The organism is Pseudomonas sp. (assembly GCF_035512415.1).
In the GTDB taxonomy this organism is placed as follows: domain Bacteria; phylum Pseudomonadota; class Gammaproteobacteria; order Pseudomonadales; family Pseudomonadaceae; genus Aquipseudomonas.
On sequence record NZ_DATKDZ010000038.1, the window covers coordinates 338,178 to 395,490 of the forward strand.

At 63.0% G+C, this 57,313-nt stretch carries 49 protein-coding genes and 1 pseudogene (2 of these 50 only partly in view); 21 read left to right on the plus strand and 29 right to left on the minus strand.

The genetic code is table 11. The annotated features are described in order from the left end of the window. The 3 genes from VMP31_RS18785 to VMP31_RS18795 all read left to right on the plus strand — a co-directional run. Positions 1-115, plus strand: the 3' portion of a protein-coding gene (locus VMP31_RS18785) for a cytochrome b (RefSeq protein WP_325509220.1). It extends 434 nt beyond the left edge of the window; only the last 115 of its 549 coding nucleotides appear in the window; its start codon lies beyond the left edge, outside the window; the stop codon is at positions 113-115. A 296-nt stretch (positions 116-411) separates the two neighbouring features. Continuing rightward, positions 412-1,737 (plus strand): 30S ribosomal protein S12 methylthiotransferase RimO, encoded by a 1,326-nt coding sequence (gene rimO / locus VMP31_RS18790; protein WP_325509221.1) that lies wholly within the window; start codon positions 412-414, stop codon positions 1,735-1,737. Positions 1,738-1,915: 178 nt separating this feature from the next. Further along, positions 1,916-2,368 carry a GNAT family N-acetyltransferase gene (locus VMP31_RS18795; protein ID WP_325509222.1) on the plus strand — a complete coding sequence of 151 codons (453 nt, stop codon included), beginning with the start codon at positions 1,916-1,918 and terminating at the stop codon, positions 2,366-2,368. Here the strand turns inward: VMP31_RS18795 and creC are convergent. From creC to VMP31_RS18810, 3 genes are all read right to left on the minus strand, one after another. Then, positions 2,365-3,789, minus strand: coding sequence for a two-component system sensor histidine kinase CreC (gene creC, locus VMP31_RS18800; protein ID WP_325509223.1), 1,425 nt, complete (start codon positions 3,787-3,789; stop codon positions 2,365-2,367). The genes VMP31_RS18795 and creC overlap by 4 nt on opposite strands. Then, complete coding sequence (creB, locus tag VMP31_RS18805; protein WP_325509224.1) at positions 3,789-4,475, minus strand: two-component system response regulator CreB; 687 nt, start codon at positions 4,473-4,475, stop codon at positions 3,789-3,791. Before creB ends, creC begins: the two co-directional genes overlap by 1 nt. Before the next feature lie 277 nt (positions 4,476-4,752). After that, positions 4,753-6,783 carry a methyl-accepting chemotaxis protein gene (locus tag VMP31_RS18810; protein ID WP_325509225.1) on the minus strand — a complete coding sequence of 677 codons (2,031 nt, stop codon included), beginning with the start codon at positions 6,781-6,783 and terminating at the stop codon, positions 4,753-4,755. A gap of 234 nt (positions 6,784-7,017) precedes the next feature. Here VMP31_RS18810 and VMP31_RS18815 point away from each other — a divergent pair, with 234 nt between their 5' ends. Beyond that, a complete protein-coding gene (locus tag VMP31_RS18815) occupies positions 7,018-7,911 on the plus strand; it encodes an acyltransferase (protein WP_325509226.1) in 894 nt (297 codons plus the stop codon). An 89-nt stretch (positions 7,912-8,000) separates the two neighbouring features. Here VMP31_RS18815 and fdhA read toward each other — a convergent pair whose 3' ends face one another. The 9 genes from fdhA to VMP31_RS18860 form a co-directional block, all read right to left on the minus strand. Beyond that, positions 8,001-9,200 carry a formaldehyde dehydrogenase, glutathione-independent gene (gene fdhA, locus VMP31_RS18820; RefSeq protein ID WP_325509227.1) on the minus strand — a complete coding sequence of 400 codons (1,200 nt, stop codon included), beginning with the start codon at positions 9,198-9,200 and terminating at the stop codon, positions 8,001-8,003. 366 nt (positions 9,201-9,566) lie between these two features. Beyond that, positions 9,567-10,430, minus strand: a complete 864-nt coding sequence (gene purU, locus VMP31_RS18825) for a formyltetrahydrofolate deformylase (RefSeq protein WP_325509228.1) — start codon at positions 10,428-10,430, stop codon at positions 9,567-9,569. A gap of 137 nt (positions 10,431-10,567) precedes the next feature. After that, entirely contained in the window at positions 10,568-11,209 is a 642-nt protein-coding gene (locus VMP31_RS18830; protein WP_325509229.1) for a sarcosine oxidase subunit gamma, read from the minus strand. Then, positions 11,202-14,219: a sarcosine oxidase subunit alpha gene (locus tag VMP31_RS18835; protein WP_325509230.1), complete on the minus strand. Its 3,018-nt coding sequence runs from the start codon at positions 14,217-14,219 to the stop codon at positions 11,202-11,204. The genes VMP31_RS18830 and VMP31_RS18835 overlap by 8 nt, the downstream gene beginning before the upstream one ends. Next, complete coding sequence (locus VMP31_RS18840; protein ID WP_325509231.1) at positions 14,216-14,542, minus strand: sarcosine oxidase subunit delta; 327 nt, start codon at positions 14,540-14,542, stop codon at positions 14,216-14,218. Before VMP31_RS18840 ends, VMP31_RS18835 begins: the two co-directional genes overlap by 4 nt. A 195-nt stretch (positions 14,543-14,737) precedes the next feature. Then, the gene (locus VMP31_RS18845) at positions 14,738-15,988 is read right to left on the minus strand and encodes a sarcosine oxidase subunit beta family protein (protein ID WP_325509232.1); all 1,251 of its coding nucleotides are present in this window, start codon (positions 15,986-15,988) and stop codon (positions 14,738-14,740) included. A gap of 119 nt (positions 15,989-16,107) precedes the next feature. After that, positions 16,108-17,361 carry a serine hydroxymethyltransferase gene (glyA, locus tag VMP31_RS18850; RefSeq protein ID WP_325509233.1) on the minus strand — a complete coding sequence of 418 codons (1,254 nt, stop codon included), beginning with the start codon at positions 17,359-17,361 and terminating at the stop codon, positions 16,108-16,110. Between the two features lie 662 nt (positions 17,362-18,023). After that, positions 18,024-18,764 carry a TraX family protein gene (locus VMP31_RS18855; RefSeq protein ID WP_325509234.1) on the minus strand — a complete coding sequence of 247 codons (741 nt, stop codon included), beginning with the start codon at positions 18,762-18,764 and terminating at the stop codon, positions 18,024-18,026. Between the two features lie 63 nt (positions 18,765-18,827). Further along, positions 18,828-19,127, minus strand: coding sequence for a hypothetical protein (locus VMP31_RS18860; RefSeq protein ID WP_325509235.1), 300 nt, complete (start codon positions 19,125-19,127; stop codon positions 18,828-18,830). 285 nt (positions 19,128-19,412) lie between these two features. Here VMP31_RS18860 and VMP31_RS18865 point away from each other — a divergent pair, with 285 nt between their 5' ends. Next, complete coding sequence (locus VMP31_RS18865; RefSeq protein ID WP_325509236.1) at positions 19,413-20,456, plus strand: low specificity L-threonine aldolase; 1,044 nt, start codon at positions 19,413-19,415, stop codon at positions 20,454-20,456. A gap of 107 nt (positions 20,457-20,563) precedes the next feature. Next, positions 20,564-20,821, plus strand: a complete 258-nt coding sequence (locus VMP31_RS18870) for a hypothetical protein (RefSeq protein WP_325509237.1) — start codon at positions 20,564-20,566, stop codon at positions 20,819-20,821. A gap of 251 nt (positions 20,822-21,072) precedes the next feature. On the opposite strand, the gene gbcB is transcribed toward VMP31_RS18870, so the two are convergent. Continuing rightward, the gene (gene gbcB / locus VMP31_RS18875; protein WP_325509238.1) at positions 21,073-22,176 is read right to left on the minus strand and encodes a glycine-betaine demethylase subunit GbcB; all 1,104 of its coding nucleotides are present in this window, start codon (positions 22,174-22,176) and stop codon (positions 21,073-21,075) included. A 351-nt stretch (positions 22,177-22,527) separates the two neighbouring features. Here gbcB and gbcA point away from each other — a divergent pair, with 351 nt between their 5' ends. Next, complete coding sequence (gene gbcA, locus VMP31_RS18880) at positions 22,528-23,820, plus strand: glycine-betaine demethylase subunit GbcA (RefSeq protein ID WP_325509239.1); 1,293 nt, start codon at positions 22,528-22,530, stop codon at positions 23,818-23,820. 433 nt (positions 23,821-24,253) lie between these two features. Here gbcA and VMP31_RS18885 read toward each other — a convergent pair whose 3' ends face one another. Beyond that, a complete protein-coding gene (locus VMP31_RS18885) occupies positions 24,254-25,357 on the minus strand; it encodes a GlxA family transcriptional regulator (protein WP_325509240.1) in 1,104 nt (367 codons plus the stop codon). A 447-nt stretch (positions 25,358-25,804) separates the two neighbouring features. Beyond that, on the minus strand, positions 25,805-27,184 hold the full coding sequence (locus VMP31_RS18890; protein WP_325509241.1) for an L-serine ammonia-lyase: 1,380 nt from the start codon (positions 27,182-27,184) through the stop codon (positions 25,805-25,807). 475 nt (positions 27,185-27,659) lie between these two features. Between VMP31_RS18890 and VMP31_RS18895 the strand changes: the two genes are divergently transcribed. The 6 genes from VMP31_RS18895 to VMP31_RS18920 all read left to right on the plus strand — a co-directional run bounded on the left by VMP31_RS18895 (position 27,660) and on the right by VMP31_RS18920 (position 34,987). Next, positions 27,660-28,523, plus strand: coding sequence for a DMT family transporter (locus tag VMP31_RS18895; protein WP_325509242.1), 864 nt, complete (start codon positions 27,660-27,662; stop codon positions 28,521-28,523). A gap of 564 nt (positions 28,524-29,087) precedes the next feature. Next, entirely contained in the window at positions 29,088-30,023 is a 936-nt protein-coding gene (choX, locus tag VMP31_RS18900) for a choline ABC transporter substrate-binding protein (RefSeq protein ID WP_325509474.1), read from the plus strand. 807 nt (positions 30,024-30,830) lie between these two features. Further along, positions 30,831-32,036 (plus strand): glycine betaine/L-proline ABC transporter ATP-binding protein, encoded by a 1,206-nt coding sequence (locus VMP31_RS18905; RefSeq protein ID WP_325509243.1) that lies wholly within the window; start codon positions 30,831-30,833, stop codon positions 32,034-32,036. After that, complete coding sequence (locus tag VMP31_RS18910; protein ID WP_325509244.1) at positions 32,029-32,910, plus strand: proline/glycine betaine ABC transporter permease; 882 nt, start codon at positions 32,029-32,031, stop codon at positions 32,908-32,910. The genes VMP31_RS18905 and VMP31_RS18910 overlap by 8 nt, the downstream gene beginning before the upstream one ends. Before the next feature lie 32 nt (positions 32,911-32,942). Beyond that, on the plus strand, positions 32,943-33,887 hold the full coding sequence (locus tag VMP31_RS18915) for a choline ABC transporter substrate-binding protein (protein ID WP_325509245.1): 945 nt from the start codon (positions 32,943-32,945) through the stop codon (positions 33,885-33,887). Between the two features lie 242 nt (positions 33,888-34,129). Next, entirely contained in the window at positions 34,130-34,987 is an 858-nt protein-coding gene (locus VMP31_RS18920; protein ID WP_325509246.1) for a glycine betaine ABC transporter substrate-binding protein, read from the plus strand. Positions 34,988-35,144: 157 nt separating this feature from the next. On the opposite strand, the gene VMP31_RS18925 is transcribed toward VMP31_RS18920, so the two are convergent. Then, a complete protein-coding gene (locus VMP31_RS18925) occupies positions 35,145-36,209 on the minus strand; it encodes a cyclic nucleotide-binding domain-containing protein (RefSeq protein WP_325509247.1) in 1,065 nt (354 codons plus the stop codon). Between the two features lie 233 nt (positions 36,210-36,442). Here VMP31_RS18925 and VMP31_RS18930 point away from each other — a divergent pair, with 233 nt between their 5' ends. The 3 genes from VMP31_RS18930 to VMP31_RS18940 all read left to right on the plus strand — a co-directional run bounded on the left by VMP31_RS18930 (position 36,443) and on the right by VMP31_RS18940 (position 39,967). Continuing rightward, positions 36,443-37,114 carry a hypothetical protein gene (locus VMP31_RS18930; protein WP_325509248.1) on the plus strand — a complete coding sequence of 224 codons (672 nt, stop codon included), beginning with the start codon at positions 36,443-36,445 and terminating at the stop codon, positions 37,112-37,114. 114 nt (positions 37,115-37,228) lie between these two features. After that, positions 37,229-38,227, plus strand: a complete 999-nt coding sequence (gap, locus tag VMP31_RS18935) for a type I glyceraldehyde-3-phosphate dehydrogenase (protein WP_325509249.1) — start codon at positions 37,229-37,231, stop codon at positions 38,225-38,227. Positions 38,228-38,350: 123 nt separating this feature from the next. Beyond that, the gene (locus VMP31_RS18940) at positions 38,351-39,967 is read left to right on the plus strand and encodes an NAD(P)/FAD-dependent oxidoreductase (RefSeq protein WP_325509250.1); all 1,617 of its coding nucleotides are present in this window, start codon (positions 38,351-38,353) and stop codon (positions 39,965-39,967) included. A gap of 50 nt (positions 39,968-40,017) precedes the next feature. Here the strand turns inward: VMP31_RS18940 and VMP31_RS18945 are convergent, their stop codons facing one another. The 10 genes from VMP31_RS18945 to VMP31_RS18990 all read right to left on the minus strand — a co-directional run bounded on the left by VMP31_RS18945 (position 40,018) and on the right by VMP31_RS18990 (position 49,313). After that, positions 40,018-40,530: a GNAT family N-acetyltransferase gene (locus tag VMP31_RS18945; RefSeq protein WP_325509251.1), complete on the minus strand. Its 513-nt coding sequence runs from the start codon at positions 40,528-40,530 to the stop codon at positions 40,018-40,020. Positions 40,531-40,633: 103 nt separating this feature from the next. After that, positions 40,634-41,728, minus strand: a complete 1,095-nt coding sequence (locus VMP31_RS18950; RefSeq protein ID WP_325509252.1) for a PLP-dependent cysteine synthase family protein — start codon at positions 41,726-41,728, stop codon at positions 40,634-40,636. Between the two features lie 10 nt (positions 41,729-41,738). Further along, entirely contained in the window at positions 41,739-42,644 is a 906-nt protein-coding gene (locus VMP31_RS18955) for a DMT family transporter (protein WP_325509253.1), read from the minus strand. A 137-nt stretch (positions 42,645-42,781) separates the two neighbouring features. Then, positions 42,782-43,114 (minus strand): Na+/H+ antiporter subunit G, encoded by a 333-nt coding sequence (locus VMP31_RS18960; RefSeq protein ID WP_325509254.1) that lies wholly within the window; start codon positions 43,112-43,114, stop codon positions 42,782-42,784. A gap of 7 nt (positions 43,115-43,121) precedes the next feature. Further along, a complete protein-coding gene (locus VMP31_RS18965) occupies positions 43,122-43,391 on the minus strand; it encodes a K+/H+ antiporter subunit F (RefSeq protein WP_325509255.1) in 270 nt (89 codons plus the stop codon). Further along, on the minus strand, positions 43,376-43,888 hold the full coding sequence (locus tag VMP31_RS18970; RefSeq protein ID WP_325509256.1) for a Na+/H+ antiporter subunit E: 513 nt from the start codon (positions 43,886-43,888) through the stop codon (positions 43,376-43,378). The genes VMP31_RS18965 and VMP31_RS18970 overlap by 16 nt, the downstream gene beginning before the upstream one ends. Next, entirely contained in the window at positions 43,885-45,390 is a 1,506-nt protein-coding gene (locus VMP31_RS18975) for a monovalent cation/H+ antiporter subunit D (RefSeq protein WP_325509257.1), read from the minus strand. The genes VMP31_RS18970 and VMP31_RS18975 overlap by 4 nt, the downstream gene beginning before the upstream one ends. Next, entirely contained in the window at positions 45,387-45,716 is a 330-nt protein-coding gene (locus tag VMP31_RS18980; protein ID WP_325509258.1) for a Na+/H+ antiporter subunit C, read from the minus strand. The genes VMP31_RS18975 and VMP31_RS18980 overlap by 4 nt, the downstream gene beginning before the upstream one ends. Then, entirely contained in the window at positions 45,716-48,508 is a 2,793-nt protein-coding gene (locus VMP31_RS18985) for a monovalent cation/H+ antiporter subunit A (protein WP_325509259.1), read from the minus strand. Before VMP31_RS18985 ends, VMP31_RS18980 begins: the two co-directional genes overlap by 1 nt. Positions 48,509-48,851: 343 nt before the next feature. Then, entirely contained in the window at positions 48,852-49,313 is a 462-nt protein-coding gene (locus VMP31_RS18990) for a hypothetical protein (RefSeq protein WP_325509260.1), read from the minus strand. Between the two features lie 158 nt (positions 49,314-49,471). Between VMP31_RS18990 and VMP31_RS18995 the strand changes: the two genes are divergently transcribed. Then, complete coding sequence (locus VMP31_RS18995) at positions 49,472-49,711, plus strand: hypothetical protein (protein ID WP_325509261.1); 240 nt, start codon at positions 49,472-49,474, stop codon at positions 49,709-49,711. Between the two features lie 17 nt (positions 49,712-49,728). On the opposite strand, the gene pdxH is transcribed toward VMP31_RS18995, so the two are convergent. The 3 genes and pseudogenes from pdxH to VMP31_RS19010 form a co-directional block, all read right to left on the minus strand. After that, positions 49,729-50,376, minus strand: coding sequence for a pyridoxamine 5'-phosphate oxidase (gene pdxH, locus VMP31_RS19000; RefSeq protein WP_325509262.1), 648 nt, complete (start codon positions 50,374-50,376; stop codon positions 49,729-49,731). Positions 50,377-50,426: 50 nt separating this feature from the next. Then, a pseudogene (locus VMP31_RS19005) lies at positions 50,427-51,077 on the minus strand (OmpA family protein); the annotation flags it as partial. Positions 51,078-51,166: 89 nt separating this feature from the next. Beyond that, positions 51,167-52,312, minus strand: a complete 1,146-nt coding sequence (locus tag VMP31_RS19010; protein ID WP_325509263.1) for a serine hydrolase domain-containing protein — start codon at positions 52,310-52,312, stop codon at positions 51,167-51,169. A 254-nt stretch (positions 52,313-52,566) separates the two neighbouring features. On the opposite strand from VMP31_RS19010, the gene mbhE reads away from it, so the two are divergent. The 4 genes in view from mbhE to VMP31_RS19030 are tightly spaced (each overlapping or abutting the next) and all read left to right on the plus strand, a layout consistent with a single transcriptional unit that may run on beyond the window. Continuing rightward, a complete protein-coding gene (mbhE, locus tag VMP31_RS19015) occupies positions 52,567-55,284 on the plus strand; it encodes a hydrogen gas-evolving membrane-bound hydrogenase subunit E (RefSeq protein WP_325509264.1) in 2,718 nt (905 codons plus the stop codon). Next, complete coding sequence (locus VMP31_RS19020; RefSeq protein WP_325509265.1) at positions 55,284-55,700, plus strand: sodium:proton antiporter; 417 nt, start codon at positions 55,284-55,286, stop codon at positions 55,698-55,700. The genes mbhE and VMP31_RS19020 overlap by 1 nt, the downstream gene beginning before the upstream one ends. Then, entirely contained in the window at positions 55,697-57,190 is a 1,494-nt protein-coding gene (locus VMP31_RS19025; RefSeq protein ID WP_325509266.1) for a proton-conducting transporter membrane subunit, read from the plus strand. The genes VMP31_RS19020 and VMP31_RS19025 overlap by 4 nt, the downstream gene beginning before the upstream one ends. Continuing rightward, positions 57,191-57,313: the beginning of a Na+/H+ antiporter subunit E gene (locus VMP31_RS19030; protein WP_325509267.1), read on the plus strand. The gene runs 363 nt beyond the window's last position; the window shows 123 of its 486 coding nt (coding positions 1-123); its start codon is at positions 57,191-57,193; its stop codon lies beyond the right edge, outside the window.

A 57,313-nucleotide genomic window follows, 5' to 3' on the forward strand; every position in this document is an offset into this window, starting at 1 on the left:
ATGGACCGGGGTCGCTGGCTACTGGCTGATCGGCCTGCACGCAGTCGCCGGCCTGTTCCATCACTTTATAAGCCGCGACAACACCTTGCAGCGCATGCTGCCGCACCGGGGCTGACCGTTGGTCAGTCAACCGCCGCGGGCGTTCGGCGCAGGACCAGGGCGTGACGACAGTCGACAGACTTTGTGCCCGCCGATGTCCCCCGCTGCACGGCCTGCGGCGTGTGACAGCCTACGGATACGGATAGCGCGTGGTAATAGCACGCCTGGAGGCGCTCGCAGCAGGCGAGCGTCTTTTCACAGCCCCCCGCAAGTGCTGGCCAATCCGGCAATCCGCCGCTAGAATTGCGCACTTTTTGATCAGAGGCGCAGCCAGCGCCCAGCATCCATCCGTACGCGCCCGAGGTTACCTCCATGTCCACCCCCGCCACGCCGAAAGTCGGCTTCGTCAGCCTCGGTTGCCCCAAGGCCCTAGTCGATTCCGAACGTATCCTGACCCAGTTGCGCATGGAAGGTTATGAAGTGGTGTCGACCTATCAGGACGCCGACGTGGTGGTGGTCAATACCTGCGGCTTTATCGACAGTGCCAAGGCCGAGTCCCTGGAAGTGATCGGCGAAGCCCTGGCCGAGAACGGCAAGGTTATCGTCACCGGCTGCATGGGCGTGGAAGAAGGTGCGATCCGCAAGGTGCACCCCAGCGTGCTGTCGGTAACCGGCCCGCAGCAGTACGAGCAGGTGCTCAACGCCGTGCATGAAGTGGTGCCGCCGAACAAGGAGCACAACCCGCTGATCGATCTGGTGCCACCCCAGGGCATCAAGCTGACTCCGCGCCACTACGCCTATTTGAAGATTTCCGAAGGCTGCAACCACAGCTGCAGCTTCTGCATCATCCCCTCGATGCGCGGCAAGCTGGTCAGCCGCCCGGTCGGCGAAGTGCTCAGCGAAGCCGAGCGCCTGGTCAAGGCCGGGGTCAAGGAGCTGCTGGTGATCAGCCAGGACACCAGCGCCTACGGCGTCGATATGAAGTACAAGACCGACTTCTGGAACGGCCAGCCGGTGAAAACCCGCATGACCGAACTCTGCCAGGCGCTCTCGACCTTGGGCGTCTGGGTGCGTCTGCACTACGTCTACCCCTACCCGCACGTCGACGAGCTGATCCCGCTGATGGCCGCCGGCAAGATCCTGCCGTACCTCGACATCCCCTTCCAGCACGCCAGCCCGAAAGTACTCAAGGCCATGAAGCGCCCGGCCTTCGAAGACAAGACCCTGGCGCGGATCAAAAACTGGCGCGAGATCTGCCCGGAACTGACCATCCGCTCGACCTTTATCGTCGGCTTCCCCGGCGAAACCGAAGAAGACTTCCAGTACCTGCTCAACTGGCTGACCGAAGCCCAGCTCGACCGCGTCGGCTGCTTCCAATACAGCCCGGTGGAAGGCGCGCCAGCCAATGACCTGGATCTGGACGTGGTGCCGGACGACGTCAAGCAGGACCGCTGGGACCGCTTTATGGCCCATCAGCAAGCCATCAGTACCGCCCGCCTGCAGCTGAAAGTCGGCAAGGAAATGGACGTACTGATCGACGAAGTCGACGATCAGGGCGCAGTCGCCCGCTGCTACGCCGACGCCCCGGAAATCGACGGCAGCGTGTTTATCGCCAGCACCGCGGTCAAGCCCGGCGACAAGGTGCGGGTACGCATCGTCGATGCCGACGAATACGACCTGTGGGCCGATCTGATCTAAACCGCCGCCCCTCGTCGTCCTGACGAGGGGAATGCGCCGCTGTTCTATCCGGCTAATAAGCCCCATGGCCGGATACGACGGTGCCAGCCCACGCTGCATGGGCCGGCAGCATAATGCTTATTCCGCCCGCCCCCTAGCAGGCCGCAGCGTCAGCTCGCCCCATACAAGGACGTCCCCCATGGAAATACGCTGCATCGCGCCCGATGAGCTGGATGCATTGCTGGCCCTCTATCAGCACCTGCACCCAACCGATGAAGCACTGCCGCCACGCAGCCAGGTTGAAGCCGTATGGCAATCGATTACAGCTAACCCGAGCTATCGCTACTTCGGCCTGTATCAGGACGCGGCTCTGCGCGCCAGCTGCTGCATCAGCCTGGTGGCAAACCTTACCCATGGTTGCAGACCCTACGGCCTGATTGAAAACGTGGTCACCCAGGCCGAATACCGCAAACGCGGCTATGGCCAGGCCCTGCTGGCCCATACCCTGGCATTCGCCTGGTCCCAGGGCTGCTACAAGGTGATGCTAAGCACCAGCAGCAAAGACCCCGCCACCTGGCAGTTCTATCAGGACGCCGGGTTTGATCGATTCGAAAAGCAGGCATTTATTGCCAGACCGCCTGCCCTGCTTTAGGCGCGAGGCAGCAGCAGGCGCACCTGTACGCCACCGGCAATATTGTCGATCTGCAATACGCCGCCGTGCAGCTGCATCACTTCCGCGACAAAGTTCAAGCCCAGGCCGGTGCTTTTGCGCCCGCTGCCGGGGCGCGGCAGGGAGTAGAAACGCTCGCACAGGCGCGCCAGGGCGTAATCGGGAATCGGCTCGGCCTGGTTAAACAAGCGCAGCTCTATCTGCTCAGCACGGATCTCAGCATCAAAGCGAATCAGCCCACCTGGCGGGGTGAAATCCAGGGCGTTATCCAGCAGATTGGCCAGGGCCTGACGTAGCAGAAAGGCTTCACCACGTGCGCTCAAATCAGCGCCAATATGGTTTTCAATCTGCAGCCCCGCCGCTTCGATACGTGCCATCTGCGCCTGCAGCAGGGAGTCGACCAGCGCCTGCAGCGGCACCGCCACCTGCTCTTCCAGGCCCTGGCGCTGCTCGACCTGGGCCAGGTGCAGCAGGCGCTCGATCAGCTGCTGCATGCGCGCGCTTTCCTGCTCGATATTGGCCACAAAACGCTGGCGCTGTTCGCCGGGCATTTCGCCGTCGAGCAGTTCCGCCGCTCCGCGAATCGCCGCCAGGGGGCTTTTCAGTTCGTGGGTCAGGGTGTGCACATAGCGCTCGACATAGGCCTTGCCTTCCAGCTCGGTGCGCATGCGTTCGACCGCTTCGGCCAATTGCGCCAGCTCGCCGCCGCGCAGGCTCGGCAGTTCGGCGCGCTCCCCAGCACTGACCGCCTGGGCATAGCGAGTCAGCTTGCGCAGCGCGGCGCTGAGCCACCAGGACAGCAGCGCGCCGATCAGCAGACCGAGCACGATCAGGCCGCCGCCGAGCCAGGCCAGGCGCTGCTCGGAACGCTCGATATAGGGCTGCAGGCTGCGGTTGGGCTTGGCCACCGAGACCACGCCGATAATCCGCGTGTCATCCATGATCGGCGCGGCCACATACATCACCGAAGAGTCCTCGTCGTTCGGGTCCTCCTTGGTCGAGCGCGCGCCGTACTCGCCGCGCAGGGTCAGGTACACGTCGTTCCAGCGCGAGTAGTCCTGGCCCACCGCCGCCCCCGTGGAGTCGAGGAGGACGATGCCCTGGGCGTCGGTGACATAGATACGGTGGTTGACCCGGTTTTTCTCCAGGCCCCAGATCTGTGCCCGCGGCTGACGCTGACCATAGGCCTTGAGCAGTTCGGGCAGGCGGCTCTGTTGCAGACGACCGGCCTTGACCTCATCACGGAGAATCTCCGCCAGCAAGTTGGCGGTGTCGACCAGGGTTTCCTCGGTGCTCTGGCGCACCCCGGGGCGGATCTCGTCCATCACCGTGCTCAGCACAAACCAGCCGGCCAGGCCGACAAACAGGAAATACACCAGAAAGATGCGAATCCCCAAGGGCATCAGGCGTGCCTCGGCGAATAGCTGTAACCGAGGCCACGGTGCGTCTGGATCGGCTCGGTGGTGGCCATCACCAGGCGCAGCTTGGCCCGCAGGCTCTTGATATGGCTGTCGATGGTGCGCTCGTAGCCAACATCGGCGGCCACCCCCAGGCCGTCGAGCAACTGCTCGCGGGAAAACACCCGCTCGGGCTGAGCCAGCAGCTGTTGCAGCAACCGAAACTCATGGCGGGTCAGGCTCAGCAATTGGCCGTGGTAGTGGATCTGCACACGCTCGATATCCAGCTGAAATGGCCCGCTGTCCGGGCTTGCAGCCGGCACTTCACGCGGGGCCATACGCTTGAGGATGGCCTTGACCCGCGCCGCCACTTCACGCGGGCTAAAGGGCTTGACCACGTAATCGTCGGCACCGATTTCCAGGCCCACCACCCGGTCGATTTCCTCGCTGCGGGCGGTAAGAAAGATCACCGGCACCTCGGAAACGCGCCGCAGCCGCTTGCACACCTCGAAGCCGCTGATATCCGGCAGGCCGACATCGAGAATCAGCAGATCGGCCGGGGCGCGCGCCTGCAGGGCCAGGGCCTCCTGCCCAAGGGTCAGCCAGGTGCTGGTAAAACCCTCGCCATGTAGGGCGAAGATCAGGGTGTCGGCAATGGCGGCTTCGTCTTCGACAATCAGAATATGCGGCATGGGCGTCCTGCTCGTGGGCAACTCGGCGAGGAGCCTGCGGCAGGCCGCGGCCAGCGTCAAGCCTCACTCCCCACCCCCGCTGTAGCTCGGATGCAATCCGCGAATGGCGGCGGATGCATCGCCCCGGATTACCTCCGGGCTACGGAACTGCAGGCCGTAGGATGGGTGATAACCCATCGTGCAATTGATGGGTTATCACCCATCCTACGATCTAGCCCATGCCCGCGAGCGATGCCGAGTGGCAACCGCATCGCGGACAAGTCCGCTCCTACGGGCCTCAGTCGAGCTTGAAGCGCGCGGTGTTCTGCTCTAGCGCCTGGCTCCCCTGACGCAACTGCTCGGCAGCGTCGCTGACCGCCTGGGCCCCTTCGAGCAGGGCGCTGGCGGCCTGGTCGACCTGTTGGATATTGCCGCTGACTTCATCGGCGGTGGCCGCCTGCTGCTCGGCGGCGGTGGCGATCTGCGCCAGACGGTCGCTGACCAGCTGCACCGATTCGACGATCGCCCCTAGGTCTTCGCCCATGGCCAGCACGCTGCCAACATCGCCCTCGGCCTGGTGTACCGCCTCCTCCATCAGGGTCACGGACTGGCCGACCACCCGGTGCAGGCTGGCCACCGTTTCGGCGATTTCCGCCGTGGAGTTCTGCGTGCGCTGGGACAGCGAACGTACCTCGTCGGCAACCACGGCAAAGCCACGGCCCTGCTCGCCGGCACGAGCGGCCTCAATGGCGGCGTTGAGCGCCAGCAGGTTGGTCTGCTCGGCAATGCCCTTGATCACATCCACCACCCGGGTGATCTGCTCGGTCTGCTCGCGCAGTTGCTGCAGGGTGGTCGCGCTATCGCCCAGGCGACGGCTGAGCTGACGCATGCTTTCACTGGTGCGGGCGCTGCGCTGGTTGCTCTGATTGGCGATTTCGCGAGTTTGCCCGGCCTCCACTGCGGCCTGTTCGCAGCTTTGCGCGACGCTTTGCGCGGTGGCCGCCATTTGCGTGGCGGCGGCGGCAATCTGGCTCATCTGCGCCTGCTGCTGCTCGACCGACTGCAGGGCGCTCTGCGCTTCGCCGTTGAGCATGTCGACCGTGCCGCCGAATTGCTGACTCTGCTGGTTGACCCCGCGCATGGAGTCGCGCAACTGGCTGACGGCAGCATTCAGGGCCTGGGCGATGCTGGCCAGGTCATCCGCGCCGTGGACCTGCATGCGCACCCGCAAGTCGCCGTCACGCAGGCCTTCGGCGGCCTGGATGATGCCGGCGGTGCTGCGGCGAATCGAAGCGTTGAGACAAAACAGCACATAGAGCGCCAGCAGGGTCAGCACGCTGAATACACCGATCACCTCGCTCATCATGACCAGCGCCGCGCTGCGGTAATCCCCCAGGCTCACCCCGAACTGCTGATAAAGCGCCTGCTGCAGGGCGATAAGTTGCCCCTGCAGCAACTCGATGCGCTGCACGAACTGCTCCGGCGTCAGGGCCATGGGGCTGGCCTCGAACATGTCGCGGTCGATCCCGGCGAGAAAGCTTTCATAGCCTTGCAGGGCTTCGGTATAGGGTTCCTGCAATTGGCGCATGGCATCGGGGGCTTCCAGGCCCAGGGTGGTCTGGGCCTTGAGCAGCTGGCTGCGCGACTCGTCAAGATTGCGCCGCAGGTCGCGAATCAGTACCCGGCTCTGCAGGGTGAAATGCTGCGACACCACCGCGCCATGGCCCTGGCTGGCAAAGCTGCCCAACTGTTCGAGCAGACGCGGCAAGGTATAGGTCAGTTGCTCCATCATCAGGTAGGTGTCGAGTTGCGGATCGAGAATCAGGCCGCTGTCGGTGGCCACCTGCTCGCGCAACGCCAGCAGGCCCAACAGGGTCTTTTGGTAACGTTCCAGGGCATCGGGTAGGGCCAACTTGCCCAGAGCGTCGACACTCAATGCGCTACGCCCAGCCTCCAGCCCCTGAAAATGCTGCCTGGCCTGCTCGCTGACCAGCTCGGCCTGCAGCGGCGCGGCCAGCGCCTGCAACGCCTGATCGAGATTGCCGGCCCGCTGCTGCATCAGCGCCTGGGCCTGGCTATCGGTGCCCTTCCAGCGCGCCAGCAAGGTGCGTTGCTCGATCAGCGCCTGCTGCACGTCGGCCATGGCCTGCAAGGCCTGCATGCCCTGCAGCTCGTGGTCGATGGCGCGCAAGCGCTCCAGATAACTGCTGCTGATCACCCACAGCGAAAACCCAAGTGGCAGGGCAAACAAAACAAATATCAGCTGAAACTTGCGCGCGAAGCTGAACCGCTCCAGCAGCCGCACCCCCGGTTTGAGTACTCCAGTCATAACTACCTCACCCTGTGTAACGCACCTTCTAGGTGGATGCGCTAAAGCAGCTGATTAAGCAAGAAACGCGCCCGCGTTAAACGTCAACTAACAGGCAGTTGCCTTGAGCATAGTTAAAAGATCGCGCGGGGCCGTCTGAAGCAGGAGCCTGACGGCAAGCTTACAGGGCAATGGCTTGGAAGCATCGCTGGCACTGCTTATGATCGAGGCCTTCGCGCCCCACAAGGAATTGCCATGCGCCGCCTGCTGACCGCCACCAGCGTGACTCTGCTGTTGCTGCTCAACACCCTGCTGCTGATCGGCCCCTTGCTGCTGATTGCCCTGGGCAAGTTCGTACTGCCCGGCAAGGCGTTGAAAACCGCCAGCTCGCGAGGGGTGATGTGGGTGGCGGAAAGCTGGGCCGAGCTGAACAAGCTGATCTTCGCCACACTGCTGCCAACCCGCTGGGATATCCGCGGCAACGCCGAGCTGCGCCAGAGCACCTCTTATCTGGTGATCAGCAACCACCAGAGCTGGGTGGACATTCCCGCGCTGATCCAGGCGTTCAACCGCAAGACGCCCTACTTCAAGTTCTTCCTCAAACAGCAGCTGCTTTGGGTGCCCCTGCTTGGTCTGGCGTTCTGGGCCCTGGACTACCCCTTTATGCGCCGTTATTCCAAGGCCTTTCTGGCCAAGCATCCCGAGCTCAAGGGCCAGGACCTGGAGATCACCAAGCGCGCCTGCGCCAAGTTCAAGGACCTGCCGGTGACCGTGGTCAACTACCTGGAAGGCACCCGCTTCACCCCGGCCAAGCACGCCGCCCAAGGCTCGCCCTACCGCTACCTGCTCAAGCCCAAGGCCGGCGGTGTGGCCTTTGTCCTCGCCACTTTGGGCGAGGAGCTGGACAAGGTGCTGGATGTCACTGTGGTGTATCCGAGCGAGCGGATTCCCGGCTTCTGGGAGTTGATCAGCGGCCAGGTGCCCAAGGTCATAGTCGATATTCAGACCCACGAACTCGACCCAGCGCTGTGGCAGGGTGACTACGAGAACGACCCGCTCTTTCGTGAGTTTGTGCAGGGCTGGGTGACGAAGCTGTGGGAAGACAAGGATGCGCGGATAGCGCAGATTCGGGCAGAGATTGAGGCGTAGGGTGGACATGGCGCAGCCTTGTCCACCATAGGCATCATGGCGGACAAACCTTCGGCATGTCCGCCCTACGGATGATTGATAAACCTGGTTTATGCCGCGCTAAACATCTTGTGCGGGTCGATAACGAATTTCTTCGGCACGCCGGCATCGAACTCGCCATAACCGCGCGGCGCGTCTTCCAGGCTGATGACCTGCACGCCGACCACTTCGGCAATGTTGATGCGGTCCCACATGATCGCCTGCATCAGCGCGCGGTTGTACTTCATCACAGGGGTCTGGCCGGTGTGGAAGCTGTGGGATTTGGCCCAACCGAGGCCGAAGCGGATGCTTAGGGCACCGATCTTCGCCGCCGCGTCCACCGCGCCCGGGTCTTCGGTGACGTAGAGGCCGGGAATGCCGATCTTGCCAGCTACCCGCACCACGCCCATCAGCGAGTTAAGCACGGTGGCCGGAGCCTCGTGCTGGGCACCAGAGTGACCATGGCCGCGAGCTTCAAAGCCCACCGCATCCACCGCGCAATCGACTTCAGGCTCACCCAGTAGCGCAGCGATCTGTTCGTGCAATGGGGTGTCCTTAGACAGGTCAGCGATCTCGAAGCCCTGGGCCTTGGCATGGGCCAGACGCACCGGGTTGACGTCGCCGACAATCACCACCGCCGCGCCAAGCAGACGCGCCGAGGCGGCAGCGGCCAGACCGACCGGGCCGGCACCGGCGATATACACGCTGCTGCCAGGGCCGACGCCGGCGGTGACCGCGCCGTGATAGCCGGTGGGCAGGATGTCGGACAGGCAGGTCAAGTCGCGGATCTTCTCCATGGCCTTGTCGCGATCCGGCAGCTTCAACAGGTTGAAGTCGGCGTAGGGCACCATGGCGTACTCAGCCTGGCCACCGGTCCAGTCGCCCATATCGACGTAGCCGTAAGCGCCGCCGGCGCGGGCCGGGTTAACCGACAGGCAGACGCCAGTGTGTTGCTCTTTGCAGCTGCGGCAACGGCCGCAGGCAACGTTGAACGGCACCGAAACCAGATCGCCTATCTTCAGGTTCTCCACGTCGCGGCCCTTCTCGATCACCTCGCCGGTGATCTCGTGGCCCAGTACCAGGCCGGTTTGCGCCGTGGTGCGGCCGCGCACCATATGCTGGTCGGAGCCGCAGATATTGGTGGATACCACCTTGAGAATGACCCCGTGCTCGATCTTCTTGCCGCGCGGGTCCTGCATTTTCGGATAGTCGATTTTCTGCACTTCGACCTTGCCAGCGCCGAGATAGACGACGCCACGATTACCAGACATAGGTGTTCTCCTTTCTTGTTGTGGGACTCTTGTTGTAGAGCCATGGCGCGACCAATGACCGCGCGGTTTTGCACTGGAGCTTGTGTCTGTTGCCGGCTGGGACCGAGGGTTTGGCAGTCGGTGATCCAGCCGTAGCCCGGCTGCAATCCGGGAAATTCGTCTAGCGAAGAATGAGTTCGCGCCCGCCTTATCCTAACGACCGGCCCCTGCTGCGAATGACGCTGCGGCCCGATAGTGGTCGCTGTTCGCACCGAATTTGCCGCCGGGCGAGCTGATGGGTATCGCTTTGCTCAACCCATCCTACAAATCGACCGTGGCGACCCGTAGCCCGGATGCAATCCGGGGAAATCTGTGCACCCTACGGCTTTATGCATGCAGCACCACGGTGCGGCTGGCGTTAAGGAATACACGCCGTTCCAGGTGGTAGGCGATGGCCTTGGCCAGGGTCTGGCATTCGATATCGCGGCCCTTGGCGATCAGGTCTTCGGGGTAGTGGGCGTGGTCCACCGACTCCACGCCCTGGGCGATGATCGGCCCCTCGTCGAGGTCGTTGTTGATGTAGTGGGCGGTGGCTCCGACCAGCTTGACGCCCTTCTCATAGGCCTGGTGATAGGGCTTGGCACCCTTGAAACCGGGCAGCAGCGAGTGGTGGATATTGATCGCCCAGCCATCGAGCTTGCGGCACAGCTCAGGCGACAGCACCTGCATATAGCGGGCGAGCACCACCAGCTCCGCCCCGCTCTGCTCGATGACCTGCAGCACCTGGCGCTCCTGCGCCGGCTTATCGTTGGGATCGAGGGGGAAGTGGTAATAGGGAATATCGTGCCAGCGCGCCAACGGTTCCAGATCCGGGTGGTTGGACACCACCGCCACCACGTCCATGGCCAGGTGGCCGATACGCTGGCGATAGAGCAAGTCGTTGAGGCAGTGGTCGGCTTTGCTGACCATCAATACCACCTTGGCCCGGTAGCCCGGCGGGGTCAGTTCGACTTGCATGCCGAAGGCGGTCAGGCGCTGGTCGAGACCGGCGCGAAAGGCCTGCTCGTCGAAGTCGTCCGGCTGGCGGAATTCCACGCGGATAAAGAAGCGCGAGGACAGGCGGTCATCGAAGCTGTGGTGCTCGGTGACGTAGCAGCGCTGCTCGAAGAGAAAGCGGGTTACCGCATCCACAGTGCCGAGCACGCTCGGGCAGTGGGCGGTAAGAATCCAGGTATCGGGGGTGCGGCTCATAAGCGTGCTCCGATGTTGATTCCCTCTCCATCGGGAGAGGGCCGGGCGTAGGGTGGATCGGGGCGCGTAGCTGGCGCTTCATCCATCCACCTTTGCGGGCCTCCGGTGGACGAAAAAAGCGTCGTCCACCCTACAACTCAGGCCTTGATAACCAGGCCATACTCAGCGCTGGCGTCCTGCAGCCACAGCCAGATGTAGTCGGCGAAGCTGCGCCGTACCAGCAGTTCCCAGGTTTCCTCGCCGGTGTGGCGGATCACAAGTTGCGACTTGGCGAATACGGTGCCGACCGCCTTGCCCACCGGGAAGTTGCTCGGGTGCACGTCGTAGCTGCTGGATTTCATCAGCAGTTCGCGCACCTTGGGCCCGGACAGTTCCACTAGGGTCTGCCCGCCGCTGACGTTGACAATCGAAATATGCTGGCCGTCCAGGGCGGCGCGCAGCTTCTGCTCGACTTCGTATTCAGTGCCGCCTGGCACGATCAGCAGCCACTCATCGGGGGCCAGCCATTGCAGCGAACTGTGCTCGTTGGCCACCAGGGTCAGGGCCACCGGCAGTTCGAGGCCAGTGGCCTGGTGCACACCGCCGGCAAAGGCCGAGTCTTTCGCGTCGCCGCGCAGCACCAGATGGCCGAGCAGCTTCTTCTCGCGCAGGGTGATACCTGCCGTGCTGCTCTTATGTAGAGGCCCCTTGCGTACCAGCTCGTCGAGGCCGGCGTGGAACAGCGGCGACTCGCCATGGGCGGCGTCCGGGCGTTGTTTGTAGACGTTGACGTTAGACATTCTGGCGGTCCCCTTTAGGGTCGTAGAACACCGGGCTGACGATTTCCGCTTCCACCAGGCTGCCGTCCACCAGCGGCGCGAATACACGCTCGCCGATGCGCTTGAGGCCGCCCTTGACCAGGGCCATGGCGATGGAATGGTTCAGCGTCGCGCTGGCGTAGCTGGAGGTGACATGGCCGACCATGTCCATGGGGATGGCCTGCTTGGGATCGAATACCAGTTGCGCGCCTTCGGGCAGCACCTTGCTCGGGTCCAGCGGTTTGAGCCCGACCAGCTGCTTACGTTCTTCGCGCACACAATCCTCGCGATTCATGCCGCGCCAGCCGATCCAGGAGAATGGCTTGGTGCGACCGACGCACCAGCCCATGCCCAGGTCGTCCGGGGTTACCGAGCCGTCGGTGTCCTGACCGACGATGATAAAACCCTTCTCGGCGCGCAGCACGTGCATGGTCTCGGTGCCGTAGGGGGTCAGGCCATGTTTCTTGCCCGCCTCGATGATTTTTTCCCACACGCCCAGGGCGTAGTCGGCCTGCACGTTGACCTCGTAGCTCAGCTCACCGGTAAAGGAGATGCGGAACACCCGCGCCGGTACGCCGCCGACCTTGACTTCCTGCCAGGTCATAAAAGGGAAAGCGTCTTTATCCAGATCGATATCGGTGACTTCCGCCAGCAGCTTGCGGCTGTTGGGGCCGGACAGGGTCATGGTGGCCCAGTGGTCGGTGACCGAGGTGAAGTACACCTTGAGCTCCGGCCATTCGGTCTGGTGATAGATCTCCAGCCATTCCAGCACCCGGGCGGCACCGCCGGTGGTGGTGGTCATCAGAAAGTGGTTGTCAGCCAGACAGGCGGTTACACCGTCGTCGAAGACCATGCCGTCTTCCTTGCACATCAGGCCGTAGCGGGCCTTGCCCACGTCCAGTTTGGTCCAGGCGTTGGTGTACACACGGTTGAGAAACTCGCGCGCATCCGGGCCCTGGATATCGATCTTGCCCAGGGTCGAGGCGTCGAGGATGCCGACGGCGTTACGCACGGCCAGACATTCGCGGGCCACGGCGGCATGCAGGTCTTCACCGTTTTTCGGGAAATACCAGGGACGCTTCCACTGGCCGACGTCCTCGAACTCGGCACCGTTGCGCAGGTGCCAGCTCTGCATGGCGGTGTAGCGTTTGGCCTCGAACAGCGCGCCGCAATGCCGACCGGCGACAGCGCCGAAGGTCACCGGGGTGTAGTTCGGGCGGAACATGGTGGTGCCCATTTCCGGAATGCTGATGCCTAAGGAACGGGCGGCGATGGCCAGGCCGTTGATATTGCCCAGCTTGCCCTGATCGGTGCCGAAGCCCAGGGCGGTGTAGCGTTTGACGTGCTCCACCGACTCGAAGCCTTCACGGGTGGCCTGCTCGATACCGGCGGCGGTCACATCGTTCTGCAGGTCAACGAACTGCTTGGGCGCGCGCGCCGTGGACTTGTCGTGGGGCACCTGAAACAGCGCCACGGCCGGTTCTTCGAAGCGCGTTTCGACCAGCGGCAGGCTGCCGCTGATAGCCTTGAAACCAGCTTCGGCGGCGGCGCTGGCACCGGCTTCGAAACCATCGGCAAGCACATCGCCAAGGGCAAACACGCCGTTCACCGCACCGGCGCACAGGCGCTTCTGGAAACCTTCGCCAGGCACGAAGGCGAGGATGTCTTCACGCCAGGTCGGCCGACCGCCCAGGTGCGAAGCCAGGTGCACCACCGGGCTGTAGCCGCCGGAGCTGACAATCAGGTCGCAGTCGAGCAGCTCGCCAGGGCTGCTGACTTTGTGGCCTTTCAGGTCGATGGCGCAGATCCGCGCGCCCGTTACGCGCTTGCTGCCGCGGGCTTCGACCACGGCGCTGCCGGTGAGAATGCGCACGCCGCGCTTGCGCGCTTCTTCCACCCAGCTGCCGCGGGGGTTGCTGCGCGCATCGGCGACGGCCACCACTTGCAAGCCGGCATCGAGCCAGTCGAGCACCACGCGGTAGGCGTAATCGTTGTTGGTCGACAGCACCAGCTGCTGGCCCGGTGCCACGCCGTAGCGGCGCACATAGGTGGACACCGCATCGGCGAGCATATTGCCCGGCACGTCGTTATTGGCGTACACCAGCGGCCGCTCGTGGGCACCGGTAGCCAGCACCACACGCTTGGCGCGTACGCGGTGCATACGCTGACGGACCATACCTAAAGGCGCGATCTCGCCGAGGTGGTCGGTCAGGCGCTGGTGAATGGTGAGGAAGTTGTGGTCGTGGTAGCCGTTTACCGTGGCGCGCGGCAACAGGATCACTTCCGGCATTTTGCTCAGCTCGGCCAACGCCTGGGCGGTCCAGTCGGCGGCGGGTTTGCCGTCGAGGGTTTCGCGGGTGCTGAGCAGGCTGCCGCCGAACTCTTCCTGCTCATCGGCCAGTATCACTCGTGCGCCGCTGCGCGCGGCGGCTAAGGCTGCGGCCAGACCGGCGGCGCCGCCACCGACCACCAGCACGTCGCAGTGCTGGTTCATATAGTCGTAGCTGTCCGGGTCATTGGCTTTCGGCGCACGGCCGAGACCTGCGGCCTTACGAATGTACTTCTCGTAGGTCAGCCAGAGGTTCTGCGGGTACATAAAGGTTTTGTAGTAGAAGCCCGGCGGCATCGCCTTGCCGCCGACCTTGCCGAGGATACCCATCACATCGTTGTTCACACTCGGCCAACCGTTGGTGCTGTTAGCCACCAGACCTGCGTACAGCGCCTGCTGGGTGGCGCGCACGTTGGGGATCTGCGCGGCTTCGGTGCTGCCGATCTGCAGCACGGCATTGGGCTCCTCACTGCCGGCGGCGACTATGCCGCGGGGCCGCGAGTACTTAAAGCTGCGCCCGACTATGTCGACGCCGTTGGCCAGCAAGGCAGCGGCCAGGGTGTCGCCGACAAAGCCCTGGTAGCTCTGGCCGTTGAAACTGAAACTGAGTGGCTGGCTGCGGTCGATGCGGCCACCCTGGGCAAGACGATTGACCTGGCTCATGCCGTTACTCCTTGGTCGACGGCCTTCTTCGCGGCGAGGCTGGCTTCAGTGATGCTGGGCCGTTCGCCGATCTTGTAGGTTTCGAGAATTTCGTAGGTCACCGTGTGACGGGTGGCGTTGAAGTATTTGCGGCAGCCGCTGGCATGGATCCACAGCTCGTGGTGCAGGCCGCGCGGGTTGTCGCGGAAGAACAGGTAGTCGCCCCACTCCTCGTCGGTGCAGGCGTTCGGCTCCAGGGGGCGCGGGATATGCGCCTGGCCCTTGGCGTGGAACTCCTCTTCGGAACGCAACTCGCCACAGTGAGGGCAGAAAATATGCAGCATGGTCGGTACCTCCTAAGCCCCCTCTCCCTGCCTCTTTATTAGAGAGCCGGGAGAGGGCTGGGGTGAGGGGTTGGCCTCACCAGACGATCAATTTATAGGAGAGGGTCCGCGGTCAGCCGCACAACCCTCACCCGCCCTGCGGGCACCCTCTCCCGGAGGGAGAGGGGCATCAGCCGTCGCGCTACGCGCGACCTTTTAGTGCGCAACCCCGGCCGCGCCGTGCTCGTCGATCAGCGCGCCGGTATGGAAGCGCTCAATGGAGAACGGCTGGGCCAGCGGGTGCATCTCGCCCTTGGCCAGGCTGGCGGCGAATACGTGGCCCGAACCTGGGGTGGCCTTGAAGCCGCCGGTACCCCAACCGCAGTTGAAGAACAGGTTCTTCACCGGGGTCTTGGCGATGATCGGGCAGGCGTCCGGGCTCGTGTCGACGATGCCGCCCCACTGGCGGTTCATGCGTACCCGCGAGAGCACCGGGAACATCTCGACGATGGCCTGCAGGGTGTGTTCGATGGTCGGGTAGGAGCCGCGCTGGCCGTAACCGTTGTAGCCGTCAATGCCGGCACCGATGACCAGGTCGCCCTTGTCCGACTGGCTGATATAGCCATGCACCTGGTTGGACATGATGACGCTGTCGATAATCGGCTTGATCGGCTCGGACACCAGCGCCTGCAACGGGTGGGACTCCAACGGCAGGCGAAAGCCGGCGAGCTTGGCCATATGCCCGGAGTTACCGGCGGTGACCACGCCGACGCGCTTGCCACCGATAAAGCCGCGGTTGGTTTCCACGCCGATGACCGCGCCGTTTTCCTTGCGGAAGCCGATCACTTCGGTCTGCTGGATCAGGTCGACACCCAAGGCATCGGCGGCGCGGGCGTAGCCCCAGGCCACCGCATCGTGACGAGCCACGCCGCCGCGGCGCTGCAGGGAGGCACCGAGCACCGAGTAGCGGGTGTTCTTGCTGCAATCCAGATAGGGAATCAGTTCCTCGACCTGCTTGGCGTTAAGCACTTCGCCGTCAATACCGTTAAGACGGTTGGCACTGACCCGACGCTCGATATCGCGCATGTCCTGCAGGGTGTGACCGAGGTTGAACACGCCGCGGGCCGAGTACATGACGTTGTAGTTGAGGTCCTGGGACAGGCCTTCCCACAGCTTCATGGCGTGCTCGTAGATGCGCGCCGACTCGTCCCACAGGTAGTTGGAGCGCACGATAGTGGTGTTGCGCGCGGTGTTACCACCGCCCAGCCAGCCCTTCTCCACCACCGCGACGTTCTTCACGCCGAATTCCTTGGCCAGGTAATAGGCCGTGGCCAGACCGTGGCCGCCGCCGCCGACGATGATCACGTCGTACACCGGCTTGGGCGTCGGGTTGCGCCACATCCGTTGCCAGTTTTCGTGGTGGCTGAACGCGTGCTTGATTAGGCCGAAGCCGGAATAACGTTGCATAAAGGTGCTCCTGAAACGGAAAGCTGGAACCTTGTTTGTAGGAGCGGGCCATGCCCGCGAACATCATGGATCGCAGATATGGGACTTGGCGTCCGCCCCGCTCCTACCGGTCATTGCGCTTAACGATAAACCGGGTAATCGGCACACAAACCCGCCGCCAGCGTCGCCACTTGCGCCTCGACATCGGCATCGCCGAGGTGGTCGAGGACATTGCAGATCCAGCCGGCCAGCTCGATGCTTTGTGCTTCTTTCAAGCCGCGGGTGGTGATGGCCGGGGTGCCGATACGCAGGCCCGAAGTCACGAACGGCGACTGCGGGTCATTCGGCACGGCGTTCTTGTTCACCGTGATACCGGTGCGTCCCAGCGCCGCATCGGCGTCTTTGCCGGTAATGCCCTGCTTGATCAAGCTGACCAGAAACAGGTGGTTGTCGGTGCCGCCGGAGACCACGTCATAGCCACGCTCGATAAACACCTTGGCCATGGCCTGGGCGTTGTTGATCACCTGCTGCTGGTAGGCCTTGAAGGCAGGCTCCATGGCCTCCTTGAAGCACACTGCCTTACCCGCGATCACATGCATCAGCGGGCCACCCTGGGCACCGGGGAATACCGCGGCGTTAAGCTTCTTCTCGATCTCGGGGTTGGCCTTGGCCAGGATCAGGCCGCCACGGGGACCACGCAGGGTCTTGTGAGTGGTGGTGGTAACCACATCGGCAAAAGGAATCGGGTTGGGGTACAGACCGGCGGCGACCAGGCCGGCAACGTGGGCCATATCGACAAACAGCAGCGCCCCGACCTTGTCGGCGATGGCGCGGAAACGCGGGAAATCCAGGGTCTTCGAGTAGGCGGAAAAACCAGCGACGATCATCTTCGGTTGGCATTCAACGGCAAGACGCTCGACTTCGTCGTAGTCGATCAGGCCGGTAGCGGTGTCGATACCGTACTGCACGGCGTTGTACAGCTTGCCCGAGGACGACACCTTGGCCCCGTGGGTCAGGTGACCGCCGTGGGCCAGGCTCATGCCCAGGATGGTGTCACCGGCATTGATCAGCGCCAGGTATACCGCGCTGTTGGCGGAAGAACCGGAGTGCGGCTGAACGTTGGCGTAGTCGGCACCGAACAGCGCCTTGGCGCGGTCGATGGCCAGCTGCTCGACCACATCGACATGCTCGCAGCCGCCGTAATAGCGCTTGCCCGGATAACCTTCGGCGTACTTGTTGGTCAGCCCGCTGCCCTGGGCTTGCATCACCCTTTTGCTGCAGTAGTTTTCCGAGGCGATCAGCTCGATATGGTGTTCCTGGCGGCGTTCCTCGGCGTCGATGGCGCTGAGCAGTTCGTCGTCGTAGCCCTTGATCTGGTCGTGCTTGCTGAACATCGCGAATCTCCTGCGGCACCCGGGTGCGGTGTCTGTATGTCGGTCATGGGGGCGGGCCCCAGTTGCAACCGATGGTATGACTCGCCCTGATCGATCAGATGCCTATGCACGCCACGGGAGATTGCGTTTGCGACATGAGTGTCGGAGACATGCGCGTTGGCGACATGCACGAACCCGCCAGACCGCACGCAAGGCACGGTGGGTTGCACCCACCCTACGTCGGCGACCGGTAGCCCGGATGAAATCCGGGGAAAAGCAGCGCAGCCACTACCGCTCCCGGATTGCGCCAAGGCTTATCCGGCTACGAGACAGCGACATGCATAAGCCCGTAGGGCGGGTGCAACCCGCCAGGCTGCATGCAAGACACGGTGGGTTGCACCCGCCCTACATCGGTGAAAACCGGTAGCCCGGATGAAATCCGGGGAAAAGCAGTGCAGCCACTACCGCTCCCGGATTGCGCCAAGGCTTATCCAGGCTACGAGACGGCGACATGCATAAGCCTGTAGGGCGGGTGCAACCCGCCAGACCGCATGCAAGTCACGGCGGGTTGCACCCGCCCTACCTCGGCGACCGGTAGATCCCGGATGAGATCCGGGGAAAAGCAGCGCAGCCACTACCGCTCCCGGATTGCGCCAAGGCTTATCCAGACTACGAGACGGCGGTCAGCGCAGCCACTCGCGAATGGCCACGAGCAGCAGGAAATGCCCCGGATAAAACAGGTAGGCCCAGCGCCGTACTGGCGGCACGGGCAGCGTCAACGGCTGACGCAACAGCCAGAGGCCGAACAGCGGAGCCAGGGCGCAACTGATGATCACCGCCCAGGCGAAGGGGTCGCCACGGGCCGCATCGATATAGAACGGTGGCCAGTAATTGCCCAGCAGACACAGCACCAGTGGCCACACCCAACCGGGGTTGGGGCGATGCAGAGCGTAGAGAAACGCCGCGGGCAGCAGCGCACCGGGCAAACCGAACATCAGCCAGGGATGCGCGAACAGCGCCAGCACCAGCGCCCCCAGGCCCAGCCAACGACGCTGGCCGTGGGGATGCTGCGCAGCACTGGCGATCACCAGGCCCAGGGCCAGGGTCGGCAACACATTGAGCGATTGCGGTGTTTGCACCAACAGGCGATAGGGCCACTCGGAAAGCAGCGCAAAACCCAACAGCAGGCCGAGATAGCGCAGCGGTATGGGCCCACGCTCACCCGCCACAGGGCGCGCCAGGTTGGCCGCAATAGCCAGACAGAACAGTGGAAAAGCCAGCCGCCCGGGGATATAGACGGCGTACAGCTGCGGCCAGACATGGCGCAGATGGTCAATCAGCATACTGAGCAGCGCCAGCCACTTGAGCAGGTCCAGCGCAGCATCGCGGGGCGGGCGGCCCGGGGTAGGCAAGGCATTCGGCATGACGGCAGTTCTGGCTCCGAGGGAGCTCGACCTTAACTCAAGGAGCCGTCATGCCGTTATCCATCACTCCTGCAGTTTGGCGGTGCAGCTGCTGGAGGCTTGCAGCAAACGCTGCTGCATAGCCGGATCAGGCGACGACTGACGGCCCATGGCCTGCAGTTCGGTCTCGCTGAACTGGCTGCTGACCTTGTCGGCCGCGCACTCGCAATAGGCTTGCAGCTGCGCCTTGCTGTGGTCCGACTGGGCGCTGGCAACACATTCCCTGGCGAACTCGGCCTTGGCACCAGCGGGCCACTCTGCAGCGGTGGCCGGCAAGGCAAAGGCCAGGGGGGCAAACACTGCAACGAGGTAACGATAATTCATGGGGAACTCCTGTTCGGGGTATAGGACATCGGCCCGTACGAGCCGAGCACTAGCTGTGAGGCCGGCAGAGGCTATGAGTTCCTTTTAATTGCCCCAGCCCTCGGCGGACTGTGCCCGCGAGGCGGATTGCGCCGTCTAGTCTGCCAACCTCCTGCCCCGCCCCGCCCTGGCAAATAGCGCCTGGGCTTAACAAGATGTCGCCGCGTCGGCGGCAAGCCCCCTGCACTCGCGGCTAGAGTAAGACCATACGCGCCCTCTCCCGCGCCGCTATAGAAGGAACTAGCAATGCCCGATACCGCCCAACAGTTCGCCAGCGACAACTACTCCGGCATCTGCCCGGAAGCCTGGGCCGCCATGGCCGAAGCCAACCAGGGCCATGACCGCGCCTATGGCGACGACCAGTGGACCGCGCGCGCCGCCGACCACTTCCGCCGCCTGTTCGAAACTGACTGCGAAGTGTTTTTCGCCTTCAACGGCACGGCGGCCAACTCCCTGGCTCTGGCCGCCCTGTGCCAGAGCTACCACAGCGTGATCTGCTCGGAGACCGCCCACGTCGAAACCGACGAATGCGGCGCGCCGGAGTTCTTCTCCAACGGCTCGAAGTTGCTGCTGGCCAAGACCGAGAACGGCAAGCTGACCCCAGAGGCGATCCGCGAACTGGCGCTCAAGCGTCAGGATATCCACTTCCCCAAACCGCGCGTGGTGACCCTGACCCAGGCCACCGAAGTCGGTACCGTCTATCGTCCCGAGGAAATCGCCGCGATCAGCGCGACCTGCCATGAGCTGGGCCTTAACCTGCATATGGACGGCGCACGCTTCTCCAACGCCTGCGCTTTTCTCGGCTGCAGCCCGGCCGAGTTGACCTGGAAGGCTGGCGTCGACGTGCTGTGTTTCGGCGGCACCAAGAACGGCATGGCGGTGGGCGAAGCCATCCTGTTCTTCAATAAAAAGCTCGCCGAAGACTTCGACTACCGCTGCAAGCAGGCCGGTCAGCTGGCCTCGAAGATGCGCTACCTGTCCGCGCCCTGGGTCGGCATCCTGCAGGACGACGCCTGGCTGCGTTACGCCAACCACGCCAATCATTGCGCACGCCTGCTGGCCGAACTGGTCGAGGATATCCCCGGGGTCAGCCTGATGTTCCCGGTAGAGGCCAACGGGGTGTTCCTGCAGATGTCCGAGGCAGCCCTGGAAACCCTGCGTGGCCAGGGCTGGCGCTTTTACACCTTTATCGGGGCCGGCGGCGCGCGCTTTATGTGCTCCTGGGACACCGACGAGGCGCGGGTGCGCCAGCTGGCCGCGGATATCCGTACGGCCATGCAGGCAGCTTAAGCCGCCTCGCCTTGCAGTTCGTCCGACCGCGCTCCCCGGCCGGACGACTGCGGCTACGCTGTGGGTATCCGTACCCCTTGGCGCAATCGAGCAATGGGAGCCCGCCGATGGACAGCAAAGAACCCCTTGAATTGAGTCTGCAAGACCTCAGCCTGGAAGACCTGAGCCTCGAACCACTGGAGCCACCCAGCGCAGAACCCGACAAGGCCAAGGCACCGGCCAATTTCAAGATCGACACCCGGGGCAAGATCGAGCGACGCATCCATGGCGACCGACGCACTTCGATCCGCTTCGAAGCCGACCGCCGCGCCAGCGAAGACAGGCGCGCCGGCCCCAAACCCTGGGCCCTGGGAACGGATATCTAGTGGTCGAGAAGTGAACCAGCTGCTTGACGCTGGTGAAGCCGCCGTGACGAACTACTTTGCTGGGCTCACCGTCAGCGCTGCTGAGGATGATGTGCGCTCGGTTGCTTAGCACCGCGGAGAGCGAGCAGCAGCGGGAAAACGACTGCAGCTACTCGTGTAGACCGTGCCTCCGCCCCTCAACACACCTCATGAGTAGTAGGTAATTGAGGGGCAGCGCACCAGCCAAAACTGCTCAATACGCCACTACCCACTCAATACTCGATCGCCACATCCCCCTGCGGCACGCTGCAGCACGACAGGATATAGCCCTCGGCCACGTCTTCATCGGTGATTCCGCCGTTGTGTTCCATGGTCACTTCGCCAGCGGTTTTCATCACCTTGCAGGTGCCGCAGATGCCCATGCCGCAGGCCTTGGGGATATGCAGGCCGAGCTTGGCGGCGGCGGCATGCACGGTTTCGCCCGGGTCGACGCGGATGCTCTTGCCGGTGCTGGTAAACGCTACTTGGTGCTGGTCGGCCGCGGGCACTGGGTCGGCATCGGCGGCTTCGGCGGCCAGTTCCTTGGCTTCTTCGCGCACATCGGCCGGCGTCGCGCCAAAGGATTCCTCGTGATAGCGCTGCATATCAAAGCCATTGATTTCCAGCAGGCGTTTGACCGCATTCATATAAGGCGTCGGGCCGCAGCAGAAGATTTCCCGCTCCAGATAATCAGGGGCAATCAGCTCCAGCATCTTCTGGTTGAGGTAGCCGCGATAACCGGCCCAGGCCTCGCCCAGGCCGTGCTTTTCACAGATCACGTGGAGGCTGAAGTTGTTGATCCGCGCAGCCATATGCTCCAGCTCGCGGTGGTAGATGATGTCCTTCGGCGAGCGCGCGCTGTGCACGAAAACCATGTCGACATTGCCGTTGGTGTCGTAGAACCAGCGCGCCATCGACATCACCGGGGTAATGCCCACGCCCCCGCTGAGGTAGAGCACCTTGTCGGCGGGAAAGTCGATGGCGTTGAACAGCCCGACCGGGCCGTGTACCGGCAGCTCGTCGCCTTCATTGAGGTTGTCATGCAACCAATTAGACACCTTGCCGCCCGGCACCCGCTTGATGGTGATGGAGAAGCTGTAGGGCACCGACGGCGAGCTGGAAATGGTGTAGGAGCGCATTACTGGCTGGCCGTCGATCTCCAGTTCGAGGGTGACGAACTGCCCCGGCTTGAAGAAGTACAGCACCGGCTGATCGGCCATAAAGCAGAAGGTGCGTACGTCCCAGGTTTCCTGGATAACTTTGACGCAACGCACCATATGCCGCCCGTTGCTCCAGGTCTGGGTGGTAACCGGGTTGAGGAAGTCGTTCGTCGTCATGGACGTCTCTCCGCGCGGCCGGACATCGGCCTTGTATGGAACGATTGTGCGTACTGACAGGCGGGCTCATTTATCTGCCAGCGACATTTACATGCTTATCGCGACCTGCCGCAGTGGGCGTGGTTTGCCGCGTCGGAAACGGATGTAAGCATGTCGCCCATAGGTAAGGTTTACCCCGCGCCCAGCGCCACACTCGCAGCCAGCCGAAGCAAAAAGGTCACGAGCGAATTCTCCGTTTATTCAGTCGCCATCGGCAGGCGCAGAACGGGGCAATAACGCCACCTTGCGTGATACCGATTAGCCAATTTATTGCGGCAACTCGCCGAGCGAGTCGCCATTGAGGAGTTACCGATGGACGTCACTTCCACCCTGAGCCTGGGCGACCCACTGGAGCCCGCACGCAAGGCCACCGCTGAGATGCTGCAAACGCGCGAGCGCACCTTTTCGCTGCCGCAGCCGTTCTACAGTGATGAGCGGCTGTTCAAGATCGATATGCAGGAGATCTTTCACAAGGAATGGCTGATCGCCGGCATGACCTGCGAGATCCCGGCCAAGGGCAACTACCTCACCCTGCAGATTGGCGACAATCCGATCATGGTGATCCGCGGTGCCGATGGCGTGGTGCATGCTTTCCACAACGTCTGCCGCCATCGCGGCTCGCGCCTGTGCACCAGCGACAAGGGCAAGGTGGCCAAGTTGGTCTGCCCCTACCACCAGTGGACCTACGAGCTGGACGGTCGCCTGCTGTTCGCCGGCAGCGAAATGGGTGCGGATTTCGACCTCAAGGACTACAGCCTCAAGCCGGTCAACTGCAAGGTAGCGGGTGGCTACATCTTTATCTCCCTGGCGGAAAACCCGCCGGCCATCGACGACTTCCTCAGCACCCTGGCTCACTACATGGAGCCCTACGACATGGAAAACACCAAGGTGGCGGTGCAGACCACCTTGATGGAAAAAGCCAACTGGAAGCTGGTGATCGAGAACAACCGCGAGTGCTACCACTGCAACGGCTCGCACCCGGAACTGCTCAATACCCTGCTGGAGTGGGATGACGTCACCGACCCGCGCGCCACCCAGGCGTTCAAGGATCAGGTCAGCGAATGCACCACCCGCTGGGACCGCGACAAGATTCCCTACGCTCACGCCAGCTTCGGCCTGCGTAACCGCATCGTGCGCATGCCGCTGCTCAAGGGCACGGTGTCGATGACCATGGACGGCAAGCCAGGCTGCAAGAAACTAATGGGCCGCATCACCGACCCGGACCTGGGCTCGATGCGCATCCTGCATCTGCCGCATTCGTGGAACCACTGCATGGGCGATCACCTGATCGTCTTCACCGTGTGGCCGATCAGCGCCCAGGAAACCATGGTCACCACCAAATGGCTGGTGCACAAGGATGCTGTGGAAGGCGTCGACTACGACGTGGCGCGCCTGCGTCAGGTATGGGATGCCACCAACGACCAGGACCGTCGCCTGGCCGAAGAGAACCAGCGCGGCATCAACTCCACCGCCTACCAGCCCGGCCCGTATTCGAAGACCTACGAGTTCGGCGTGGTCAACTTTATCGACTGGTACAGCGAGCGCGTGCTGAACAACCTCGGCGCTGCGCCGGCTCCTTACTTGCGCCAGGTCGGCGCGGAGTAAGGCTTATGTCCTGGGGCCTGATGCTGCTGATCGGACTGACGCTCTACGGCCTCGCCGCTGGTCGGAGGCCCCGCCCGCCGAAGGACACCTCGAAACACTGAGACCCACCTCAAGGGTCAGTTTTAGCCCCTGCCGGATACCCCGAGCAGGGGCTTTTTTTGTGCTGTAGCAATTACGTATGGCGCACTGCTAGAGGCCGCAATCGGGCGCGGGCCATGCGCATCTAGAATCTACAGCCGGACTTGGTGCGCACAGCGCACCCTACGGACCGCTGGCCGCGCCTTTCATGTAGGGTGCGCCGTGCGCACCAATAACCCAACAATATCCCGGGGCAGCTGCTAACACAGCGGCCCTTGCGGTGCGCGCGCACCCTACGAATCGCAGGTAAATGACACGGGGTGCCTTAGGCACCCCGTGGCGTATTCAGCCGCCGCTACAGCCGCACACTGGCAAAGGTCGACTCGCCCTGGGCGCGGGTCAGTGCGGCCATGGCCGATGAGGTGGAGGGGCGCATCAGGTCTTCCGGCATGGGCACCAATGCCACCACGCTGGCGCTGGTCTGGCCGGCGCGTTCGTCGCGCGGCGGGATGCCGAAGTATTCGCGGTAGCACTTGGAAAAATGCGGGGTGGAGACGAAACCGCACACCGAGGCGACTTCGATGATCGACATGCTGGTCTGCTTAAGCAGCTGGCGCGCGCGAATCAGGCGCAGCTTGAGGTAGTAGCGCGACGGCGAGCAGTGCAGGTACTTCTGGAACAAGCGCTCGAGCTGACGGCGCGAGACGTCGACATACAGCGCCAGCTGATCGAGGTCGATGGGCTCTTCCAGGTTGGCTTCCATCAGCGCGACGATTTCCTGCAGCTTCGGCTGATTGGTGCCGAGCATGTGCTTGAGCGGCACACGCTGGTGGTCCTGCTCGTTGCGGATGCGCTCGTAGATAAACATCTCGGAGATCGCCGCCGCCAGTTCGCGGCCATGCTCGCGGCCGATCACGTGCAGCATCATATCCATCGGCGCTGTGCCGCCGGAGCTGGTGTGGCGATTGCGGTCGATGGAGAACAGCCGGGTGCTGACAGCCACACGCGGGAAGGCCTCCTGCATGGCGGCGAGAAACTCCCAATGCACGCTGCAGTCGTAGCCGTCGAGCAGGCCGGCCTTGGCCAGGGCCCAGCTGCCGGTACATACCGCGGCCAACTGGGCACCATGGCGCGCCTGGCTCTGCAGCCACTGCACGTGCTCGCGGGTAACGCTGTGCTGGATATCCACCCCGCCGCAGACGATCACCACATCCAGGCGCGGCGCTGTGGCCAGGCTGGCGTCCGGGGTGATCTGCAGGCCGTCGCTGGCGCACACCGGCAGGCCGCTCTGGGTCAGGGTGTGCCAGCGATACAGCTCCTTGCCGGAGAGCTGATTGGCCATGCGCAGGGGTTCCACCGCCGAGGCCAGGGAAATCAGGGTGAAGTTGTCGAGGAGGAGAAAACCGATGGACTGGGGAACACGGTTCTGGGGCTGCGCCCCTTGGTTGAACTGTGACATTAGTGAAGCCCTCACGCGAAGCAAAGCACAGTTGTAGGCCCTTATGGAGAGGCCCTTAATTTTGTTTCTGGCGTACGGCGACCCCAGATAGGCAGCAATGACAGAGCAAGAGTCATGCCTAAATTGATTGACCGTTCAATTAAAAACATGCCCAGATGACCGGGGCTTGTGCCACTAGGCATTGGCAGGAGCGACAGGAGTATTCTGATTGCGACCGCAAACGCCCACGGACCGGGCGTTTGAGCATTTCGGTAGCACGGCCCAGGTGAGGGTTTGTCACCTGCTACGCGCGGGAATAAACCGAGGGTAACGGACCAACGGTTGCGAAGTGACCAACGGGTCATTCGCCGCCGCAACAGCACGCTAATTGCGCGCACCAAAAGTCGGCACGCCGCCCTGAAATGAACAAAAGCAGTTCATCGCCCTGCCCTGCCGCGCAGCGCAATATCAGCACTCGATGGCACTGACGGCCAGGCCGCCGCGTGAGGTTTCCTTGTACTTGTCGTGCATATCGGCCCCGGTGTCGCGCATGGTGCGGATCACCCGGTCGAGCGAGATAAAGTGTTCGCCGTCGCCACGCAGGGCCATCTGTGCGGCGTTGATCGCCTTTACCGCAGCGATGGCGTTGCGCTCGATACACGGCACCTGCACCAGCCCGCCGACCGGGTCGCAGGTCAGCCCGAGGTTGTGTTCCAGGCCGATCTCGGCGGCGTTCTCCAGTTGTTCCGGAGTGGCACCGAGGATTTCCGCCAGCCCCGCCGCAGCCATGGCGCAGGCCGATCCGACCTCGCCCTGGCAGCCCACTTCGGCCCCGGATATGGAGGCGTTTTTCTTGCACAGAATGCCGATGGCCGCGGCGGCCAGCAGGTAGTCGACCACATTGGCCTCGCTGACCGCCGGGCTGAAGCGCACAAAGTAATGCAGCACCGCCGGAATAATGCCCGCCGCACCGTTGGTCGGTGCGGTGACCATGCGCCCGCCAGCGGCGTTTTCCTCATTGACTGCCAGGGCGAACAGGTTGACCCACTCCATGCCGCTGAGGGTCGAGCCGATTACATTGGGTTTGCTCATTTCCTGCAGGCTGCGGTGCAGCTTGGCCGCGCGGCGCTTCACATTCAGCCCGCCGGGCAGGATGCCCTCGTGCTTGAGGCCCTGCTCGACGCAATCACGCATGGCCTGCCACAGACGCATCAGACCGCTGCGGATCTCCGCTTCGCTGCGCCAGGCCAACTCGTTGGCCATCATCAATTCGGACACCCGCAGACCGTGCGCCTTGCACAGGCGCAGCAGCTCTTCGGCGCTGTTGAAATCGTAGGGTAGGCGGGTGTGGTCCTGGTCCAACTGGCCGCTGGCGGCCTGCTCAGCGTCCACCACAAAACCGCCACCCACCGAGTAATAGGTGTTTTCGTGCAACAAGCTGCCGTCGCCGGCATAGGTGCTGAGGGTCATGGCGTTGGGGTGATAGGGCAGGTTTTCATCCAACAACAGCATGTCGCGTTGCCAGTCGAAGGCCACCGCGTGCTGGCCCGCCAGCAACAGCGAACCGCTGGCAAGCAAGGCATTGATACGCGGGGCGATGCTGGCCGGGTCGATCTGATCCGGCCACTCGCCGAGCAAGCCCATGATCACCGCGCGGTCGCTGCCATGGCCCACACCTGTGGCGGACAGCGAGCCATACAGGCGCACCTGCACTCGCCCTACCCGCGCCAGCAAACGACGCTCGGCCAGGGCACCGCAGAACAGAGCAGCGGCGCGCATCGGCCCGACGGTGTGCGAGCTGGACGGACCGATACCGATCTTGAATAGGTCAAACACGCTGATAGCCACGACTCTCTCCTGCACCATTGCTACATGCAGGCCATGATCGGGCTTTCAGCAAAGCAATCGAGCTTCACACCGACACGCCCATACCCAAAGCCGCCAGGAGGATGGCCTGGCCCGCAAAGGCACCGCCCCAGAACTCGGCACGCAGGCGAGTGACATACGTCGGCAAGTCATGCTAGCTTCGGCGCAGATTGCCCAAACGGGTAAGAGAAAAGGTCTCCATGACACCACTCGATGTTGCACACACCCTTCACCCCGCGGCAGTGGCGAACATAGCCAGTGATCGCGCGTGCGCAACATATCCGCCACACACCCCACCTGTCGCTGACGGTCCACAGGCAGGCGTTAATCCGCCGCCGGCAACCGTCCTGGGCTAACTCCAGCCCACCTTCGCAGCTCCAGCTTGCAATGACCTGACGACGCGCCTATGCGCCCGCAATGTCGCTGGAGCCTGTTGTCTTTTGACAGGTGATTAGTCATGAATTTCAAATCTACGTTGGCCTCTTACGGGGTCATGATGCTTTTCGTATTGCTCTGGGGCAGTGCCGCCATTTTCACCCGCTGGGGATTGGATCACGGCTCCGCCTTTGCACTGCTGGTGTTCCGTTTCGCCCTGGCCTTCGGCGTATTGCTGATCCTCGGGCTATGGCGCAAGAGCCTCTTGCCGGCACAGGGCACCCGCTGGCGCGTCGCTACCATCGGCCTGCTGCTGATTGGCAGCTATACCATCTGCTATTTCCAGGCCATGGCCCACGGCATTACGCCGGGTTTGATTGCCACCGTGATGGGCGCTCAGCCGATCCTGACTCTGCTGTTCGTCGAACGGCGGTTTAACCTGCTGCGGCTGAGCGGGCTGCTGATCGGCCTGGGCGGGTTGATTCTGGTGGTGTATCAGAGCCTGGTGCTGTCGCGTTTTGCCGTCAGCGCAATGCTGTTTGCTTTTGCCGCGCTGGCCTGCATGACGACGGGCACCATTTGGCAAAAGCATATACAGCAGTCGCCCGCCGAAGTGCTGCCGTTGCAATACGGCGTCAGCTTGCTGCTGTGCCTGGCTTTTGTGCCCTTTCAGCCCTTCGACTTCGAGATGACGCTCGGTTTCTTTGCGCCGGCGCTGTGGATGGGCCTGATCATTTCGGTGGTCGCCCAACTGCTGCTTTACCGAATGATCCGCTCCAGCAATCTGGTCAACGTCACCAGCCTGTTCTACCTGGTGCCGGCAGTGACCGCAGCGATGGATTACCTGTTTCTCGGCAATCTACTGCCCAGCCTGAGCATTCTCGGTATGGCGGCCATTCTGCTGGGGGTCGTGCTGGTATTCAAACAGGCTCCGGCGGCGCGGTAGCAGCCTCTTCAGCGGCGTTTCAGAAACCACCCCCAGCGCAGTTATTGCGTCGAACGTGACGACAAAATAGCGATAAGGCCGACAACGTCAGCCTTATCGCTACTAATCGCACGCCCCAAAGCGCCAGCTCTTGTAGGGTGCGCTGCGCACACCAGGGCCGGCTGTTGCCTCAAGCAATGCCACTGTTCCCCAAGCTACCCCCCTGAAATACGACAGCAGCATTCCAGTTACGACCTCGCGCATAGGCAGCCGAGGAAATCTGTCGGCATGATCGCAACGCCCATGGACCGGCCAGCCGCTGTTCGCCCTGCCCGCCCGTGGCCCGACTGCGCGCTTGCACAAGCGCACCCTGTCACCGGAGCTGGGAGAGGCTTGATGAAACTGGATAACAGGCCGTTTAAAAATGTAGGCGAGGCAGGCAAGACAAGGCGCTACGTAGTAACAGCCGCAGGCTGGTCAAAACAGCCGAGAAGCGGACTGGGCTCGCACGCGAGTTTACGAGCTGTAAATGAGCATTCCGAGGCGGTTTTTAACGCAGTATTGCCAACGCAGGTAGTTTTTAAACTGCCTGTTAAATCTTGGCTGCTGGCCGCCGCCCTAAGCACACCCCTGCTGACCCAGGCTGCAGAGCCGGCCGAGTGCGGTCTGGTGCGTTTTGCCGATGTAGGCTGGACCGACATCACCGTGACCACCGCCGTAACTCGCCATCTGCTCAGCGAGCTGGGCTACCGCACCCAGGTCAAGCGCCTGTCAGTACCGGATACCTACAAGGCCCTGCAGGACAACAAGATCGATGTATTCCTCGGCAACTGGATGCCGAGCATGGAAAACGACATCAAGCCCTATACGGAAAACGGTTCGGTAGAAACCCTGGGGGCCAACCTCATCGGTGCCAAGTACACCCTCGCGGTCAACCAGGCCGCCTATGATGGCGGCGTGCAGAACTTCGCTGATCTTGCGCGCTTCAGCAAGGAACTGGGGAGCAAGTTGTACGGTATCGAGCCTGGCAACGACGGCAACAAGCTGATCCAGCAAATGATCGACAAGAACGCCTTCGGCCTGGGCGGCTTTACCCTGGTGGAATCCAGCGAGAGCGGCATGCTGGCCCATGTCAAACGCGCCGACCACCTCAAGCAGTGGGCCGTATTTCTCGGCTGGGCACCGCACCCGATGAATAACCAGCTGCAGATGCACTACCTGGCCGGCGGCGACGACTACTTCGGCCCCGATTATGGCGGTGCCACGGTGTACACCAATGTGCGCGCCGGCTATGCCGAGCAATGCCCGAACGTCACCCAGCTGCTGAAGAACCTGCGCTTCAGCCTAGAGATGGAAAGCTACCTGATGGGCGCGATCCTCAATAAAAACACCAACCCGCGGCGCGAGGCAAAAGCCTGGTTAAAGGCCAACCCCGAGACCGTCGCAACCTGGCTGCAAGGCGTTAGCAGACTGAACGGTCAATCAATAAAAACCGCCGAAAACCTGGCCAACGAAAATTAATTTGTCATTCTTTTCGAACCGCGCGCAGCCCCCAGCTCATCGCGCCTGTGGCCATTTCAAAAGCTGCAAACCCCGGCCGGCGCGGCTTACAGCCTTGGCCAAGGGGTAGAAAAGTCTGTTATGGTTTTTTTAGTCAAAGGGTATGTCGCCGCGCAACACGTCAGGGTCGCAAACCGACAATTGCGACAAGCCGAAGACTATATCGTTGAGTCAGCCGATTTCGTCGCTCTTAGATTCCGGCAGGCTGTTGAAACGTAGCGAGCGAAGGTTAGGCAAGGCGGGATCAGCCGAAAAAGCGGAGTGTACGAGTTGTACATGAGCATTTTGAGGCTGAGCCCAACGCCGCATAACCGAGCGCAGTAGTTTCAGCAGCCTGCCGCAGGGTGTGAGAGACCGGGAGCCCATAGCCCCGGACCGAAGAATATATAAGCGCTGGCTCACCCCATGATGGGTGCCAGCCCAACAAGAAATTTCGGATGTACGCGCACCTCGGGTCGAGGTGTGTAAAACCCAAGGATGGGACTTCGTAACACTGCCAGAGGGTTTGGAACGCGGTTTGCAGCACGGCACAGCAAGGTTGACTCGACAGTACGCCCCCATAGCGTCCATTGCCCACAAGGCAACTGGAGCGTTGCAGCGGTTGTGCCTGAGCGCCCTGAAAGTGTTGCGCGGCAAGGCACGCTTCATACCCCCGAACCCAGTAAACCCACACAGGCAAGAACAGTCGGCATCACCGGACGAACGCCCGTTGGCGTGCGCTCGGTTGCGCAACACTGATCTGGATGTCTACTGAAGGGGAATCATCCCATGCAGTCTGGAAAAATCGTCGTCGAGAACCTCTACAAGGTGTTCGGCGCAGAGCCACAAGAAGCTATTGAACTGCTCAAGCAGGGTTGGAGCAAGGAGCGGATTCTTGCGGAGAAAGGTGCCGTAATCGGCGTCAGCGACGTGTCCTTCAGCGTCGAGGAAGGCGAGATCTTCGTCCTGATGGGCCTCTCCGGCTCCGGCAAATCCACCTTGATCCGTCTGATCAACCGCCTGGTTGAACCCAGCGGCGGCAACGTCTACATCGACGGGCAGAACGTCGCCAAGATGCCCAAGTCGGAACTCATCGACCTGCGCCGCCGCGATATGAGCATGGTCTTCCAGTCCTTCGCCCTGATGCCCTCGCGCACCGTGCTGGACAACGCCGCCTTCGGCCTGGAAGTCGCCGGCAAGGGCCGCAAGGAGCGCGAGAAGCGCGCCATGGAAGTGCTCAAGCAGGTGGGCCTGGACACCTTCGCTCACAAGCACCCGCATGAGCTGTCCGGTGGTATGCAGCAGCGCGTCGGCCTGGCCCGCGCCCTGGCCGTCGACCCGTCGATGATCATCATGGACGAGGCCTTTTCCGCCCTCGACCCGCTCAAGCGCCGCGAGATGCAGGACGTGCTGCTGGAGCTGCAGAAGACCGACCGCCGCACCATCATCTTCGTCTCCCACGATATCGAAGAGGCCATGCGCATCGGCACCCGTATCGGCATCATGGAAGGCGGCAAGCTGGTCCAGGTCGGCACCCCCCAGGAGCTGATCGACAACCCCGCCAATGATTACGTGCGCAACTTCTTCAATACCGTCGACACCAACCGCTACCTCACCGCCGGCCAGCTGATGGCCAATAGCGTGCCGATCTACGTGCATAACGGCAAAGCGCCAGATGCGCAGACGGTCTGTCAGGAGCTGCAGGCGCTGGACAAGCACTACGCCTTTATCGTCGACGAGCAGAACAACTTTCAGGGCTCCATCAGCCTGGAGAAGATCGCCCTGCTGGTCGAGGGTGGCGAAACCTGCGGGCTCGACGCCAAGGTGCTCAAGCACATCAACCCGGTCTCCGAAGACATGCCGCTGGATCAGGTGATCGAACGCCTGGTGGATAACGAAGGGCCGATTCCGGTGATCGACAGCGACGGCCATTACAGCGGTGCCATCAGCAAGGGCCGCCTGCTGACCCGCCTGCAGGGAGAATCCCATGAGTGAGAAACAGCTCGACCTGGGCAGCTGGGTCAACGATGTGGTGCAGCACCTGCTGGACAATTACAGCGAAGGGTTCGATAACCTCGGCGGTGTGGTCAACGGTTTCTCCGAAGGCATCGAGTGGCTGCTGATGCTGCCGCCAGCCTGGTTGCTGATCGCCATCTTCGTCGGCCTCAGCCTGTGGCGCATCAGTTACAAGTTCGCCATCTTCACCGCCATCTCCTTCGTCCTGATCGTGCTCACCGGCTTCTGGGAACAGACGGTGGTGACCCTCGGGTTGACCTTCTCCGCCACCCTGATCAGCCTGCTCCTCGGCATCCCCCTGGGCATCTGGGCGGCGCGCAGCGAGCGGGTGTCGACCACCATCCGGCCGATTCTCGACTTTATGCAGACCATGCCGGCGTTCGTCTACCTGATCCCGGCGGCCATGCTGTTTGGCCTCGGCCGGGTGCCGGGGATCATCGCCACGGTGATCTTCGCCATGCCGCCGGCGGTGCGCCTGACCAACCTGGGTATTCGCCAGGTCAACAAGGAAATCGTCGAAGCCGGCCAATCGTTTGGCTGCAACGCCCGCCAGCTGCTGTTCAAGGTGCAGCTGCCGAACGCCATGCCGTCGATCATGGCCGGGGTCAACCAGACCATCATGATGGCCCTGTCGATGGTGATCATCGCCTCGATGGTCGGTGCCGGCGGCCTGGGCAATGACGTACTGGCGAGCATCCAGCGCCTGGATATCGGTCTAGGCTTCGAAAGCGGCATGGCCGTGGTCTTGCTGGCAATCATCCTCGACCGCATCACCGAAAGCTTCGGCACACCGCAGCAGAAAAAGTCCAGCAGCCTGGTTGCCTGGTTCAGCGGCAAACTGCAACGTCAATAAGCCTCCACTTCGCTCAACACAGGGAATCGCAGATGAAAAGCATAAAAACCCTCGCAGGTGTCAGCCTACTATCGGCAGCGCTGCTGCAGAGCGCCTGGGCCCAGGAACCGGAAAGCTGCCAGATGGTGCGTTTCGCCGAAATCGGCTGGGCCGATATCGCCGCCACCACCGGCGTGGCCATGACCCTCAGCGAAGGCCTGGGCTACAAGACCCGCAAGATCATGGCCTCGGTGCCCATCGCCTTTACCGGGGTGAAAAGCGGCCAGATCGACGTATTCCTCGGCTACTGGGCTCCCTCGATGGACGCCGTAATCGAGCCGTTCACCAAGGATGGCGGGGTCAAGGTGCTGCCCAAGGCCAACCTCGAAGGGGCCAAGTACACCCTGGCCGTACCGACCTACGCCGCCGAAGCCGGGCTGAAGAGCTTTGCCGATATCGCCAAGTTCAAGGATCAGCTGGACGGCAAGATCTTCGGTATCGAGCCAGGCAATGACGGCAACCTGCTGATTGACGGCATGATCAAAAGCAACCAGTTCGGCCTCGGCGAGTTCAAGATGATCGAGTCCAGCGAAGCCGGCATGCTGGTGCAACTGCAGCGCGCGGTGCGCAAGAACGAGCCGGCGGTATTCCTCGGCTGGGCCCCGCACCCGATGAACACCCAGTTCGACATCACCTACCTGGAAGGCGGCGATGACGTGTTCGGCCCCGACTACGGCGCGGCCAAGGTCTACACCGTGGTACCACCGGATTACGAAGCGCGCTGCGCCAACGTCGGCAAGATGCTGAACAACCTGCAGTTCACCGTGGAAATCGAAAGCCAGCTGATGGAAAAGGTTCTGGAAAAACAGAACCCGACCACAGTGGCCGCCGAGTGGATCAAGGCCAACCCGGCGATCCTCGAGCAGTGGCTGGACGGCGTCACCACCTATGATGGCCAGGATGGCATCGCCGCGGTGAAGAAGCACGTCGGCCTGTAAGCCAAACACCGCGCCGCCCTAGTGATCTGCGGGCTGCGCGGTTAACCAAGCCAGCTTATTAGCAACTCAACCAGCGAGGCCACACGGCCATCGCCTGGTTTGCTGCACCCGCGATTTACCTCGCGGCACACAACCGGACAGGACGACCGACAAGCGACACCACCATGTTTACCCGCTAGGCCCGCAAGAAGAACGCGCCAGTAACGCAACCGCACTGCCACTCTCACTGATGGAGTACACCTATGCGTAATTTGAAGAACCTGTGTCTGCAAGGCCTCGGCGTCGCCGCCCTGGCCCTGGGCATGAGCACCGCCATGGCGGCGGACAAACCCAGCCTGAAGATCGGCTACGTCAACGGCTGGGACGACAGCGTCGCCGCCACCCATGTCGCCGGCGAGATCCTGCGCAGCAAGCTTGGCTACACGGTCGAGCTGAAACCGGTGGAGCCGGCCATCATGTGGCAAGGCGTGGCTCGCGGCGACCTCGACGTCACCCTTTCCGCTTGGCTGCCCGCCACCCACGGCGAATACTTTGAGAAGCTCAAGGACAAGGTCACGGTGCTCGGCACCAACTACGAGGGCGCGAAAATCGGCCTGGTGGTACCCGACTATGTCGAAGCCAAAAGCATCGCCGATCTCAACGATCACACCCAGGCCTTCGACGGCAAGATCACTGGCATCGACGCCGGGGCCGGGGTGATGCGCCGCGCCGAAGAGTCCATCACTGCCTACAAACTCGACTACAAACTGATGCCCAGCTCCGGTCCGGCCATGGCCATCGCCCTGACCCGCGCCGAAAGCGCCAAGAAGCCGATCGTGGTGACCAGCTGGATTCCGCACTGGATGTTCGCCAAGTGGAAACTGCGCTTCCTCGAAGACCCGCAAAACGTCTTCGGCGCGGCCGAGCATGTCGACACCGTCGCCCACCCGAGCCTGGAAACCAAAGCCGCCGACGCTGCCGCCTTCCTGAAGAAATTCTCCTGGAGCGGCGAAGAAGTCGGTGCCGTGATGCTGGCCATCACCGAAGGTGCCAAACCCGAACAGGCCGCCAAGGACTGGATCGCCGCCAACCCGGAGCGCGTAGCTAGCTGGCTCAACTAAGAGCCCTTACCACGCGTGACAAAAACGGGCTTCGGCCCGTTTTTTTATGGCTATCTCCCCGTCAACCACCGTGCCACCGGTAGAGTGCGCTGCGTGCACCAAGGCTGGCTGCTTGCTGCAAGCGGCTGGCGCTCACACGTTACTGCCCGTCGCCTTTTCAGGCCGCCACCGTGGGCTGTCCGGGTGGCTCGGTGAGCAGATAGGCCTCGAAACCCAGCTGATTGAGCAGGTGCACCGCCAGTTCGCTGCGGATCCCACCTTCCGGCGTCACCGCATAGAGGGTGTTCGGCTCCAGGCTGCTGGCATGGGTGCGCAGGTTGGCCACCGGCAGGCTGATGCTGCCCATCTGGTGACCCTGGCGGTATTCGAAGGGCAGGCGCACATCCAGCAGCAGACAGGCGCGCTGGCCGAGTCGGGTCATCTGCTGCAACTGCTCGGGGCTGATCTGCGGGATCAGCGCGGGGTGAACCAGCTCGACAAACAGCTCGCGCTCCAGGCTCGCCAGCACACCGTCCTCGAGCATGGTCACGGTGGCCGAACGCACCGCGCCACTGACCAACGCTTCCTCACCGAAGAAATCCCCGGTCTGCAGAATCTGCCGCGGCCCCTCTTCATAGGCCGATGGCAGGGTTACCGCAGCGCGGCCGCGCTTGAGCACATAGAAGTGTTCACCGGGCTCGCCATAACGCACCACGGCCTGGCCGGCCTTGACCTCGGTAAATACAAAGCGCCCCAGCAAGGTATGCAGGTGAGCAGGTGGCAGCCGGCCGAACAACGGCGAGCACAGCAGCTTGGCCAGCCAGTCATCCTGGCCGGGCTCCTCCTCAGTCGCCCCATCCAGGCTGATCACCCCGTAATCGGCGCTCTGACTCCAGTTCAACAGGCGCTCAAGCAGGCCGCGCTCCAGGGCGAAGAGGGTCACGTCGCTCTGCGCCACCACCGTTTGCAACTGCGGCTGAGCTTCGTTGAGGGCATGGCAGGCCTCCAGGCTACCGGCCAGCAGCGGTTGACGCGCCCCCTCTTCGCCCACACCGACCTGACCGTGCAGCAGGTAATACAGCGCCAGAGACTTCTCGCCCCGCTTGAACAGCGGGGTACCGGCCTTGCGCTGCACATATTGCAGGCTATCCAGCGCCTGCTGCTGGTATTGCGGGCTGAGAAAATCGAACGGACTGAAGCGCAGCAACAGCTCCAGCGTCAGCCTAGGTGCAGCGTTGTTCATGGTAAAGCCCTCCACTCAGGCGGCAGGCGCAGGCTGGGTCGTCGATCAGGCGCAGCAAGCGAGCCACTTATTTACCCTAGTTCAGCAGCCGTTATCAGGACGGTCATTTCGTCCGATGGCACAAGGCCATATTCGCCCCGCCGCTACCCTGCCGAATTGCCCCACCCCTGCTGCGCCCTTGTGATCGCACGGTGGCCTGAGTAACGTGTGCGGCCTTACTCAGGAGAGTCCGCATGCGTTTCAGCCCCTACCTTTGCGCCGCCCTGGTGCCCCTGCTCGCCAGCTGCCAGGTTTTTACCCCGCAGCCCGCCCCCAAAAGCGTGGCGGCCACCCGTCTGCAGGGCGAACTCAGCCTGCAGAACGGTCAGCTGCTGTTGCGCCCCTGCCAGGAACAACGCCGCTTTGTGATTGCCGATGACGGCAACACTGACATCGATCGCGAAGCCGCCGGGCTGCTGAGCGACGGCGCGAGCAGCCTGTTTGTCGACCTGCGCGGCCAGCTGAGCGCCACGCCCGAAGCCGGCCTCGACGGCAAGTTTGTGCCCAGCCAGGTCTACCGCCTGCAAGCCGAAGGCCCGGGCTGCAAAGACCTCAATTTCAAGCGCAGCAGCCTGCGCGCCAACGGCCAGGAGCCGGGCTGGAGCGTGCTGGTCAGCACCCGCGGCCTGGTCCTCGACCGCCCCGACCAGGAACCGCTGGCCCTGCCCTATCTGGAGGAGCAACTGCCGGAAGGCCGCTTCAACCTGAGCAGCGAAGCCAATGGCGAGCGTCTGGAGCTGTGGGTCGCCCCGCAACGCTGCGTCGACAGCATGAGCGGCACCGTGCAGCACCTGAGCGCCGAGTTACGCCTGAACGGTAAAGTGCTGCGCGGCTGCGCCTCTTTCGGCGGCGCACGCAACGACTGACAAGCCGCGCCGGGGCAGACGCCGTCGCGACCAGCGCCGCCTGCCCCGAGCTTTTGCCCTGCACCGCGCGCCCCTGACCTAAGCTGATAGAAACTCAGCCCAAGGGATACCGCCATGTTGCGCATTGCCATCAACGGATATGGACGCATCGGCCGCTGCCTGGTGCGCGCGCTCTTCGAGCGCGACCTGCAGCAGAAGATCCACCTCTGCGCGATCAACGACCTCGGCGACCCGGCCACCCTCGCCCACCTGACCCGCTTCGACTCCACCTTCGGCCGCTTTGCCGGGCAGATCGACCTGCAGGGCGATCGGCTGCAAATCAATGGCCACCCCATCCAGCTGCTGTGCGAACGCGAGGTAATCAACCTGCCCTGGCAGCAGCACGGCATCGACCTGGTGCTGGAATGCACCGGCAAGCTGAAAAAACGCGCCCAGGTAGAACAGCACCTGACCGCCGGCAGCCCCCGGGTACTGCTTTCCCACCCGCTGGAGAGCGCCGACCTGACCGTGGTTTATGGCGTCAACCATGAGCTGCTGGGCAGCCAGCAGATCGTCTCCAACGCCTCCTGCACCACCAACTGCCTGGCTCCCCTGGCCCAGGCGCTGCACCGGGCGGTGGGCATTCGCCAGGGCCTGGTCAATACCATCCACGCCTACACCAACGACCAGAACCTGCTGGACAAGGCCCACAGCGACCTCTACCGCGCCCGCGCCGCCGCACTGTCGATGATCCCCACCAGCACCGGTGCGGCCAAGACCATCGGCCTGGTCCTGCCGGAACTGGCCGGACGCCTGGACGGCCTCTCGGTACGGGTGCCAACGCCCAACGTGTCGTTGCTCGACCTGACCTTCACCTGCGAGCGCCCGAGCAGCCGCGAGGCGATCAATGCTGCCCTGCAACAGGCCGCGCAACAGTTGCCGGCCGGGGTGATGGAGTGCAGCGAACTGCCGCTGGTATCCAGCGACTTCAATGGCCATCCGCTGTCCTGCGTGGTCGACCTTAACCACACCCGGGTGCAGGGTGACCTGGTCAAGGTACTGGCCTGGTACGACAACGAATGGGCCTTCGCCAATCGCATGCTCGATGTGATGCTGGCCTGGACCCATCCCTGAGAACCCGCCCGCTAGGCGCACCGTACGCCCCCGTCCAGCACAGCAGATGCGGCCGAACCGGTTTATAATCGCCGCCTTTACAAGCTGCCGGGTTGCCTCCGGCCCTGATTCTGGAATTGCCCCATGCTCCGCATCACCGAACTCAAGCTGCCCCTCGACCATCCCGACGAGGCCCTGCGCCCGGCCATTGTCCAGCGTCTGGGGATCGAAGACAGCGAGTTGCTCGACTTCAGCCTGTTCAAGCGCAGCTACGATGCGCGCAAGAAATCCAGCGAAATGCACTTTATCTACACCATCGACTGCGACCTGCGCGATGAAGCGGCGCTGCTGGCCAAATTCAGCGATGACCGCCATATCAGCGTCACCCCGGATACCGCCTACAAACCTGCCGGTCACACCACCGAGAACCTCGCAGAGCGTCCGCTGGTAGTCGGCTTTGGCCCATGCGGGATTTTCGCCGCGCTGATCCTCGCCCAGGCGGGTTTGCGGCCCATCGTGCTGGAACGCGGCACCGAAGTGCGCCAGCGCACCAAAGACACCTGGGGCCTGTGGCGCAAGAATGTGCTCAACCCCGAGTCCAACGTACAGTTCGGCGAAGGCGGCGCTGGCACCTTCTCCGACGGCAAGCTGTACAGCCAGATCAAGGACCCCAAACACCTGGGCCGCAAGGTGCTGCATGAGTTCGTCAAGGCCGGCGCGCCGGACGAGATTCTCTACGTCAGCAAGCCGCATATCGGCACCTTCCGCCTCACCGGCGTGGTCGCCACCATGCGCGAAGAGATCAAGGCCCTGGGCGGTGAAGTGCGCTTCCAGCAGCGGGTCAGCGACGTATTGATCGAGAACGGTCAGTTACAGGGCGTGGTACTGGACAGCGGCGAGCAGTTGCTTAGCCGTCATGTGATCCTCGCGCTCGGCCACAGTTCGCGTGACACCTTCCGCATGCTGCACAAGCGCGAGGTATTTATGGAAGCCAAGCCGTTCTCGGTGGGCTTTCGTATCGAGCACCCGCAAGGTCTGATCGACCGCGCCCGCCTGGGCAAATACGCCGGCCACCCCAAGCTCGGTGCTGCGGATTACAAACTGGTGCACCACGCCAAGAACGGTCGCTCGGTCTACAGCTTCTGCATGTGCCCAGGCGGCACCGTGGTCGCCGCCACCTCGGAGCCGAACCGCGTGGTGACCAACGGCATGAGCCAGTACTCGCGTAACGAGCGTAATGCCAACGCCGGCATCGTCGTCGGCATCACCCCGGAGCAGGATTATCCGGGTGGCCCGCTGGCCGGTGTGGAGTTGCAGGAGCGCCTGGAATCCCAAGCCTATCTGCTCGGCGGCAGTACCTACGAAGCACCAGGGCAACTGGTCGGCGACTTTATTGCCGGCAAGCCGTCTACGGAACTGGGCAGCGTCGAGCCGTCGTATAAACCGGGGATCAAGCTCGGTGACCTGGCTTTGGCGCTGCCGGATTTTGCCATCGAGGCCATCCGCGAAGCGCTGCCGGCCTTCGGCAAGCAGATCAAGGGTTTCGACCTGCATGACGCGGTGCTGACCGGCATCGAAACCCGCACCTCCTCGCCGCTGCGCATTACCCGCGGCGCGGATATGCAGAGCCTTAACGTCAAGGGCCTGTACCCGGCGGGCGAAGGCGCAGGTTACGCCGGCGGCATTCTCTCCGCCGGGGTCGATGGCATTCGCGTGGCCGAAGCGCTGATTCGCGACATACTGGGTATCGCCGAGGCCTGATCCCGCAGGGGGCACCGTGCACACCCGCAAAAAGCCATGGAACCTGTCGCTTACAGGTGCACCTGCAAGTGACAAACCGTGGTGCGCCGCGAGCCATTGGGGCGGCGTTCGGGATCGGCGTAGGTTTCAATCTCGACAAACCCAGCCTTGCGCATCATCCCAGCCGAAGCGGCGTTCTCTTCATGGCGGTCGATATAGATATCGGCCACGCCCTGCTCGCCCAGCTGCAGCACCGCTTGCTGCAACAACCACGAGCCCAACCCTTGCCCGGCCATATCACGATGGATCACGGCTTCGCAGATATAGCCGTGCAATTGGCCGCGGCGCGCCTCAGGCTGATAGCGCGCGAAGTACCTGGATAGCTGGTAGCTGACAAAGCCTAGCTGCTCGCCCCCGCGCTCGACCAATAGCGCCTGCACCGAACCCTGGGCGATAGCCTGCAGATGCTCGCGCACTTCGACCTCGGGCAAGTAATTCCAGGGATTGGGGCCGTGCTCGAAGATCAGCGCACACATCCCGGCGATGTCCTGAGCCTGTGCTTGGCGTATTGCAAAAACGCTCATTTATCCTCCCTGATTCAGGAAACCCTCGGCTCTTGTAGCCCGGATGCAATCCGGGAGTGTTTTTGTGCCGGACATCGCCCCCGGATTTCATCCGGGCTACGGGCTACAGGCCAGCCATTGGCAAGTCGCCCGGCAGGGGCTCGCCGCGTTCAGCGCAATCGGCGATGGCTGCGATCAACGGGGCCAGGTCGAAACCCTGAGCGCTAAGCCAGCTGTCGTCGTAATAGCTGCCGGCATAGCGCTCGCCGCCGTCGCAGAGAATCGCCACCACCGAACCGGATTCGCCGGCGGCGACCATCTGCTGGGCGACCAGCAGCGCGCCAATCAAATTGGTGCCGCTAGAGCCACCGACGCGTCGGCCCAGACGCTGCGCCAGGTAATGCATGGCCGCCAGGGACAAGGCATCCGGCACCTTGCACATGGCGTCGATCACCGACGGCAGAAAAGACGCCTCGACCCGTGGCCGACCGATGCCTTCGATACGCGAGCCATGATTCAGGCACAAGCTGGCATCGCCAGTACGGTAGTAATCGAAAAACACCGAGCGTTCGGCATCGGCGCACAGCACCTGGGTGCTGTGGCGGCGATAGCGCACATAACGCCCCAGGGTCGCCAGGGTGCCGCCGGTGCCAGGACTGGAAACCAGCCAGCTCGGCTCGGGAAAGCGCTCGCTGCGCAGCTGTTGGAAGATCGACTCGGCAATATTGTTGTTGGCGCGCCAGTCAGTGGCGCGCTCAGCGTAGGTGAACTGGTCCATAAAGTGCCCGCCGCTCTCGCGCGCCAGGCGCTCGGACTCGGCGTAGATCTGTGTCGGGTCCTGCACCAGATGGCTCTGCCCACCGTAGAAAGCGATCTGCGCGATCTTCTCCTTCGAGGTGCTGGCGGGCATCACCGCAATAAAGGGCAGGCCCAGCAGGCGGGCGAAGTAGGCTTCGGAAATCGCCGTGGAACCGCTGGACGCCTCGATCACCGGCGCGCCGGGCTTGAGCCAGCCGTTGCATAGCGCATAGAGAAACAGCGAACGGGCCAGGCGATGTTTGAGGCTGCCGGTGGGGTGACTGGACTCATCCTTGAAATACAGCTCGACGCCCGCCAGACCGGGCAGCGGCAGAGGGATCAAGTGGGTGTCGGCGCTACGCTGGAAATCCGCCTCGATAATGCGGATCGCTTCGCGCGCCCAGGTTCGTGTATCGCTCATGCCTTGCTCCTCAATCCAGTACACCAACCGGCACCACACGGGTGCCCCGCCACTGGCTTAGCAGCACGCCGGCGAACACCAATCCCGCCGCCAGCATCTGCACGGCATTCAGGCTTTCGCCCAGTAGCAGTATGGCGAACAGCAGGGTGAATACCGGGATCAGGTTGGTAAAGCCCGACGCCTGGCTGGCCGGCAGGCGGCTGACGCCGAAGTTGTACAGCCCGTAAGCGCCCACCGTGACCAGAATGCCCAGGTACGCCACTGCGCCCAGGCCCATCAGGCTGACACTGGTTGGCAACGGCGCGCTGAACCAGGCCAAGGGCAGAAAGAAAATCGTGCCGACAAAAGCCACCATGGCGGTCAGCAGAAAGGGCGAATAGCGCGATGACAGGTGCTTGAGCAGCAGGGTGTAACCCATGGCGCAAAGCATCGCGAGCAACTCGTAGAAGTTGCCGAGAATAGGGTTGCTGGCGTGCTCGTCGGCGCTACCGGCCAGGCTCAGCCATACAGCGCCGATCAGAGCCAGGAGAAACCCCGCCAAGGTGATACGGCTGATCCGTTCACGCAGGAAGATAAATGCACCGACCGCCACCAGCAGCGGCAGCAAGGCCGTGACCATGCCCGCCTGGGAGGCGCTGGTATGCTGCAAGGCCAGGGCTTCGAAGAGGAAATACAGACAGGGTTCGCAGGCCGCCAGGCCCAGCAGGTATTTCCAGTCACCGGCGCGATACTGCATCTGCCCACGCCAGCGCCAGGCCAGCAGAAACACCAGGCTACCGAGAGCCATACGACCGAAGATCACCCACATCGCCGGCAACTCGGTGAAGGCCACTTTCAGGGCAATAAAGGAACTGCCCCACAGCGCCATGGCCACCACCAGGCAGATCATCGCCACACCCCTGCCCTGCCCGGCCATAGCCACCTCCACCTAAAAGCTGGAGTGTAGAGGGGCTTGCCCGAGGCAGACAGATACAGTCAGGCGCGCGAACTGTGCGACAGCTGAGAACTAGCAACCCGGATTGCATCCGGGCTACGCAACGCGGCTACGACGCTTTACTGGTCCCAGGGCCGGCCGCGGGTCTTGTCGCTCAGGCGCAGCTTCTGCTGCAAGGCGGCCTTGGCCAGCATATGGGCGCTGACCGGGGCGGTGATAAACAGAAACAGGGTGATCAGCAGTTCATGCAGGCTGATGCCATTGCCCTGGCTGCTGAAATAGACCATCGAAGCCACCACCATGCCGCCCACCCCCAGGGTGGTGGCCTTGGTCGGACCGTGCAGGCGCATATAGAAGTCCGGCAGCCGGTACAGCCCCAGGGCTCCGATCAGGGCGAACAGGCTGCCGATCAGCAGACTGATCGCTACCAGGCCTTCAAGCCAAATATTCATGCCAACCTCACTCAATGATGTCGCCGCGTAGCAGATACTTGGCCACTGCCACGGTACCGACAAAGCCCATGACGGCGATCAGCAGCGCCGCCTCGAAATACAGGTCCGAGCCCAGCCAGATGCCGAACAGCACGATCAGGGCGATGGCGTTGATATACAGGGTGTCCAAGGCGAGGATCCGGTCCGGCAAATCGGGGCCCTTGATCAGGCGCAGCAGGGTCAGCACCAGCGCCAGGGTCATGATCGCCAGACACAGGGGAATCACGTAGTAGAGCATGTGAACACCTCTTTCAGGGGAGCCTCGTAGCGTTGCTTGATCTGGGCGATCAGCTCGGCTTCGTCGGCCACATCCAGGCCATGCACCAGCAGGGTCTTGCGGTCGTCGCTAAGGTCGGCGGAAACGGTGCCGGGGGTCAGGGAGACGATGCTGGCGAGCATGGTCAGCGCCAGGTCGTCTTCCAGCTCCACCGGCACCTCGACAAAGGCCGGACGCAGCTTGGCGCTGGAACCGAGGATCAGTTTGGCCACCTGCAGGTTGGCGAAGACGATATCGCCGAGAATGCGCAGGAAGAACAGACACAGCTTGACCGGCTTGTACAGCCGCGGCGGACGCACCCAGAACACCTGGGTCAACTGCGGAATCGCCCAGCCAAGTAAGGCCCCGAGCAGCCAGTGACCGAGGCCAAGGTCATTCATCAGCAGCAGCCAGATGGCCAGTAGAAACAGGCTGAGCAGCGGCTGTGGCAGCCAGCGGTTGGTAAACGCCGTGATCATGATGGCTCTCCCGCGGGTACCAGTTGCATATAGGGGCCAAGGTCGAACAGCTGCGCCGCCGTGGCATCCATATAGCTCAGCAGCGGCGCGGCAAAGGGCAGCAGCAGCACGACCATCAGCAGCAAGCCGGCGGCAGCTGCAGTGCGCCCGCTATCGCCTTCGGCACTGCCCAGTACGTCGCGCCCGGTGCGCCAGAGCACCGTGCTGCCGGCGCGGCTCAGGGCCACCAGGGTCAGCAGGCCGCCGAGCAGCAGCACCGGCCATAACAGCAGCGCCTGCAGCCCCGGCTCTACCGCGCGCAGCAGCAGCAGCTTGCCGAGAAAACCGGAAAACGGCGGCAGGCCGGCAATGGCAATAGCGCCAATAAAGAACAGCGCGCTAAGCCTTAGCGGTTGCAACAAGGCCGGGCCCTGTATCAGCCTGCCGGCCTTCTCGCCGCGCTGGCGGCTGATCAGGTCGACGATGAGAAACAGCGCGCCGGTAATCCAGGTGCTGTGCACCAGGTAGAACAGCGCCGCGCTCAGGGCCTCGGGGGTGCCCAGGGCAATACCCGCCAGCAGAGTGCCCACCGATACCACCACCAGATAAGCGAGCAGCCCCTGCAGGGTAACCGCCGCCAGCGCGCCGAGCACCCCGCAGACTATCGTCAGCAGGGCCAGCGGCCACAGCCAGTCGGATGCCAGGTTGGCAATGCTGCCGGCCTGTTCGCCGTAGATCAGGATATACACGCGCATGATCGAGTACAGGCCGATCTTGGTCATGATCGCGAACAGTGCTGCCACCGGCGCGCTGGCCGCGGCATAGGCCCGCGGCAACCAGAAGTACATCGGCAGGAACGCCGCCTTGAGGCCGAACACCACCAGCAGCAACAGTCCGGCCGCGCCCAACAGCGCCGCATCATCGTCCGAAGCCGCTGCCACCTTGACCGCCAGATCGGCCATGTTCAGGGTGCCGGTGATGCCATACATCATGCCCACGGCGATCAGGAACAGCGACGAGCCCAGCAGGTTGAGCACCACATAGTGAATCCCCGCGCGCACCCGCTCGCCCCCGCCGCCATGCAGCAGCAAGGCATAGGAGGCGATCAGCAGGATCTCGAAGAACACGAACAGGTTGAACAGGTCACCGGTGAGAAAGGCCCCGTTGATGCCCATCAACTGAAACTGGAACAGGGCGTGGAAGTTGCTGCCGCGGGTATCGTCGCCACGCACCGCATAGAGCACCGCAAACAGCGCCAACACCGCGGTGACCGTCAGCATCAGGGCGCTGAGGCGATCGAGCAGCAGGATAATGCCGAACGGTGCCTGCCAGTTGCCCAGGGCATAGCTGTGCAGTTGTCCGCCATCGGCCAGGCACAGCAGCCACAGGCTGACCAGCAGCAATGACAGGGTCGACAGCACCGACAGCAGGCGCTGCAGGCTCAGTGGCAGACGTGCGGCGAACAACAGCAGGCTGCCGGCAAACATCGGCAACAGTATGGGCAGGATCAACGCATGATTCATGCTTTGGGCTCCTTGCCATCAACATGATCGGTTTTCAGCTCACCCAGCCCGCGCAGCGACAGCACCAGAATAAATGCGGTCATGGCGAAGCCGATGACGATGGCCGTAAGCACCAGAGCCTGGGGCAAGGGGTCGGCGTATTCGGCGCTACGGCCGATCACCGCCGGCATGCCGGTCTTCAGCCGGCCCATGGCGAACAGGAACAGGTTGACCGCATAGGACAGCAAAATCAGGCCCATCACCACCGGGAAGGTGCGTGCGCGCAGCAGCAGGTAAACGCCGCTGGCGGTGAGAATGCCCAGGGTTACGGCAAATAGAGCTTCCATCAATGCACCTCCTTGGCTGCATCGTCCTGGGTCAGCTTGCCCAGGTTGGCCAGAATCAGCAGGGTTGCGCCTATCACGGTCAGGTAGACCCCCAAATCGAAGAGCATGGCGCTGGCCAGTTCGACCTCACCCACCAGCGGAATATTGAAATGACCGAAGGTGGTGGTCAGGAACGGGAAGCCGAACAGCCAGCTGGCCAGTCCGGTCGCCCCGGCCAGCAACACGCCGCCGCCGGCCATCTGGTGGTAATTGAGCGGCAGACGCGAGCGCGTCCACTGCACGCCATTGGCCACGTACTGCAGGATCAGCGCCACCGAGGTGATCAGCCCAGCGATAAAGCCGCCGCCCGGCAGGTTGTGCCCACGCAGGAAGATAAACGCGGAGATCAGCAGCGCCAGCGGCAACAGTAGACGCGACAGGGTGGCTAGGATCAGCGGATGACGGTCCCGCGCCCAGGCATGGCCTTCGGCATCCTGCTTGGGCTGGAACAGATGCAGACCGCCAAGCAAGGCATAGATGCCCACCCCGGCGATGGCCAGCACGCTGATTTCGCCCAGGGTGTCGAAGCCGCGGAAGTCCACCAGGATCACGTTGACCACGTTGGTGCCGCCGCCCCCGGAGACGCTGTTGTCGATAAAGAAGTGGGCGATCGACTCGTAGGGCCGACTCAGCACCGCATAAACCAGCAGCGCCACCAGGGTGCCGAAGCCGCCGGCCAGGACGAAATCGCGCAGGCCACGCAGGCTGCTCGATTCGCCCGGCGTGGTGGCCGGAAGAAAGAACAGCGCCAGCATCAACAGCACCATGGTGACCATTTCCACCGACAGCTGGGTCAGCGCCAGGTCCGGCGCGGAGAAGCGCACAAAGGCCAGGGCCACCAGCAGGCCAACCACGCTAAGCATCAGCAGGGCCACCAGGCGACGACGGTGGAACACCACGGTGATCACCGCCGACAACGCCAGCATGCCCATGCTCAGGCCCGTGACCGCATCCACCGGGCTCATGGCCAGCGGGCCCTGCAGGCTCGACAGAGGCCCCAGCGCCACCGTCACCACCGCCAGCGAGGCCAGCAGAATCAGCGCCAGGTAACGCTGTAGAGAGCCATTCTCAAGGAAGCCGGTGATCACCACGGTCACCGCCACAAACTTCTGCACTGCGGTCTCGAACACCAGTTTGGCATCCAGTTGCGGCAGCCCAGCGTACCAGCGGAACAGCGGCTGGCGGAAGGTGTAGACCAGGATGCCGCCGAACAGGGCGATAAAGCTCATCAGCAGCGGCAGATTAAAGCCGTGCCAGATCGACAGGCTGTACTCGGGCAGCGGCCCGCCCAGAGTCGAGGCAGCTGCCACCGCCAGCAGCGGTGCCACGGTGTAGGCCGGCACGATGCCGACCAGCAGGCAGAGGAACACCAGCACTTCCACCGGCACCTTCATATAGCGCGGCGGCTCATGGGGCGGGAAATGCGGCAGGTTGATCGGCTCACCATTGAAGAACACGTCGTGGATAAAGCGCAGCGAATAGGCCACCGAGAACACCCCGGCCAGGGTCGCTCCGGCCGGAATCACCCAGCTGAAGCTGCCCAGCAGGTGCTGGTTGAGGGTTTCGGTAAAGAACATTTCCTTGCTCAGGAAGCCATTGAGCAGCGGTACCCCGGCCATGGCAGAGGCCGCCACCATGGCCAGTAGCGCGGTATGGGGCATGTACTTCCACATGCCGTTTATTCGCCGCATATCGCGGCTTCCGGTTTCGTGGTCGATGATCCCCGCAGCCATAAACAGCGAAGCCTTGAAGGTCGCGTGGTTAATGATATGGAACACCGCCGCCACCGCCGCCAGGCGCGTATCGAGGCCGAACAGCAAGGTAATCAGGCCCAGGTGGCTGATGGTCGAATACGCCAGCAGGCCCTTGAGATCATGCTGGAACAGGGCCATGCCGGCCCCGAACAGCAGGGTCACCAGGCCAGTGATGCTGACCAGATAGAACCACCACTCAGAACCGGCCAGCGCCGGGTACAGACGCGCCAGGAGAAACACCCCAGCCTTGACCATGGTCGCCGAGTGCAGGTAGGCCGACACCGGGGTGGGTGCCGCCATCGCGTGGGGCAACCAGAAGTGAAACGGGAACTGTGCCGACTTGGTAAATACCCCGAGCAGCACCAGGATCAGCGCCAGCGGGTAGAGCTCGTGGGCGCGAATCGCATAACCGGCAGCCAGTACCTGGGACAGCTCGAAACTGCCGGCAATATGGCCGAGCAGCAGAATCCCGGCGAGCAGCGCCAGGCCGCCGCCACCGGTCACCACCAGGGCCATGCGCGCGCCCTTGCGCGCATCCGAGCGAGAATTCCAGAAGCCGATCAGCAGGAACGACGACAGGCTGGTCAGCTCCCAGAACATCAGCATCAGCAGCAGGTTTTCCGAGAGCACCACGCCGAGCATGGCACCCATAAACAGCAGGAGGAAGGCGAAGAAACGCCCCATCGGCTCCTGTTTCGTCAGGTAATAACGCGCGTAGAGAATCACCAGCAGGCCGATGCCGAGAATCAGCAGGGCGAACAGAAAGCCCAGGCCATCGAGGCGCAGGCTGAGGTTCAGGCCCAGGGCCGGTAGCCACTCCAGCTTGAACTTGAGCAGCTCACCGGAAAACACCGAGGACTGCTGCGACAACAGCAGCACCAGGGCGGTCAAGGGCGCTATCCCGGCCGCCGCAGCACACGCCGAACGGCCCAGGCGCTCTGCCAGCAAGGGGAGCAATGCCCCGAGAAACGGCAAGGCAATAATCAGCGCAAGCGTCATATATGAAACCTCTTTATGCGAACCCACCAGCACGGCAACGCCCGTTTCCGGGACTCGGCGTGCGTGTGTGGCTACGGATCTACGCCCGCTTAACAGTGCGTGGAAAATGATTGCGCCAGACGCGGCGGCCTGCAGCAATCTGCTAACCCCCTGTCGGCACAGGATAATTCAGCGATTATCCATACCTATCGGCATGCCGTCATGGATAGAAGTATTACTAAACGCTCTTATTCAAGGTTTTCCGCCTGAAATTTACCTGATACGCCCGATAAACACGGCCCAATATAAAACCTCAGGCAAGAAAAAGCCGGATCAGCCATTACTGATCCGGCTCGATCGACACTTAATGGGAAACGCGGCTGGTGCCGTCGACCGTCATGATGCGCACGCGTTCGCCCACGCGGAAGATCTGGTTCGGTTCGACCGCCTGCACATAGGCGCGCATGCTGCCGTCGTCTTCGCGCACGGTAATTTCCACGCCCTGGGTGCGGGTCAGGCCTTCCTCGGCCGCAGCGCCCAGCAGGCCGCCCGCCACTGCGCCGATCACGGCCATCACGGCACTGCCACGGCCACCGCCGACCGTGCTACCACCAATGCCGCCGATCACCGCACCGGCACCTGCACCGATGGGGGTCTTGGTGCCTTCGATCTGCACCGGCCGCAGGGCTTCGATGGTGCCCATACGTACGGTCTGCACGGCGCGAGCTTCGGCGCGCGAGTAGGTGTCACCGGTCAGACTGGAGGCGCAACCACCCAACAGGGCCAGCGCGGCGAACGAGGCAATCAACAAAAGGGCTTTACGCATGGTGGTTCCTCCAGTTTGCGAGGCGCTTATTAGAGCGCGAGCACGGTCCGACTGTCACCCGCCAATATAAGGCAAAATTTTGCCCCAGCCGCGACATTGCACCCTCTTCCGACCCAGCGCCCTGCGGGCTTAAGCTGGCAAGAGACCCAGGAGGAGTCATGGATTACTTTATTGTTGCCATCACCACAGCGGCAGGCCTGTACTTCCACTGGTGGCTGTATGTGCGGATCAAACGCTGGGTCGATCGCGACCTGGCCCTATCATTGGCCGGCGACTCGCCAGGCAAGCGCAGCTATATGCTCGAACGCCTGCAGGAAGCCCGCGCGGCCGGGATCAAGCGCGGCGAACTGCAGGCCTGGCTGGAAGCTGCCGCCGGGGAGTACCGCGACGACAGCTGAGGCCCTCAACAGGTCTGTTAGGGAGCCAGGCGCTCACGCAGCCAGTTGTCATTATCCAGACGGTAGTTGAGGCGATCATGCAGACGGCTCGGCCGCCCCTGCCAGAACTCGATGCGCTCGGGCAATAGACGGTAGCCGCCCCAGTGTGGAGGGCAATGCGGCGCACGGTCGAGAAAACGCTGCTCGGTTTCGGCCAGCAGCTGTTCCAGCTCGTTACGATCGACAATTACCTGACTCTGCGGCGAAGCCCAGGCCCCCAGACGACTGCCCAGGGGACGCACCTGGAAGTAGGCATCGCACTCTTCGGCGCTGACCCGTTCGACGCGCCCCTCGATACGCACCTGGCGCTCCAGGCTGGGCCAGAAGAAGGTCATGGCCGCATAGGGCCGGACAGCCAGGTGCTGACCCTTGGCGCTGTCGTAGTTGCTAAAGAAGGTAAAGCCGCGCGAATCCAGGCCCTTGAGCAGCAGCACCCGGCAATGCGGCCGCCCCTCCTCGTCCACCGTGGCCAGGGTCATGGCATTGGGTTCGACCGGCAGTTGCTCGGTCTTTACCGCCTCGGCAAACCAGCGCTGGAACAGGCTAAAAGGTTCGAGCGGGGCTTGCGCCTCGTACAGCCCATCACGGGTGTAGTCGCGGCGCATATCGGCCAGGGTCTGAGTCATAGGCGAATCCTCCAGAACAGATTTCGCCTAGCTTAACCCTCGCCGTATTACTTGGCTTGATCTACGACAAGCAGTGGTTTGGCAGCAGGCTTGGCAGCGACGACCACTGGAGCAGCGGCCGGCTGGCTGTATTTGGAAATCAGACCGTTGAGGGTGTCCTTGGAGGTCAGGAGAATCTCGACCCGACGATTCAGGGCACGGCCTTCGACGCTGTCGTTGGCGGCGCGCGGCATATCCGAGCCCAGGCCTTTGACCATCAGACGGTTCTGCTTCAGGCCGCTCAGGCGGAAAATCGAGGTGAAGGCCCGGGCACGCTGGTGGCTCAGCTCACGGTTGAGGTCATCCGCACCGCTGCTGTCGGCATGGCCCAATATCAGTACGCCAATCTTCTCGTCGCTTTCCAGGAGTTTGGCCATACGGCTCAGAGGCCCCAGGGTCGAGGGCAGCATCATGTTCGGGCGGTCCGGGTTGAACGAGCTCTGCACCGGCGCAGTGACCACCAGCAGGTTTTCCCGACGCTCCAGCTCGAAGGCGCTGCCCTTGATTGCCTCACGCACGCGGGGCTCGTAATCGTCGAGCCAGGCCTGGGTCACTGCGGGCGGCGGCATGGGCACAACCTTGGCTGTCTTGCCGGCTTTCTCGAAGGCGCTGCAACCGCTGACCAATACACACAGGGCTAAGGCAAGAGATTTGTTAGGCATTGGGTATCCACATCTAGAGACTTGAGAAAGTGGCCGGCGCTCGCGGGCAGCAGGCCAAGCCATATTGCGCAGCAGTTTAGCCGAGCTTGCTATAAACAATCAGCCAATAGACGCGCAAGTTTCTGTGCGCGGGGGTCCATCAAGACGAACGGTCCTAGGTTGTTGGTGACAAAACCGAAGGCCACATCCCGTTCCGGGTCGGCAAAGCCAATGGAGCCACCAGCGCCAGGGTGACCGAAGGCTCTCGGCCCCATACCGTAGGTGGCGTTGGCGACCTCTGGCTGGTCAAGCATGCAGCCCAGACCGAAGCGGGTACGGGTCAGCAGGGTCTTGTCCTCGCCCACCGCATGCTCGCGGGTCAGCTCGGCCAGCAACTCGCTTTCCAGCAACTGACCATCCAGCAGGCCGCTGTAAAAGCCCGCGAGGCTGCGCGCATTGCCATGGCCATTCGCCGCCGGCTGCTGCATACGCCGCCATTCGGGTTTGTTGGTGCTGGTCATGATCGACGGCGGGTTGGTAAAGGCCCGCGTGCTCATGGCAGTGGGCTCGCTCATCATGGTCTTGAGCAGGCGCTGGGCTGCCGCGTCGCCGAAGTTGCCCTTGCCGCGGGAGATGATCGCCACGCGGTCAAAGTCCTCATCGGCCAGGCCGACATGAAAATCCAGGCCCAGAGGCTTGGCTGTGCGCGCGACGATGGACTCGCCCGGCCCGCGCCCTTCGACCCGGCGTAGCACTTCGCCCACCAGCCAGCCGTAGGTGATCGGCGCATAGCCATGGCCTTCGCCCAGGGCCCACCAGGGTGTTTCCGCGGCCAGTGCAGTGGTCATCGCCTGCCAGTCATACAGCGCCTCGGCCGGCAGCATCTGGCGCAAGGCCGGTAGCCCGGCCTGATGGCTGAGCAAGTGACGCAGGGTGATCTTGTCCTTACCGGCTGCAGCGAACTCCGGCCAGTAGCGCGCGACCGGCGCATCCAGCTCCAGTTTGCCCTCGTCCACCAGTTGCAGCACGGTCACGGCGGTAAAGGTCTTGGTGCAGGAAAACAGGTTGAGAATGGTGTCGCTGTGCCAGGCCTGCTGGCCTTCCTTGTCCGCCGTGCCGGCCCAGATATCCAGCACGGTTTCGCCGCCGACTTGCACGCACAGCGCCATGCCGCGTTCCTGCGGGTCATCGAACAGCGCCGCGAATGCCTCTTTGACCGCCTCGAATCTGAGATCGAAATACCCCTGAACCTGCATCAACCTACGCTCCTTAAGCCCTGAAATACCGCGACCTTGAACGAGTCTCGCGCAAGATGCCAGCGGCAAAGTGGGCCAATCATGCAACGTTCTGAAACCTCACGGAATAGCGGTATGCCTGCGCAATTCTCTATGCTGAAAAAGAATCAGCCGTAGCGAAGGTTCAATTTCATCCAGCACTCGGGCACTTGCCGAGTGCGCCAATACGGGTACTGCACACAGGCTGCCGCCCAAAACCGAAACAGGAGACTGCCGTGCTTTATCTGTTGGCCATCATTGCGCTGGCGGCTCTGCTGGCACCCTGGCTGACACAGCGACTGCCGCAACGGGCCGGCTGGGTGCTGATGCTCGCGCCACTGGCGACCTTCGCCTGGTTGGCCAGCCAGATCCCCCTGGTGGCCAGCGGCGAGGTGCTGCTGCAGACACTCGACTGGGTGCCGGCCCTGGGCATTCAACTGAGCCTGCGCCTGGACGGTTTATCGCTGCTGTTTGCCCTGCTGATCAGCGGCATTGGTGCGCTGATTGTGCTCTATGCCGGGGCCTACTTGGCCGATCACCATCAGCTTGGGCGCTTTCATGCCTACCTGCTGCTGTTTATGTTGGCGATGCTCGGCCTGGTGCTGGCCGATGACTTTATCGCCATGTTCGTGTTCTGGGAGTTGACCAGCATCACCTCCTTTCTGCTGATCAGCTTTAACCACAAGAAGGGTGAATCGCGCCGCGCCGCGTTGCAGGCGCTGCTGATCACCGGGGGCGGCGGCCTGGCTCTGCTCGCAGGGCTGATCCTGCTTGGCAGCGTCAGCGAGACTTGGCAATTCTCCCAGCTCGATGCCAGCCAGGTAGAAGAGCACGCTCTGCTGCCGGCGATCATGCTGCTGGTGTTGCTCGGCTGCTTTACCAAATCGGCCCAGGTGCCCTTCCATATCTGGCTGCCCAATGCGATGAACGCACCGACCCCGGTGTCCGCCTACCTGCACTCGGCAACCATGGTCAAAGCCGGCATCTACCTGCTGGCGCGCCTCAACCCGGTGCTTGGCGGCTCCATCGGCTGGGGCACCCTGCTGATTACCTTCGGCGCTGCGACCGCGGTGCTCGGGGCTTTTCTGGCGTTTCGCCAGACCGACCTGAAACGTCTACTGGCCTACACCACGGTCACCGTACTGGGCCAGCTGACCATGCTGATCGGCACCAACACCAGCTACGGCCTGCAGGCCTTTGTGCTCTACCTAGTGGCCCACTCGCTGTACAAGGGTGCGCTGTTTATGGCCGTGGGGGCCATCGACCACGCCACCGGCACCCGCGAACTGTCGCGCCTGGGCGGGTTGATCCGGTTTATGCCGCTGACCGGTGCGGCGGTGGCCCTGGCGGCTTTTTCCAACGCAGGGCTGCCGCCGTTCTTCGGGTTTATCGCCAAGGAGTTCAAGTACACCGGCCTGATCGAAATGGGCACGATCGGCTGGGCGGTGACCCTGGTAATGATCCTCACCAATGCCCTGCTGTTCGCCGCCGCCTGCCTGGTGTTTATCAGCACCTTTCTCGGCCGCCAGGGCGACTACCCGAAAACACCCCACGAGGTTTCCCTGGCCATGTGGATCGGCCCAATGCTCCTGGCTATCGGCGGCTTTCTGCTCGGGGCCTGGAATGCCTGGCCGGAAACCTGGTTGGTGAATACCGCGGTGCAGGCCGTGGCGCGCGGCTCGGTGGATGTCCACCTGTACCTGTGGGGCGGCATCACCCCGGCGCTGCTGGCCAGCCTGCTGACCATCGGCCTGGGCATCCTCTTCTACTGCCTGCGCGACCCGTTACGGGCGCTGATCGAGCGGATCAACAGCGCCTGGAACTTCAGCGGCGACTTGCTCTGGGATCGCCTGCTCAAGCGCATCTTCCTGTTTGCCGGAATGCTCGCTGCACGCTTCCAGCATGGCTCCCTGCGCCAGCATCTGCTGCTCCTGGGGCTGACCATCGGCGGTCTGCTGCTGTTCAGCCTGGTGCCGGCCAGCCAGGTATTGAGCGACGCGAGTTTCTCGCCGATTTCCCCGCTCGGCGTAGCCGGTTGCGTGCTGGCCCTGGCCGGCGCGGCGGCCGCAGCCCTGCTGCCTGGCCGCCTGACCTTGGTAGCCGCGCTAGGGGCTTGCGGCCTGGGCCTGGCGCTGTTTTTCGTCGCGGTCAATGCACCGGACGTGGCCATGACCCAGCTGATGGTGGAAACCCTCAGCGTGATCTTTCTCGCCCTGGTGTTTCGGCGCATGCCGAGCATGCCCAGCAGCGGTGCGCGCAGGCCGTGGAAGCGCCGCCTGCATGCTGCGGTGGCGATTATCTTTGGCGTCAGCGTGGCCGGAGCGCTGATCCTCGCCGTCAGCCTGCCGCTGCCAGGCAATATCGCCGACTGGTACCTGGACAACAGCCTGAGCGGCGGTCATGGCCGCAATGTGGTGAATGTGATTCTGGTGGACCTCCGCGCCTTCGACACCCTCGGCGAGATCCTGGTGGTGGCCCTGTCGGCCCTGGCCGCCGCCACTCTGCTGGCTGGCGGCAAGCACGCCAAGCAAGCCGCAGGAGAGCCCGAATTCACCACACTGCTGCTGCAGCAAGGCATGCGTCCACTGGCGGCCCTGCTGTTGGCCGTCGCTCTGCTGCTGCTATGGCGCGGTCACAACCTGCCCGGCGGCGGCTTTATCGGCGGCCTGGTCGCTGCCTGCGGCATGACCCTGCTACTGCTGACCTTCGGCAACAGCCAGAGCCCGCGCCGTTATGCCCCAAGGCCGAGCAGCCTGATCGGCCTTGGCCTGGGCTGCGCCGCTCTGGCCGGCATCCTCGCGCTGTTCGCCGGGCAGCCATTTCTCACCGGCCTATGGGCCTTCCCAGGGGGGCTGCCGCTGGGTACTCCGCTGCTATTCGATGTGGGGGTATTTCTGACCGTGTTCGGTTCGGCCATGCACATGCTGACGCAACTGACAGGAGCGCGACGCTAATGGAATGGATTGCAGCCATAACCACCGGCGGCATGGCCGGCTTCGGCCTGTGGATGCTGCTGGACCGCAACCTCAAACGCGTGGTGCTCGGGGTTGCGGTGCTGGGTAATGCCATCAACCTGGGCGTACTCACCGCCGGGCGCTTTGGCGCGCAGCAGGCAGCCTTCATCGGCAGCAACGAAGCCACCAGCGAACTGGCCAACCCTCTGCCGCAGGCCCTGGTGCTGACCGCCATCGTGATCGGCTTCAGCCTGTTTATCTTCGCCCTGGCGCTGCTCAAGCGCACCCGTGAACTGCATGGCGACAACTCGACCGACTCGATCAGTTCAGTCACCGAACTACCGGCCCCAGACTGGCCCGCCAGCGAACACGAGAATGCGAAAATCGCCAGCGAACATGCGGAGCCTCGCTCATGAGCGCACTGCTGGTCGGGCCGGTATTGCTGCCCCTGCTCACCCTGGTGCTGTGCCTGCTGCTGCGCCGCCACGCGCGCCTGCTGAAACTGGTCAGCCTGAGCGGTGCGGCGCTGCTTCTGTGTCTGGGCCTGGGCCTGGTCTGGCTGGCCGCCGGCGATACCGTGCTGAGCGGACAGATGGGCGATTGGCAGGCCCCCTACGGCATCAGCCTGGTGATCGACCGCCTGTCCGCGGCGATGATCGCGATCAGCGCGCTGATCGGCCTGGCCACCCTGGTCTACGGCATCAGCCGCGACAGCGACGCGCAGCTGAGCGGCGATTTCCACCTGTTCGTGCATGGTCTGCTGACCGGTATTGGCGGGGCCTTTATCACCGCCGACATCTTCAACCTGTACGTCTGGTTCGAGGTGCTGCTGATCGCCTCCTTCGCCCTGATGGCTTTGGGTGGTGGTAAGCGCCGGCTGTCCGGCTGCATGACCTATGTGATCCTCAACCTGTTCGCCACCCTGCTGTTTCTGCTGGCGGCGGGGATGATCTATGGCTCCAGTGGCACCCTGAATATGGGCCAGCTGGCGTTGCTGGTAAGGTCTGGCGAAGCGCCACCGGGCACCACTCCGGCTTTGCTGCTGATGCTCCTGTCGTTCTCGATCAAGGCGGCGCTGTTTCCGGTATTCGGCTGGCTGCCAGCCACCTACCACGTGGCCTTTACCGCGGTGTCGGCGATGTTCGCCGGGCTGCTGACCAAGGTTGGGGTGTATGCGCTGATCCGCCTGGTGACGCTGCTCTGGCCCGATTACGGCCTGGTCCACGAGGTGCTGCTGTGGGTCGCCTGCGCCACCATGCTGGTGGGCGTACTGGGCGCGGCGGCGCAGACCGAGATACGGCGAATCCTGTCGTTCCATATCGTCAGCCAGGTCGGCTATATGATCCTCGGCCTGGCCCTGGCCACTCCGCTGGCCCTGACCGGCGCGGTGTTCTACCTGATCCACCATATTGTGGTGAAGGCCAACCTGTTCTTTATCGGCGGCCTGGCCGCACGCATTTGCGGCTCCGAGCGTCTGGCCGCCATGGGCGGACTGTATGCGCGCTGGCCCTGGCTGGCCCTGCTGTTTGCCATACCGGCGCTGTCGCTGGCCGGCATCCCGCCGCTGTCCGGCTTCTGGGCCAAATTTCTGCTGGTCAAGGCCAGCCTGGACAGCGCCGCCTGGTGGGCCGCGGCCATCGCCCTGATTACCGGGGTGTTCACCCTGCTGTCGATGAACAAGATCTGGAACGAGGCCTTCCTTAAATCCCACCCTGATGGCGACGACAGCCTGCAGAGCGCCATCGGCCTGCGTTCGGCCTGGTGGAGCATCAGTGCCCTGGCCCTGCTCACCGTCGCCATCGGCCTGGCAGCGGGCCCGGTGATCGATTACGCCAGCGCCGCCGCCGCGCAACTGGCCGACCCGCAGGCCTATTTCCAAGGCTTCGCGCCGCCGGGAGGCGACTGAATGTTTCTCCTGCACCTGTTTCTAAGCCTGGCCCTGGCCGCGCTCGCCGGGCATCTGCACGGCTGGGGCGTGTTGAGCGCCTTCACCCTGCTCTACCTGCTGTGCAAGCTGGCATGGCCCAGC

Excerpts from the sequence above, each read along its gene's own strand:
- gap (WP_325509249.1), top strand. The coding sequence starts at position 37,229 with ATGTTGCGCATTGCCATCAACGGATATGGACGCATCGGCCGCTGCCTG.
- glyA (WP_325509233.1), bottom strand. The coding sequence starts at position 17,361 with ATGTTCAGCAAGCACGACCAGATCAAGGGCTACGACGACGAACTGCTC.
- VMP31_RS18915 (WP_325509245.1), top strand. The coding sequence starts at position 32,943 with ATGAAAAGCATAAAAACCCTCGCAGGTGTCAGCCTACTATCGGCAGCG.
- VMP31_RS18815 (WP_325509226.1), top strand. The coding sequence starts at position 7,018 with ATGCGCCGCCTGCTGACCGCCACCAGCGTGACTCTGCTGTTGCTGCTC.
- VMP31_RS18870 (WP_325509237.1), top strand. The coding sequence starts at position 20,564 with ATGGACAGCAAAGAACCCCTTGAATTGAGTCTGCAAGACCTCAGCCTG.
- creC (WP_325509223.1), bottom strand. The coding sequence starts at position 3,789 with ATGCCCTTGGGGATTCGCATCTTTCTGGTGTATTTCCTGTTTGTCGGC.
- VMP31_RS18920 (WP_325509246.1), top strand. The coding sequence starts at position 34,130 with ATGCGTAATTTGAAGAACCTGTGTCTGCAAGGCCTCGGCGTCGCCGCC.
- VMP31_RS18925 (WP_325509247.1), bottom strand. The coding sequence starts at position 36,209 with ATGAACAACGCTGCACCTAGGCTGACGCTGGAGCTGTTGCTGCGCTTC.
- VMP31_RS18845 (WP_325509232.1), bottom strand. The coding sequence starts at position 15,988 with ATGCAACGTTATTCCGGCTTCGGCCTAATCAAGCACGCGTTCAGCCAC.
- VMP31_RS18960 (WP_325509254.1), bottom strand. The coding sequence starts at position 43,114 with ATGAATATTTGGCTTGAAGGCCTGGTAGCGATCAGTCTGCTGATCGGC.
- VMP31_RS18980 (WP_325509258.1), bottom strand. The coding sequence starts at position 45,716 with ATGGAAGCTCTATTTGCCGTAACCCTGGGCATTCTCACCGCCAGCGGC.
- gbcA (WP_325509239.1), top strand. The coding sequence starts at position 22,528 with ATGGACGTCACTTCCACCCTGAGCCTGGGCGACCCACTGGAGCCCGCA.
- fdhA (WP_325509227.1), bottom strand. The coding sequence starts at position 9,200 with ATGTCTGGTAATCGTGGCGTCGTCTATCTCGGCGCTGGCAAGGTCGAA.
- VMP31_RS18855 (WP_325509234.1), bottom strand. The coding sequence starts at position 18,764 with ATGCCGAATGCCTTGCCTACCCCGGGCCGCCCGCCCCGCGATGCTGCG.
- VMP31_RS18990 (WP_325509260.1), bottom strand. The coding sequence starts at position 49,313 with ATGCGTAAAGCCCTTTTGTTGATTGCCTCGTTCGCCGCGCTGGCCCTG.
- gbcB (WP_325509238.1), bottom strand. The coding sequence starts at position 22,176 with ATGACGACGAACGACTTCCTCAACCCGGTTACCACCCAGACCTGGAGC.
- VMP31_RS18930 (WP_325509248.1), top strand. The coding sequence starts at position 36,443 with ATGCGTTTCAGCCCCTACCTTTGCGCCGCCCTGGTGCCCCTGCTCGCC.
- VMP31_RS18835 (WP_325509230.1), bottom strand. The coding sequence starts at position 14,219 with ATGAGCCAGGTCAATCGTCTTGCCCAGGGTGGCCGCATCGACCGCAGC.
- pdxH (WP_325509262.1), bottom strand. The coding sequence starts at position 50,376 with ATGACTCAGACCCTGGCCGATATGCGCCGCGACTACACCCGTGATGGG.
- VMP31_RS18985 (WP_325509259.1), bottom strand. The coding sequence starts at position 48,508 with ATGACGCTTGCGCTGATTATTGCCTTGCCGTTTCTCGGGGCATTGCTC.
- VMP31_RS18940 (WP_325509250.1), top strand. The coding sequence starts at position 38,351 with ATGCTCCGCATCACCGAACTCAAGCTGCCCCTCGACCATCCCGACGAG.
- rimO (WP_325509221.1), top strand. The coding sequence starts at position 412 with ATGTCCACCCCCGCCACGCCGAAAGTCGGCTTCGTCAGCCTCGGTTGC.
- VMP31_RS18860 (WP_325509235.1), bottom strand. The coding sequence starts at position 19,127 with ATGAATTATCGTTACCTCGTTGCAGTGTTTGCCCCCCTGGCCTTTGCC.
- VMP31_RS18810 (WP_325509225.1), bottom strand. The coding sequence starts at position 6,783 with ATGACTGGAGTACTCAAACCGGGGGTGCGGCTGCTGGAGCGGTTCAGC.
- VMP31_RS18795 (WP_325509222.1), top strand. The coding sequence starts at position 1,916 with ATGGAAATACGCTGCATCGCGCCCGATGAGCTGGATGCATTGCTGGCC.
- VMP31_RS18865 (WP_325509236.1), top strand. The coding sequence starts at position 19,413 with ATGCCCGATACCGCCCAACAGTTCGCCAGCGACAACTACTCCGGCATC.
- VMP31_RS18950 (WP_325509252.1), bottom strand. The coding sequence starts at position 41,728 with ATGAGCGATACACGAACCTGGGCGCGCGAAGCGATCCGCATTATCGAG.
- VMP31_RS18910 (WP_325509244.1), top strand. The coding sequence starts at position 32,029 with ATGAGTGAGAAACAGCTCGACCTGGGCAGCTGGGTCAACGATGTGGTG.
- VMP31_RS18905 (WP_325509243.1), top strand. The coding sequence starts at position 30,831 with ATGCAGTCTGGAAAAATCGTCGTCGAGAACCTCTACAAGGTGTTCGGC.
- VMP31_RS18965 (WP_325509255.1), bottom strand. The coding sequence starts at position 43,391 with ATGCTCTACTACGTGATTCCCCTGTGTCTGGCGATCATGACCCTGGCG.
- VMP31_RS18945 (WP_325509251.1), bottom strand. The coding sequence starts at position 40,530 with ATGAGCGTTTTTGCAATACGCCAAGCACAGGCTCAGGACATCGCCGGG.
- VMP31_RS18995 (WP_325509261.1), top strand. The coding sequence starts at position 49,472 with ATGGATTACTTTATTGTTGCCATCACCACAGCGGCAGGCCTGTACTTC.
- VMP31_RS19025 (WP_325509266.1), top strand. The coding sequence starts at position 55,697 with ATGAGCGCACTGCTGGTCGGGCCGGTATTGCTGCCCCTGCTCACCCTG.
- VMP31_RS18895 (WP_325509242.1), top strand. The coding sequence starts at position 27,660 with ATGAATTTCAAATCTACGTTGGCCTCTTACGGGGTCATGATGCTTTTC.
- VMP31_RS18970 (WP_325509256.1), bottom strand. The coding sequence starts at position 43,888 with ATGATCACGGCGTTTACCAACCGCTGGCTGCCACAGCCGCTGCTCAGC.
- VMP31_RS19020 (WP_325509265.1), top strand. The coding sequence starts at position 55,284 with ATGGAATGGATTGCAGCCATAACCACCGGCGGCATGGCCGGCTTCGGC.
- VMP31_RS18885 (WP_325509240.1), bottom strand. The coding sequence starts at position 25,357 with ATGTCACAGTTCAACCAAGGGGCGCAGCCCCAGAACCGTGTTCCCCAG.
- VMP31_RS18840 (WP_325509231.1), bottom strand. The coding sequence starts at position 14,542 with ATGCTGCATATTTTCTGCCCTCACTGTGGCGAGTTGCGTTCCGAAGAG.
- VMP31_RS18830 (WP_325509229.1), bottom strand. The coding sequence starts at position 11,209 with ATGTCTAACGTCAACGTCTACAAACAACGCCCGGACGCCGCCCATGGC.
- VMP31_RS19010 (WP_325509263.1), bottom strand. The coding sequence starts at position 52,312 with ATGCAGGTTCAGGGGTATTTCGATCTCAGATTCGAGGCGGTCAAAGAG.
- creB (WP_325509224.1), bottom strand. The coding sequence starts at position 4,475 with ATGCCGCATATTCTGATTGTCGAAGACGAAGCCGCCATTGCCGACACC.
- VMP31_RS18955 (WP_325509253.1), bottom strand. The coding sequence starts at position 42,644 with ATGGCCGGGCAGGGCAGGGGTGTGGCGATGATCTGCCTGGTGGTGGCC.
- VMP31_RS18975 (WP_325509257.1), bottom strand. The coding sequence starts at position 45,390 with ATGAATCATGCGTTGATCCTGCCCATACTGTTGCCGATGTTTGCCGGC.
- purU (WP_325509228.1), bottom strand. The coding sequence starts at position 10,430 with ATGAGCCGCACCCCCGATACCTGGATTCTTACCGCCCACTGCCCGAGC.